This window comes from Chryseobacterium sp. GW823-FHT05E08 (assembly GCF_058795655.1).
Map to the genome: position 1 here is coordinate 76,792 of NZ_JBXAHY010000006.1, position 57,671 is coordinate 134,462.

At 33.6% G+C, this 57,671-nt stretch carries 41 protein-coding genes (2 of these 41 only partly in view); 5 read left to right on the plus strand and 36 right to left on the minus strand.

The features are described from left to right. From AC1Q7L_RS18510 to AC1Q7L_RS18600, 19 genes are all read right to left on the minus strand, one after another. Positions 1 to 377: the 5' portion of an RCC1 domain-containing protein gene (locus AC1Q7L_RS18510; protein WP_492307432.1), read on the minus strand. 3,670 nt of this gene lie to the left of the window's left edge; the window shows 377 of its 4,047 coding nt (coding positions 1–377); the start codon lies at positions 375 to 377; the stop codon falls past the left edge of the window. A 702-nt stretch (positions 378 to 1,079) separates the two neighbouring features. After that, on the minus strand, positions 1,080 to 5,573 hold the full coding sequence (locus AC1Q7L_RS18515) for a hypothetical protein (RefSeq protein WP_492307431.1): 4,494 nt from the start codon (positions 5,571 to 5,573) through the stop codon (positions 1,080 to 1,082). After that, complete coding sequence (locus AC1Q7L_RS18520; protein ID WP_492307430.1) at positions 5,573 to 6,592, minus strand: hypothetical protein; 1,020 nt, start codon at positions 6,590 to 6,592, stop codon at positions 5,573 to 5,575. The genes AC1Q7L_RS18515 and AC1Q7L_RS18520 overlap by 1 nt, the downstream gene beginning before the upstream one ends. Positions 6,593 to 6,607: 15 nt before the next feature. Then, positions 6,608 to 7,456, minus strand: coding sequence for a hypothetical protein (locus AC1Q7L_RS18525; protein ID WP_492307429.1), 849 nt, complete (start codon positions 7,454 to 7,456; stop codon positions 6,608 to 6,610). A 192-nt stretch (positions 7,457 to 7,648) separates the two neighbouring features. After that, on the minus strand, positions 7,649 to 8,089 hold the full coding sequence (locus AC1Q7L_RS18530) for a lysozyme (RefSeq protein ID WP_492307428.1): 441 nt from the start codon (positions 8,087 to 8,089) through the stop codon (positions 7,649 to 7,651). Beyond that, on the minus strand, positions 8,086 to 8,655 hold the full coding sequence (locus AC1Q7L_RS18535) for a hypothetical protein (RefSeq protein WP_492307427.1): 570 nt from the start codon (positions 8,653 to 8,655) through the stop codon (positions 8,086 to 8,088). The genes AC1Q7L_RS18530 and AC1Q7L_RS18535 overlap by 4 nt, the downstream gene beginning before the upstream one ends. A 152-nt stretch (positions 8,656 to 8,807) precedes the next feature. Then, the gene (locus tag AC1Q7L_RS18540) at positions 8,808 to 10,124 is read right to left on the minus strand and encodes an ATP-binding protein (protein ID WP_492307426.1); all 1,317 of its coding nucleotides are present in this window, start codon (positions 10,122 to 10,124) and stop codon (positions 8,808 to 8,810) included. Positions 10,125 to 10,196: 72 nt separating this feature from the next. Further along, complete coding sequence (locus tag AC1Q7L_RS18545; protein ID WP_492307425.1) at positions 10,197 to 11,699, minus strand: hypothetical protein; 1,503 nt, start codon at positions 11,697 to 11,699, stop codon at positions 10,197 to 10,199. Positions 11,700 to 12,109: 410 nt separating this feature from the next. Next, complete coding sequence (locus AC1Q7L_RS18550; RefSeq protein WP_492307424.1) at positions 12,110 to 13,918, minus strand: hypothetical protein; 1,809 nt, start codon at positions 13,916 to 13,918, stop codon at positions 12,110 to 12,112. Between the two features lie 42 nt (positions 13,919 to 13,960). After that, a complete protein-coding gene (locus tag AC1Q7L_RS18555; RefSeq protein WP_492307423.1) occupies positions 13,961 to 15,811 on the minus strand; it encodes a hypothetical protein in 1,851 nt (616 codons plus the stop codon). Between the two features lie 426 nt (positions 15,812 to 16,237). Then, positions 16,238 to 17,101, minus strand: a complete 864-nt coding sequence (locus AC1Q7L_RS18560) for a hypothetical protein (protein WP_492307422.1) — start codon at positions 17,099 to 17,101, stop codon at positions 16,238 to 16,240. A gap of 318 nt (positions 17,102 to 17,419) precedes the next feature. Continuing rightward, positions 17,420 to 19,273 carry a hypothetical protein gene (locus AC1Q7L_RS18565; RefSeq protein ID WP_492307421.1) on the minus strand — a complete coding sequence of 618 codons (1,854 nt, stop codon included), beginning with the start codon at positions 19,271 to 19,273 and terminating at the stop codon, positions 17,420 to 17,422. Between the two features lie 334 nt (positions 19,274 to 19,607). Beyond that, positions 19,608 to 20,018, minus strand: coding sequence for a 5-fold beta-flower protein (locus AC1Q7L_RS18570; protein ID WP_492307420.1), 411 nt, complete (start codon positions 20,016 to 20,018; stop codon positions 19,608 to 19,610). 215 nt (positions 20,019 to 20,233) lie between these two features. Next, positions 20,234 to 20,776 (minus strand): pentapeptide repeat-containing protein, encoded by a 543-nt coding sequence (locus AC1Q7L_RS18575; RefSeq protein WP_492329393.1) that lies wholly within the window; start codon positions 20,774 to 20,776, stop codon positions 20,234 to 20,236. Between the two features lie 302 nt (positions 20,777 to 21,078). Then, the gene (locus AC1Q7L_RS18580) at positions 21,079 to 21,864 is read right to left on the minus strand and encodes a hypothetical protein (RefSeq protein ID WP_492307418.1); all 786 of its coding nucleotides are present in this window, start codon (positions 21,862 to 21,864) and stop codon (positions 21,079 to 21,081) included. Between the two features lie 31 nt (positions 21,865 to 21,895). Next, the gene (locus tag AC1Q7L_RS18585) at positions 21,896 to 24,976 is read right to left on the minus strand and encodes a hypothetical protein (protein WP_492307417.1); all 3,081 of its coding nucleotides are present in this window, start codon (positions 24,974 to 24,976) and stop codon (positions 21,896 to 21,898) included. Positions 24,977 to 25,300: 324 nt separating this feature from the next. Continuing rightward, the gene (locus AC1Q7L_RS18590; RefSeq protein WP_492307416.1) at positions 25,301 to 25,681 is read right to left on the minus strand and encodes a hypothetical protein; all 381 of its coding nucleotides are present in this window, start codon (positions 25,679 to 25,681) and stop codon (positions 25,301 to 25,303) included. Positions 25,682 to 25,741: 60 nt separating this feature from the next. Beyond that, complete coding sequence (locus tag AC1Q7L_RS18595) at positions 25,742 to 25,918, minus strand: hypothetical protein (protein WP_492307415.1); 177 nt, start codon at positions 25,916 to 25,918, stop codon at positions 25,742 to 25,744. Between the two features lie 275 nt (positions 25,919 to 26,193). Further along, entirely contained in the window at positions 26,194 to 26,352 is a 159-nt protein-coding gene (locus AC1Q7L_RS18600) for a hypothetical protein (protein ID WP_492307414.1), read from the minus strand. Positions 26,353 to 27,242: 890 nt separating this feature from the next. Between AC1Q7L_RS18600 and AC1Q7L_RS18605 the strand changes: the two genes are divergently transcribed. Further along, complete coding sequence (locus AC1Q7L_RS18605) at positions 27,243 to 27,905, plus strand: S24 family peptidase (protein ID WP_492307413.1); 663 nt, start codon at positions 27,243 to 27,245, stop codon at positions 27,903 to 27,905. Positions 27,906 to 27,979: 74 nt separating this feature from the next. Here AC1Q7L_RS18605 and AC1Q7L_RS18610 read toward each other — a convergent pair whose 3' ends face one another. The 17 genes from AC1Q7L_RS18610 to AC1Q7L_RS18690 all read right to left on the minus strand — a co-directional run bounded on the left by AC1Q7L_RS18610 (position 27,980) and on the right by AC1Q7L_RS18690 (position 51,698). Further along, entirely contained in the window at positions 27,980 to 28,840 is an 861-nt protein-coding gene (locus AC1Q7L_RS18610; protein WP_492307412.1) for a hypothetical protein, read from the minus strand. Between the two features lie 173 nt (positions 28,841 to 29,013). Then, a complete protein-coding gene (locus AC1Q7L_RS18615) occupies positions 29,014 to 32,187 on the minus strand; it encodes a PKD domain-containing protein (RefSeq protein WP_492307411.1) in 3,174 nt (1,057 codons plus the stop codon). 83 nt (positions 32,188 to 32,270) lie between these two features. Continuing rightward, a complete protein-coding gene (locus AC1Q7L_RS18620) occupies positions 32,271 to 35,150 on the minus strand; it encodes a hypothetical protein (RefSeq protein WP_492307410.1) in 2,880 nt (959 codons plus the stop codon). Between the two features lie 13 nt (positions 35,151 to 35,163). Next, entirely contained in the window at positions 35,164 to 37,971 is a 2,808-nt protein-coding gene (locus AC1Q7L_RS18625) for a baseplate wedge protein (protein WP_492307409.1), read from the minus strand. A 25-nt stretch (positions 37,972 to 37,996) separates the two neighbouring features. Continuing rightward, complete coding sequence (locus tag AC1Q7L_RS18630; protein WP_492307408.1) at positions 37,997 to 41,050, minus strand: baseplate J/gp47 family protein; 3,054 nt, start codon at positions 41,048 to 41,050, stop codon at positions 37,997 to 37,999. Between the two features lie 88 nt (positions 41,051 to 41,138). Then, on the minus strand, positions 41,139 to 41,549 hold the full coding sequence (locus tag AC1Q7L_RS18635) for a GPW/gp25 family protein (RefSeq protein ID WP_492307407.1): 411 nt from the start codon (positions 41,547 to 41,549) through the stop codon (positions 41,139 to 41,141). Between the two features lie 145 nt (positions 41,550 to 41,694). Next, the gene (locus AC1Q7L_RS18640) at positions 41,695 to 41,985 is read right to left on the minus strand and encodes a PAAR domain-containing protein (protein ID WP_492307406.1); all 291 of its coding nucleotides are present in this window, start codon (positions 41,983 to 41,985) and stop codon (positions 41,695 to 41,697) included. A 2-nt stretch (positions 41,986 to 41,987) separates the two neighbouring features. Then, on the minus strand, positions 41,988 to 43,733 hold the full coding sequence (gene vgrG, locus AC1Q7L_RS18645) for a type VI secretion system tip protein VgrG (RefSeq protein ID WP_492307405.1): 1,746 nt from the start codon (positions 43,731 to 43,733) through the stop codon (positions 41,988 to 41,990). A 1-nt stretch (position 43,734) separates the two neighbouring features. Beyond that, positions 43,735 to 44,454 (minus strand): CIS tube protein, encoded by a 720-nt coding sequence (locus AC1Q7L_RS18650; protein ID WP_492307404.1) that lies wholly within the window; start codon positions 44,452 to 44,454, stop codon positions 43,735 to 43,737. Next, positions 44,454 to 44,615, minus strand: a complete 162-nt coding sequence (locus AC1Q7L_RS18655; protein WP_492307403.1) for a DUF5908 family protein — start codon at positions 44,613 to 44,615, stop codon at positions 44,454 to 44,456. Before AC1Q7L_RS18655 ends, AC1Q7L_RS18650 begins: the two co-directional genes overlap by 1 nt. A 202-nt stretch (positions 44,616 to 44,817) precedes the next feature. After that, complete coding sequence (locus AC1Q7L_RS18660) at positions 44,818 to 45,285, minus strand: phage tail protein (RefSeq protein WP_492307402.1); 468 nt, start codon at positions 45,283 to 45,285, stop codon at positions 44,818 to 44,820. Positions 45,286 to 45,287: 2 nt separating this feature from the next. Next, entirely contained in the window at positions 45,288 to 45,719 is a 432-nt protein-coding gene (locus AC1Q7L_RS18665; protein WP_066757038.1) for a phage tail protein, read from the minus strand. 39 nt (positions 45,720 to 45,758) lie between these two features. Beyond that, positions 45,759 to 47,111 carry a phage tail sheath family protein gene (locus AC1Q7L_RS18670; RefSeq protein ID WP_492307401.1) on the minus strand — a complete coding sequence of 451 codons (1,353 nt, stop codon included), beginning with the start codon at positions 47,109 to 47,111 and terminating at the stop codon, positions 45,759 to 45,761. A gap of 24 nt (positions 47,112 to 47,135) precedes the next feature. After that, positions 47,136 to 47,567 (minus strand): phage tail protein, encoded by a 432-nt coding sequence (locus AC1Q7L_RS18675; RefSeq protein WP_066757038.1) that lies wholly within the window; start codon positions 47,565 to 47,567, stop codon positions 47,136 to 47,138. 40 nt (positions 47,568 to 47,607) lie between these two features. Beyond that, positions 47,608 to 49,269 (minus strand): phage tail sheath family protein, encoded by a 1,662-nt coding sequence (locus tag AC1Q7L_RS18680; protein ID WP_492307400.1) that lies wholly within the window; start codon positions 49,267 to 49,269, stop codon positions 47,608 to 47,610. Between the two features lie 68 nt (positions 49,270 to 49,337). Beyond that, a complete protein-coding gene (locus AC1Q7L_RS18685) occupies positions 49,338 to 51,083 on the minus strand; it encodes a phage tail sheath family protein (protein ID WP_492307399.1) in 1,746 nt (581 codons plus the stop codon). A gap of 51 nt (positions 51,084 to 51,134) precedes the next feature. Next, positions 51,135 to 51,698: a Pvc16 family protein gene (locus tag AC1Q7L_RS18690; RefSeq protein WP_492307398.1), complete on the minus strand. Its 564-nt coding sequence runs from the start codon at positions 51,696 to 51,698 to the stop codon at positions 51,135 to 51,137. A gap of 694 nt (positions 51,699 to 52,392) precedes the next feature. Here AC1Q7L_RS18690 and AC1Q7L_RS18695 point away from each other — a divergent pair. The 4 genes from AC1Q7L_RS18695 to AC1Q7L_RS18710 form a co-directional block, all read left to right on the plus strand. Further along, positions 52,393 to 52,707, plus strand: coding sequence for a hypothetical protein (locus AC1Q7L_RS18695; protein ID WP_492307397.1), 315 nt, complete (start codon positions 52,393 to 52,395; stop codon positions 52,705 to 52,707). A gap of 52 nt (positions 52,708 to 52,759) precedes the next feature. After that, positions 52,760 to 54,235 carry a contractile injection system tape measure protein gene (locus AC1Q7L_RS18700; RefSeq protein WP_492307396.1) on the plus strand — a complete coding sequence of 492 codons (1,476 nt, stop codon included), beginning with the start codon at positions 52,760 to 52,762 and terminating at the stop codon, positions 54,233 to 54,235. Positions 54,236 to 54,320: 85 nt separating this feature from the next. Continuing rightward, on the plus strand, positions 54,321 to 55,772 hold the full coding sequence (locus AC1Q7L_RS18705; protein WP_492307395.1) for an ATP-binding protein: 1,452 nt from the start codon (positions 54,321 to 54,323) through the stop codon (positions 55,770 to 55,772). Between the two features lie 42 nt (positions 55,773 to 55,814). Next, positions 55,815 to 57,671: the 5' portion of a polymorphic toxin type 46 domain-containing protein gene (locus tag AC1Q7L_RS18710; protein ID WP_492307394.1), read on the plus strand. The gene runs 1,404 nt beyond the window's last position; the window shows 1,857 of its 3,261 coding nt (coding positions 1–1,857); the start codon lies at positions 55,815 to 55,817; its stop codon lies off the right edge, out of view.

Sequence of the window (57,671 nt, forward strand, 5' to 3'; positions counted from 1 at the left end):
GCAATTATCGTTTGCCAGTTTGTTGCTGTTCCTATTTGTACAGGTACATTTTTACTTGCAAAAGTACCATCACCCAATTGTCCATAAGCATTAAATCCCCATGCCCAAAGTGTTCCATCGGTTTTAAGACCAACTGTGTGCGCACTTCCTGCATATATTTTAAGCCAATTTGTAGCTGTCCCTATCTGAGTAGGTACTGCTCTGTTTGTATTTGTACCATCGCCTAATTGCCCATCGGCATTATTTCCCCAGCCCCAAAGTGTCCCGTCAGTTTTTATACCTACCGAATGGCTGGAACCTGAGCTCACGCTTTGCCAACACTGGGCAAATGACTGCAAGCTGATTAGCAGCAATAAGAAATAAAGAATTTTCTTCATGTTTATTAGTTTTAATTTTTCCCTACTCGTATAGCTTTTCGGTTTCGCTTCGTTTGAATGGTTTCTGAACTCCATAAAAAATGAAAATGTTTCAAAATCAAAAACTATAATTTAGATAAAATCTTAGTTTTAATTAATGAATGAACATTAATTTTGAAAGTATCTTCGTTGATAAAATAGCGTAGTATCGTTACTGATAAAAACATCAAATTTCCTCTGGTATAACAAAAACTCTCATCTGATTTCAGAAATTAATCAAATTAGCCATATTGATTAAATACGACTTGTATCTAAAGAAATTTTTAGGATTTATTATTGTTGTAAATTGTTGTAAACAATTAGTATTGATGTATTATAAAATACAGTCTAGTTTTCTCCATTTTAATGGTTTAATTAGTTTTCAAATTAGGTTTTAGTTTTTTTTAATGAAAACACTATTTCATCAATGATGATTATACGTTTTCGATTGCAAAAATATGGCTTTCTTACGGATCATCAAATAGTTGATTCAAAAAAAATGGCGCCACTTTAATTAAGTGACACCATTTTTTATTTATTTCGTAACAGTATTTACCAGATTGATACTTTTTAAAGTCTTTAAGAAGTCTATCTTAGTACGTACAATATAACGTTGGAAAGTTCGTAAACTGTATATTTCACAGTTCCGAATCTATACATTCTTTTATTTGTGAATTTCAAGTTTTACATCTGATTTTCTGCATATTTATAAACTGACATGTCTTCCCAAACAAATAACTGAATCGAGCTATATGGTTTTATTTTATATGAAACACCTACATTTTTTATTTCAAATACTTGCGCACCACTATCGTTAGCATTTAACACCAATATTCGTTGTCCCGGAAAACATTTTCCTAAGACAAAATTCGTACCTGGATCTGTACATCTAATGACTAACATTCTATTATCAGAATCATAATGAGTAACCCCTGACTGTTGTTCAATCATTTTATGAGATAATCTCATTCTATAATCTTCATTGGTAATCTCGTCATTAAGATAAGCTAGATTTCCGTCTGGAATAAATAAAGTATTAGGTTCTTCATACTTTGATTTAAAGTTTTCAGTAGCCTTTACTGAGCCGAAAACATTTACTTTATCTGCGTCATTAGCTTCTGTACCTATACCAATGTTTTTGTTTTCTAGACTGAAATTAATACCTTCCCAATCGTTATAGCTACTTGAATATTTATAATACTTATCTTGTAATACAGCCAAATAGGATTTATCATTTTCATTATATATACCGGATTCTCCGCCATTATAGCTATCAACAACAATTAATCCATTGCCTGTATTATTTGTAAATTGTTGGTTTACTATAACGCCATAATTAGACATGTAATTCCAATTATTAACACTATTTTGTGAAAAATCTCCTGTAGTCCATACCTGATTCCATGTAGACCAAGCACCTCCAGACATGACTCTCTGATAAGTAATATTTGCGGTATTACCTGATCCGTATGTAGTCACAGTTTGTTTAACCCAAGTGCTATCATGCGCTTCAACAATAACAAAAAACCATCCAGTATTCGGGGCATTGGCTAAACCTGAACCTCTATAAAATCCTGTATTTTTAATATTATTAAGATCTTGTCCGGAAATAATTGCAGAGTAACCATCTGGAGCATCTACATAGTTCTGACCTACCCAATTCTGCAAATTGTCAAGTTGACTTCTATTTACGGCATGACTCGAAAGAGTACCAGCCGGTATAATAGGGCTTTGGGAGAAAGTATTAGTGTTAGTAAATGTTTGTACTCCTCCCAAGGTAGCATAGTTACCTAACTGGCTATTTAAAGTAGATTGTGTAACATAACTTGCTGGATTAAAATTCCCTGTATGATACACTTCATTCCAGTCTGACCAGTTTGAATTTCCTGAACCTGTTGTAGTTCCTCGGAATTTCATTCCACCTCCGCCTCTTTCAATGGTTAATTGCTGACGACCATCAGACGAATTTAGATTTAAAGTTGTCGTATAACTAAACCCTGATATTGGACCTTCCTGTCTATAAATTCCAGATTCAGAAACTAAATTTACATCAGCAACATACTTTAAATTTTTAAATTTATCGTTCCAATTGCTTACCATAGTAGTCGTAAGATTACCAGCATCCCAAATTACATTCCCTTGAAATGTAGGTCTTGATCTTACATGATCAACAGTACCTTGGTTATCAATAGTCATAGCTATCTGAGGCCCTGCTGAAAACATGTTAGTCGTTGCAAAAGCCATAGATGTACCATTGTTGTCGTTACTTCTTACATATATACCAGCTTGTGCCCCACTATTAGAAAAAAATCCTATAGAACCTGTATACTGGTTATCAGCATTTGAACCACTTTCTGTTTCTACTAAAAAAGAATAATCAGTTGATGTACTAGTATTACCCCAGCCTGTACCTGTATTTTTTGCTCTACCTTTAATGATCTTAAGTCCGGTAATATCTTGTTGACCATCAACGTTAACAAACTTATTAGTGGCCCATGTTTGAGTAGCTAAAAATACATACCCATCAGCTGAATGATATATATAAGGTGCTGCTGTTGATAAGCCTGATGAAAAACCTACTGCGTGTGCATTCTCAAAAGATTTTGTATAGCCTGATAAATCAGCATGTTCAGCAAGTCTTTTCCAAGTTGTTTGATTACCTCCATACCATGTTTTATAATAAACACCTTGTCCAGTAGATGTTGGTGCAAATAAAGTAAATCCTAAATCTTTTGATGTCTTAGAATAGCCATTAAAGTTTGCAAAAGTCCCTTCAAGTGTTTTATTAGCTAACTCACCATCAAAATTAGACCCTGAGTTTCCTACTGAAATACTTTGTAATCCATTTGGAACTAATTCTGATTGATTGGAAATAGCAGCTTTATTTATATGATAATAATTATCTAAATCTGTCTGAGTTGCTGGATTAGTTAAGTTATTAGTTGTCCAAAACTCTTGGAAAGTTCCCCAATCAGCAGCATCATAATCTTGTTTAACAAAACCTATTCTATCACTATATTTAGATGAAACAATAGCGGTAGATTTTTTAACATCGCCTCCTGTATATGAAGACATCCATAAAACATCTGACCAACCAAAATTAGAATTACCCATTTGAGTACCATCCAACATTTGTAATTTTAATTTACCCGCTCCAAAATATATTGAATTAGGTTTTTCTTGCCCTCCTCCTACATAATCTGCACCTAGATAATTATTTGCATCATACTCTTTATGTTTCCAGTCTCCTGAGTTACCATCTACTGCTGAAAATATTCTACCACTATTTTGTACAAATGCTTTATATCCTGTAGAACTTGTATCGCCAAAGTGAAAATTAATACCTTCACCTAAGACATGGCCACTACCTTGAAAATAAGATAAACCATGATTATCAGAATTTGCAAAAGACCAGATTCTATTTCTTTGGTCGGCTTTCCAATATCTATTTTGGAAACCTTCATCAGATTGAACAAAACCTCTTGAATGAATTCCATTAGTAGGAATAAATTGTGAATCAGTATAAGAAGAAGAAGCCAGTAAACCACCTGATAAAATTATTTGCGCGCCATTTCCGTTGAGTCCGGCTATAGGTTTATCTGAATCTAATGCCCAATAACCACCAAGATCTTTCTTCTCCCAAAATGTATTTCCAGAAATTAACTCCTCTTTTGTGAGTAAGTGATTTAAATATATATCAACTCTCTTGGTACCTCCCGGATCACCCGTATTTTCAATATTAGTTACATGATTTACTGTACTAAGCTGACCTCCACCTACGTCACTAACCTTCACAGAGAATCCGTGCCAGTAGCCTAATGACGGGAACCAAAAGCACAGCTTACTATTGAGGTTTAAAGCCACGATCCCCTTGAACACAGGATTAGTAGAATATCCGGATTGGTTTACGATAGTATTATCCCAAATGTATCCCTGAATTTTTGCATCTAATGGCAATACTCCAGTTCCATACATATTACCTTTTATCTCTAATAAAAAAGGTGCACCACTTATCTGAGAATAATCTATATCAGTGCTTATTAAAGTACCTTCAGTAAAATTTCTACCAGAGTGTACCCAAGCATCATCCTTACCATATTTACTGTAGTGACCACCGCTCCCAGTTAAAAAATAATCATCAGATGAACCATCTTTAAAATAGCCGGCAGCTCTAACATAGTCAAAAGCATTACCATTGATATTCATAAAATGATATCCGTTTGCCCTATACTGCAATGTAGCAGCATAAAGACCCGGTTGATGAAAGGAAATTGCCGGATAAATTGTATCAGCAGTACCATTCCCTTTTAATTCTAAAGCAACTGAATCATAAGCATTGCCTGTACCCCCTGAGAAGGATTTTTTTACAGATATATCCTGAGGAGTATTAGTCGTTACAAAATTTGAAAAATTAGGGAGATTTGCATTCCCTTCTGTTAATATTTTGTTCCATTGATAGATACCTCCCGTATCTCTACTTCTGTGATAGATATTCCCATCTCCACTGAATCCTAAATCATGTCCATATACAGCATCGCTCCAAGTTGATATTGAAAGAATAGCGTTAGCATTATGCGGATTAGGAAATATATTCGGTGAGTTAGACATTACAGCAGGCCTAAATTTAAACTTACCCGCCTCTAATTCATTGTTTAAATCTGAGCTCTGGAAAAAGTTTCTATTTTCCAGTGAATTATGTATATGATTTGTTTTTGATAATTCGCTCAGGGCCAGTTGACCTCCTCCGGCTAATAAAGCAAAATCATTGTTGTAACCATCTTTTTTAAATCCTCCAGCTGTTATTCCATAATAGCTATTATTATCTCCGTTTTTGAAATGGAAACCTCCTTCATCAAACATTACCTGACCTACATAAGAACCTCCTTTAGAATATGTCATTGATGGTAATGAGCCATCATCAGCATAAATTTGCAGTGCATTATTTGTAGGTGCATGATTCCCTCCTCTGGTAAGAAAATATTTTTGACCTGTTACGAGTTGATTAGTGTTTGTAGTCAACACATTCAAATCAGATACAATTTCACTGACTGTTCTTGTTGATATTTTTTTTGTTGTAGAGTTCCAAACCAACACAGAACCTGTATCGTTTGGAACTCTTTTCACAACAATTTCGCCTTCTACAGCGATATGATTGTTAAAATATTCAGGTGCGATCATTAATCTAGTCTTGCGGTTAAAGTAATTCTATATTCGTTCGGAGTAAGAGGTACCAAAACATCTATCTGTACATCATTTGCAGATGTAGGCACAAAGCTTACATTTATTCTTCTATTATCGGAATTGCGATAACAGACATAATCAACATTCAGGGTATTCCAACCATGGGTAATTGAAAAAACAGCGGAAGAACCGTCTCCAATTTGCCATGTTTTAGATTTAATTTTTGCATCAAAAACAGCTTTTGTAGACTTCGGAGTCATTGCTTTATTATCATTAGCTCCAGTAATAGCTTCAACATCTGTAGCGATTTGAATCAATCCCTTCACTGAATCTGTAGCATCTACAATGTCAGGAATACCTTTTTCAATAATTTGATAATTTGCAGGAGTATTTGATCCGTTATCAGTATTCGCGATAAGATGGTCGCCAACAGAAACGGGTTCATTTCCAACCCAGCCATTTGCTGTAATTACCCAAACCATTCCAGTTTTAATAGTAGCTGCTGTAATTGGTGACGGAGCCGTCATTGAGCCTTTAGAAGTAGAAGGAATATATCCTCCCGGCTGATAAATTAATGCACCTGTGAGACTTTGACCTATTAAATTTTCAATATAAGTTTTAATCTTATTTGATGACCACGTATAAGTACCTGACTGTGTTGCATCATTCAAGAAAATAGAGACAATATCCGCATTGGTAAGGTTTCTACCTGCTACTTTAATAACATGCCCTGAACTATTTGTAAGTATCTGACTTAATAATAGAAGTCCGCTCGTTTGATCTGTTTGAAATGGATTATTTGTCAGCGGATAATCAGGATGTACATAATTCTGAGCCAAATTAATCCATTCTGTACCGTTCCATTGATGCAACTGATTCTTAAAATCAATTATCCAACCTGCGGGAGCTCCACTCGTATCAGGAAGTGTATCGTGATAATGAAATCGAGTGCGTTGCAGCTCTCCAAAAAAATTATCCTGATGTGCGTTGTTGCTTATTACTGCATAATTATTCATAGTTTTATATTTTTTTTATGGTTTAACTTTTAAAATGAGAATATTAAGGGGATTAGCGGTGTCGTGTAACATGTTAATCTGTATGGTTTGATTGGTTGCATAGTCATCAATATTTATTTTCTTCCCCGTAACACTGTCCCGAGCTTGAATGATGACATTTTCCGTTTCAAGGGTATTAGGAAATACGGTACTTCCGGTAATTTGTACCACTGCACTTGTAGGTGTTTGTGAGATCAGCAAAACCTTATCATAGATTTGCCTATTAAATTCCTGTTGATTTTTCGGACTGTTTAATAAATCGTAATCGAGTAACAGCTTTACTTTATCTTCCCTTGATTCCCCTATTGGAATAGCTTTTAAAGCTTCAATGTCATCACGGTTTTTTTTAATGAAATCGACTATTTCCTGAAGTTCATCTAAAGACAAATCACTAGATAATAGAATCTTTTTAATATTTCCTATCTCCAGAGCTAAGTCTTTATCCGCATCTTTCAATTCATCAACAAAACCATCTGTCTGTATTTTAGTGTACACATTACCCAATTGATCAGAACTATCAATCGTAGCAACATTGCTGATTCCAAGTCTGCTTTTCCAGCTATTCACATGAGCGGAGGTTAAATTACCCGCATTAAGTGAAGCCAAATATGCCGAATGAGCCCTAGAATCCGACAAATGCTCCTGCAATGCTTCTGCACTTGCAAACGATTGAAAAATTTCTTCAAACCCTTCAATACCTTCTATAGGGATTAATTCTTCTTTGTGATAAAAAGATAAAAACGTTTCTTTAAATTGCGTTTCTGTTGGAAAATCTCCAGTTTGAAACCAACTCAAAATTGTATGTAATGGTGTTGGTGTAGTCATTTGATTATTGAAAATTAGTTGTGATAAAATTGATAATTGGGGAAAGATCTATATTGTTCTTAGGCTGATCGCTCTAAATGGAATTCTATATTTTTTGAGCGATTTTTGATTTTATCTCTCGTTTACGATCCTATTTATTAGTGACTTATTTATATGATCATCACCCCAAAAAACCATATATTTTATTGAATTCTATTTTCCAAAAAACAAGTCAGCCTCAGCCTTTCTTCTACGGATCAAACCGTTTAAAACTTTACCTCCGGCAGTAATATATCTCGAAGTAAACCAATCTTTAATGGTTTCGGGATCTGCCTTTTTATTGATTAAAGAAAATAAAGTGTCGGATCCTCCTGTATTGTATGTGTGCGATACAAGAGCGTCAAATTGATTTTGGGTAAGAGTAACTTTAATTTTATTATTAACTATTTTTTCATACGTTGGTAAAACAGATGAAAATAATTCTGCTCCTTTTTCTTTACTAATTGAAGGATCTTTCAAGGTTACTTTTTTGCCACCGGGATAATATGTATTTCCATAACCGATTGTGGGAATTCCTGCAGAATCCAGGTAAGGTTTAGAGCTGAAGCCTTCAAATGATAAAATCAGATTGATTCCTTTTTGTGATGTTTTCATTTCTTAAAATATTTATAGGTGAAAAAGATGAGTATTAGAGTGATTCCAAGAATGGTCATGAAAATCCAGGCGGTGAGTTCGAATCCGTTTATTTTTATTTTTTTTGTTTCTTCAGAAATTACTGAATTAGCTTTTTTAATTGTTTCTTTTGAAACAGCTATTTGAGATAAATCTTGAACACTATTTCTAGATTCTTCTTTTCTATTTTCGGTCTTTTTGTTTGATGATTTTGCATAATGGTTAGTGATTGCGTATTCCGCAGTTCCCATGATGGAAATACTTTGAATAGTATCGCTTCCAACAACATTATGAAAAACAAAGGGATTGGACTCGTCAGATTTTCCTTTAATTAAGATTTCTCCGGATGTTTCATTTTTTTCTTCTTTAAGTAAAACATCGGTGGATGTACTTTGGGTAGATTGTAAACTCTGTAAGCTTAAGGAATCAACTTTTACTTTTTCCGTTTCTTTTTTGTCTTCTTTGTAAGTGGTTGCTATTTTAGTTTTAGTTCGGCAACACAATATGAGGCCACTGAATATAATCAGTAGCAGAATTTTTGCTTTCATCAGCTTTATTTTTAAAATTATTTGGATAGGAAGTTGGGAGCTGGGAGCAGGAAGTTATAAGACTAATAATAACTTCCAACCTCCCTCTTCAAGCTTCCGAGCGTTTTTTTCAACAGATTTTTTTAGAGGAAACCAAATTGATTTTTAAACTTTTATGTAAATATTTTATCTTCTTTTACATACTCTTTTTTGATACTTTCTAATAACATGTCGACACTTACCTTATAATTAGGCTCTTTTGATGCAATTGTTTTTAAACTTATATCTTGTATTACATTCATAATATTAGACCCGGTTAGTTCGTATCGTTGGGCAATTTGTTCTAAATCAATATCTGAAAGTTCTAATTGTTCAGGCAAGTTTTGTTGCCAAATACGCAGACGCTCCTCATGCTTTGGATTATTGAATTTTATGCAGCTATGAAAGCGTCGCGTAAAGGCCTTGTCCATATTATTTTTAAAGTTGGATGCCAAAATAATAAGCCCTGAAAACGTTTCTATTCGCTGCAACAAATAAGAAACTTCCTGATTGGCGTATTTATCATGAGCATCTTTTACATTAGTCCGTTTTCCGAAAATCGCATCTGCCTCATCAAAAAATAAAATCCAGTTTTTATTTTCGGCTTTATCAAATAATTTAGCTAATTGCTTTTCTGTTTCTCCGATGTACTTTGAGACTAACATAGAAACATCAACCCTAAAAACAGGACGTTTGGTATATTTTCCTAAAAGACTTGCTGCAAGAGTTTTTCCTGTTCCCGGCTCTCCATAAAACAACACCCGGAAGCCCGGCTTAAGTTTTTTCTGCATGCCCCAATCTTCCATAAGAGTCTGGCTGCTATTATACCAAGCCTCAATGCTTTGAAGTTCGTTTAATGTGATTTCAGGAAGTATTAAATCATTCCAAGATCGACCAGTATTTATTTGTTCTGCCGGAAAATCATTGCTCATTTTCGGTAATAATTCTGATCCAAAAATTATAATATTAAAAGCTTCCTGATGAACACTTATCGGACTATTCATTTGTATATGTTCGTGAGCTGAGCTTGAAAAAACAATGAGTTCTTCTTTAATCAAAACTGAATCTGAGCCGAAATAATCCAGCGCTTTCAGACGTTCTGAAATGCTGTCTCCTCCTAAAATATATTGAACAGCCTGAATTGTTGGTTGAAAGAGCCTGCCATTATCACTGGTTGAACAGAAGTCGAACAACACACTATTTGGAAACTCTAAATAAATGCGTTTCAGCAATGAAGGATCCAATCGTGGTAATAAAGCCATTAAAAGAATAACAACCTCTTGATTGGTAAGCTCTTTTTCTGAAATATAGTTGCCTAATTGAAAGCCTTCATGGTCATTAGTTTTAAATTCGGGTGCTCCTATATTAAAATCTTCTAAAGAATTGTTGATACGCCATGTAATAACCTCTTCTAAATGAGTAAATAATTTTTGTAATTGTTTTGTCTCCATTGGGGTTTTTAAGTTTTTTTTATTTTTGAAATTAAAAATTTACTCTTCTTCTTTTATCTTAATTGCTATACATTAATTTTTAAAAGTTCCAGTTGCCACTCTTTTTACCGCTTGCACTGTGTTATTATTTATATCAGAATTATGATAACCATTAAAAACTAAGTGAATCAGTTTGTTTACATTCCATAATGATGCATTTTCACCTTGATCTTCTATTTTAAAGAAAACATTAAAGTATCTTGCACATACACCTGATTTAGAAGTCATGGAATCATAAATGTTACCCAGTACGTTTACTGCTATTAATGGATATCCCCCTGGACCTAAACTTATTATTTCCCATAATGGATTAGGATTTGACCCGAAAGGATCACTAGGATTACAGTTTTCAATGAATCCTGTTAAGTTGTAATAAATTCCATCCGTTGTAAAGTTTAATATCTTTAATCTCGGAACAATTTTATCTGTAGGAACTATAACTTTATCCTCCCATCCAAAAGTACCGTCTGCTTTAGCTACAATATTCTTTGTATAAGTTGTATCAGCCTGAGCATTAGGCATATTTCCTGGATTTATTACAAAGTATCCATTAAACTTAACCCATCTCTGAGAGAAATCTCCTAAAATCAATCCATTACTATGAGAAGCACTATAATCTGTTGAATTTTCTGTTCCTATAGATGGATTTGGTGCAAGATTAACACTACTATGAATTACTAATCTATTATTAACAGTCTCTACTGTAGATACAGTATTACTTCTACCTGCTCCTGTTCCAATAAAAACATTATTTTCACCTTGAACAAACGCTCCTGTTTGAGCCCCAACACCTATACTTTTGTTATGTGTAGTAAGATATTGCATTGATGACTGCCCTAATGCAACATTATATGCTCCTGTAGTAAGTCTAGCCAATGCCGACTGCCCTATTCCAATATTTTTATAACCAGATGTAAGAGCAGCCATTACACTATTTCCTACCCCTACATTTACATTTCCTGTTGTTTGTTTAGAAGTATTGTTAAAATCATATCCAGCAGAATATCCTAAAAATGTATTATACTGTCCTGTAATAATTGAACCTCCAGAATAATGACCAAACATAGAATTACCTTGCCCTGTCGTCACATTTTGTAGTGCCCCATACCCAAAAGAAGCATTATAAATACCTGTATGAGCCGAATTCAAATTTCCAAAATACATTGAATAGGTGGTAGTATTCATACCTAAAGCACCATCTCTTATCGTTGTTGCAGCATCACCAGTAAATGTTATCTCTTTTGGGGAATAATTTCTCCGATTGATAACCGATTCAAGAGTCTCATCAGCTAATACTTCCGTTTTGGTAACTCCGGATTCTCTTTTAATATAAAATTTCCCATCTACTAAAGGGGTATCTACTTTTTTACCTAGGTCATCTTGAATTCCTTCCAATGATGGTTGCAGTCCGTCAACTTCTGCGATCGGAATTTTTGTATAATTGTGCCTAAAAGAAGAAAATGTTTCTTGAAATTCTTCCTGTGTTGGCATGTCGCCGGTTCGGAACCAACTTAATATTGTTTCTAAATCTGTCATTTTATTAAAAGTTTGATTGTATGAATTGATGATTTGGCAAGCAGTAAGATAAGTTGAGAGCTTACATTCTAATTTATTGTACTGATTTGGAAATAGTTAATAAAGTCTTAATGCTCAAACATCAAAAAAGTTCCCATATCTCAAGAGCAAAAGGCTTCCTATTATAAAGTATTAGTTAAATTTCTTTCTGGATCCAATCATTATTTATGATTTACAGTTCAAATTTCATCTTTTTTCTATTCTTATAAAAGCTTTTTGCTCTTCCTATTCTGTAGTTGCAGCAACTCTTATATCTTTAATAATCAAATGATTAATCTTGCAAATTCAAATACTGAAATTGTTTTTTCAAATGTCATTGTTTTAAATATTTAATTCTCTTTTAGTTTTTCTTTTAACATGGTATTTTCTGCTTATAATTGAACTAAGCTTTCTATTTTCATCAGAATATCAACATTATTAGAATTAGGAGCTATTAAAGTTCCTAAAGTGAATGCTAAAGAGAGTGAATTGATATTATTATAAATGAAACTCGTTTGTTTAAATGCATTGTTAGAATTGTATATTAACGTTATTACATTTCCTCGTTTTATTATATTCAATCTATTGGTAGAAGCTGTAATATTACCGGCTGCTGTATTTGTAGGAACGAAATTTTGCCCGCCACCTGGAATATAAGATAACCCAAAATCATAACCCATCGTTAAGTTTACAGGAGATGCGGATGTAATAAGTCCAACCGTATAACCGCCTTGATATGCAGTGCTAATAAATGATTGAGAAATACTAATAGTCATCCAAAAGTCTGTTGAAAGTAATGTACTGTCAAGTAATTCAGATGATTTTATTGCTATAGAATTTCCATCATAAGATTGATTAGGAGCATTAATATAGAATCCTGTTGCATTTGTATAATCAGACGGATCAGCAGTAACACCCGGTGCCGTAATTTTATTCCATGTTAATGTTGGAAGTGGTAAAAAAGCCAGATTATTAACTAAATCTAATTCAGTTGTATCAATATTTTGCAAACCCGATATATGATTATACACTATAATTCTATACTTACCTAATGGAAGTGTACTGAAATTAAGTGCAAAACTCATATAGGTAGGGTCATTTTGATTAACAGAAATATTAGTAACCGGAAATTCTTGACCACTTGAAAGATGTTTTAACTTAACATTTGAACTTGTACCTGAAGTAGTATCTAAAAAAAGATTCAAACCTCTTAAAACAATTCCTTGAACATAATTTGCATTCTCTAAAATAGGTGGTGAAATAAAATCAATTCTTGGTTGTGCAATTGAATATGTTTCACCTGTTTTTCTTAATTTAACTCTTATTTCGTCTTTTTGAGCATCTGTCAATACATTTACTAAAGCCAAATAATCAGCATAAGTCTGATTCATTAATTTTCTTCTAGTCCCTGTAAGATCTGTTCCATAAAAACCGCCATTATTATATGTAACCTGACCCGGAAGAACTTCATTATTTTCATCCAAAACAACTGCCTTAGAACGAATCCTCCCATTATTCAAATGAAGTGTTTCCGTGGGTGAAGTTGTGCCTACACCAAGTTTTCCTGCGTTGTAATATACATTTGATTCTTTAAAATCACTTCCATTCCATGATAATAAATAGTTAGTTGGTGGAGATATAGAAGCATAAACTGGATCTGCACCAAGTGTTCTAATGAAGAAATTACCATTCCCGGAAGGTTTATTCATTTTAGCATTTAAGGCAGCCTGCAATCCTTCCACCATTCCGATGGTTACGTTTGAAATACCTGTTGGGAGATAATTAGCCTTATCCGTTTTTGCTCCGCCTTTAAACATGTACAATGAAAAATTGCCATTGTTATCAGGAATTGCTATAAAATCATTATTCTCAAATTTATATGAACTTGAATGGTCTGCAAATCCCGAAATTGTAGTTTCAACAGCTTCTATTAAAGTCGTTAAACCTAAAGCTTCTATTTTTTCGGCCAGAATTTTTTGATCATCATTTACAAAATCAATTAATGACATAAATTGATCGTTACTCTGAGCTTTGCTGTAAACATTTCCTAACTCATCGTTTTCATCCACAGTAGCAATATTGGACGGAATGATAGATTCACTCTTATGCCAGAATGAAGACCACGAATCATGAAACTCTGTCTGAGTTGGAAATTTACCGGTTTTGAAGTAGCTGTATATTGTTTCTAATGGTATTGACATGAGATTATTTTATTGGAGAGTTTTTATTAATTTATTTTATACTTAAAATGTAAATGCCTGAACTATAGATCCGCTAATGGTTTTTTGTGTTGTACCATTAGAAACAGCAAGAGACAATGAAATTGCTTCTGTAGTAGATGTTACAGACTGTATTATTGTAGCATTACCTACAGTAAGGAATTGGGTGTAAATATTACCCTGTCTCATAATAATTACATTGGCATTTAAAATTGTTGATGAGAGCTCTATTTTTGTTGGAATCGACAACATATTATTCCAAACTATAGTAGCTTGATAGCCTCCACTCCTAAAACTCGATGCTATTATTCTTAAAAAAGAATTGTCTGTTAATGCTAAAGGTATATTGTTTTGAAGTAATCCTAAGTTCCCGTAAAAGTCATTCGTATTATCTACACCTCCACCTACTAGAGACACTGATATATTCATTTCTAAATAAAAATTACTATTAAGCCCAAATATTGCGCTGCTCTTAGCTGCAGCAACATATACATTAGGCTCATAAGCATAAGCTTTATTACCCGTATTAGAATTATAAGCGAACATTCCTCCGTTGGTTGTGAAGACCGTTCCTTCCTGCCCTGGTGTATAAGCTTTTGTATCCCACTGAAGATTACTAAGATCAATATTATTTATATTTTCGACCACATTAATAGAGCTTACCGTTCGGTGTGTTTGTATAGTTGGTGTGGAAGTTCTTATCATCAAATTATATTGAGTATTTGGCTGTAAAGAATCTCCATAAATCGAAACAATCATAGATTGACCGTTTGCAAAAGTTTGAAAACCTAAACAATCAATCTCTCCTGTCCCAATGACATTTCCAACAGGAATAAACTTAACGGAAGTCGTAGTAGGATTTACATTTAAGTTTAATCCCTGTAAAACAAGATACCTGACAACATGATCATTTTTCATTACTGTCGGGGTTATGCTGTAGACATTCAAATTACCGTTAGAATATTGGCTATTCCAATCTATACCAAATTGATCTTTTTGGGCTTGAGTTAATTTAGATGGTAACTTTAAAAATTCGCTTGGCAAATCTTCAACCGTAAGAACGCTCTTTTTTGTTCCGGTACTATCGGTAAATAAAAGTCTATTATTAAAGTACGTAATTTGATTAATTAATGTTTCGGTATTTTCATCAAGTACAACTGCTTTAGAGCGAATCCTACCATTGTTTAAATGAAGTGTTTCTGTTGGTGAAGTTGTGCCTACGCCAAGTTTCCCTGCATTGTAATACACATTCGATTCTTTAAAATTACTTCCGTCCCACGATAATAAATAGTTAGTTGCCGGTGATATAGACGCATAAATAGGCCCCGGACCAAGCGCTCGGATGAAAAAACTGCCATTTCCGGAAGGCTTATGCATCTTATTATCTAGAGCTGCCTGCAATCCTTCCACCATTCCGATTGTTACGTTTGAAATCCCAGTTGGAAGATAATTAGCTTTATCCGTTTTTGCTCCGCCTTTAAACATGTACAATGAAAAATTGCCATTGCTGTCAGGAATTGCTATAAAATCATTATTCTCAAATTTATATGAACTTGAATGGTCTGCAAAGCTTGAAATTGTAGTCTCAACAGCTTCAATAAGCGTAGTTAACCCTAGTGCCTCTATCTTCTCAGCCAAGATATTTCCGTTGTCGTCCGTATAATCTCCGGTAGACATAAATTGATCATTACTCTGAGTTTTGGTATAAACATTTCCTAACTCAGAAATATTTCCTTGCTCATCATAATTATCCACAGTCGCGATATTAGTTTCATCCTTATGCCAGAATGAAGACCATGAATCCTGAAACTGTGTCTGAGTAGGAAATTTACCGGTTTTGAAGTAGCTGTATATTGTTTTTAATGGTATTGACATATTATTTATTGATTTTTTTTGTTTTAGAATTATAGAATTATACTATCTATAACGTTTTTAAAATACTTGATATAAGATCAGGTGTTTTCAACATTGATTTCTACAATTCCTTAGTGAAACACAATGGTAAATGATACGATATACATCCACAATCGCGTGTTGCAACCGTGAAGTGTTTGTAAATTGTGTAATTGCGGTAGGATAACCTTATTGTAAATCTGTCGCTGTATTACTTCCAACGTCCTACTAATAAGTATTTTTGTGGTTTTCGATAGAGAAATAAATCTTTAACAGTTTCCTAGTTTGGAAATGCATGGATAAGGAGATGGAAAACGGAAGACAATGGGATTTTGTAAGTATAGAATTTCCGTATATATTAAACCATTTTAAGGTTTTGGTTTTTCTCAAATATTTTTAGTTTTTTTATTAGTCTACATTTACATAATAATTACATTCGATTCTTATGTGCCTGATTTCTCTTATTGTATCACCAGCCCAAATATCTTGATTATTTTGACCAGCATTCAAGTAACCTGTCATTAAAAGATTGCCATTCTCTTCATTATAAACCTTACATTCTATGGACTGATTGACTTCTCTAAGGTCTGCTTTATACCGCAAGTACAAATAATCTCCTCCTATATCGTAATGATCGGTAACAGTGTCTTCAGCCCTATATCTATCACCCCAGCCAGCTCCCTCTGCTCTATATTCGATAGGTACTTCAGTTTTATTAACAAACTTAATACTTGTATTTAAAATGTTTATTTTTTGTCCTAAATTTTGTCTCACAATTTGTATGATGAACCTTTTACCTTCCAGTATTCCAAATTCAAACCCATCAGGAATCGTATTAAGATTATTTCCAAAAAATTTATTAATCATAAAATTTGGATTTATTTGATAAGTCAAAACATAGTATTCGTTTTCTTGTAATTCTTCTCCTGAGATGTTTTTTGCTTTAATCGTGTAAGGTGCACTGCCTAAGAAGTATCGCTTTTCGTTGATGCCGAAGGTATCGCCTATCGTGATCAATTGATCTTCTTCATCCCTTGAGCTTATAACGATCGGGAATTTTAAATTTCCAATGTAGTTTCCATTATAAGTAACATACCCATTATCAATAGATTCCAAACTATTGGCAAGAGCTGCCACTTCTTTATTGGTCAATACATCCTCTTTAAATTTTAAAGAATCTATCAATTCTGCAAATTGACTTTGTGTAGGATATTTACCTGTTTCAAAATAGGTTTTTAACTTCTCCCTTGTGGTTAGTTCATTATTTTCCATAATACTGTAATATTCTTGAATGTTTTAGGTTTCGATTATTATTTATACTTTAAAGTTCAAAATTTATTTTTTGTTACTGTAAAAGTTTTTTGACCTGTCTATTCTGTAGCTTCAGCAACCTTTATTTTGTCAGAATCGGATGATTCATTAGTTAATTTCAAAGTCCAAAATTCACATTTTTTTTCCTCTTATAAAAGTTTTTTGACCTCCCTAATCTGTAGTTGCAGTAACCTTTATTTTTCAGAATCGAATGATTTTTAAATAGAGTTTGCTTCGATAAGTTGACAAACTAATAAAATTTCTACTCTAATTTTATTTTTAAGGTGCTACATAATATCTTATATTTGAAAAAGAAGGATATTGGTGTATGTCATAATAATCTCCAGAAGTTATTATAAATCTATAATCTCCTAAAAATGTTTGTGCATCAGTATTTACAGAATAAGTAGTACCATCACTATAGGCAACAGTTATATTTAAAACTTCACCTACTTTTGTATAAACTACTGTTGGTTTCACATCAAGATATTTTGCTGCATTTATACCATAACCCACCAACCCATAATTTGATCTATGAGGTTTTAGTGTACCTATTTCAGGTTGTTGTACACCTAAAGATGATGAAGTTCTTGAAAATCCTATTTGTAAACCTTTAGCATAATCATAATGTGGACTTATACTTCCTGATAAACATAATATCCAATTTTTGTCGTGTGGCATTAAAATATCTAAATTAAAACTACATTTTGCTATATATTCATTTCCATTATTTTCAACACCACTTCGTATATATGCTACTCCATTAGAAAAATAACCTCTATCGGCTGTATCTATTTTTTGAAAAACAACCTGTGAATCTTGTATTTGTGTATATTGATTTGTTGCTATTGTTGCCATAAATTTTTTTAAGTCTATTAAGTTTTGGGGTAAAGACGGAACAGGGTCTGGATAAACATGATTAACGGTATAATTAACATTCATTGCTGGTGCATTAATCGTTAAATTATCTGGTATCGTTACAGCTACTTCGAAAGAATCTCCCATTGCAACTTGTTTAGTTACAGGGTCTATTCTTAACACTTTATTATACTGTGTTAAATTTCCTGTTTGGTCAGCTAATCCTTTTAAATAATAAGGTTTCCCCAGAGTATCCCAGGTAAAATTTGCATTTTGAGTAAAAACTCTTGCCTGAGTATTCGTTAAATCTGTTGTAGCAATATTTCCGCTTGAAGACTGCTGATTTGTTTTTTCTTCCCATCCGAATGTTCCATCAGGTTTAGCAACGATGCTTTTGGTAAATGTAGAATCTGCTTGTGGAAGTCTGTGAACTTTTAATGAAGAATCAAAGTCTAAAGTTCTTTCAACAAAATCTCCACCTATAAGAGGAAGTGTGGTGTTATGATTTAAAACTGTTTCTGATGAATGAATGACTAATTTATTATTCGTTTCACCACCTATTGGAGCATTTGCCCCGATGGTAACATTATTATGACCTTTTAGATTATTCGGTAAATCCGTAGTATAACCTGATCTGAATCCTATAAAAGTATTATAGTTGTACTCTTGGGTATGCAGAGTTCCACCATCCACAAATCCGGAATGGCTACCTAATGCCGTGTTACCATACCCGCCTATAAAGTTACTCATCGCAACCCTACCAACAGCAGTATTATTTGTACCTGAAGCAAAATAATACAAAGTGGCCTGCCCCACTACAACATTCCAATTCCCTTCTTTCAAAGCATTCATTGAAGCAGATCCTACTACGGTATTTCTGATACCGGTCGTAAGTTTCCATAATGCATGATTTCCTAAGGCTACATTTTCGCTTCCGGTAGTAATTTCCTGCAAAGCTCCGTAACCAAATGACTGATTATAAATTCCTGTATGATCCGGATTCATATTTCCAAACCATTGAGACCAGGTTTTTGGGCTAACCCTTAATTCAACTCTAGTAGAAGGCGTTGTTGCATTTTGTAAAAATTTAATCCCTTGCTCAGGAATCTTATTATTTCTATTAACAACAGTTGCTAATGTTTCTTGTGACTCTATGTTTTCTTCTTTATGCCAATAGGAATCTATAAAATCTGAAAATTGACTTTGTGTAGGATATTTACCTGTTCCAAAATAGGCTTTTAACTCCTCTTTTGTGGTGAATTCATTTTTTTCCATAATACTTTAATATTCGTAACTGCTTATGTTTTTAGCTTAATTGATTTTTAAATCCTATTATATTTTAAAGTTCAAAATTCATGATTTTTTCACTCTTATTAAAGTTTTTTGCCCGGTCTATTCTGTAGTTACAGTAACTTGGAGTATTTCTTTAAAATATTGGTAAAAATTGTATTTCCTTGGTTTAAATATTCAGTTAGCCGGAAAATTGAATCATTAAAGAAGAAAGAAATTTTAGATAGTATTAAACAAATAAAAAGGCTCAGATTATAAAATCCAAGCCTTATTTTTTTAACTATATTTAGCGAAATAGTATTTATCGCAGAGTTGATTATTAATCCATTTTAAAGAAGAAAAAAGCCACTGCTGCCCACTCTTTTTCAATTCCCTCAGCATAGCCAACTGTACCGTGGCTGCTGTTTTCTACGGTTCCGTTGTCTTTGATATATCCAATCGTTGAATGACTGCTGTTTTCCACCGTTCCGTCACTTTTAACATAACCAACAGTAGAACCATTTTTGTTTTCTATTGTTCCATCGCTTTTGATACGACCAATCGTGCTGTGACTTTTGTTTTCAATTGTGCCGTCGCTTTTGATGTAACCGATTGTAGAATGGCTGCTGTTTTCAACTGTTCCGTCCGATTTGATGTAACCTGCTGTCTTACGACTTCCAGATTCTATAGTTTGTGCACTTAAAATAGATAGGTTGAATAGAATTGAACAAATGAATATTGCTTTTTTCATGGTTTAAAGTTTTAATTAGTTATTGTTTTTGGTTTACTTTATTGATTCAAAAATATAACAAGTTTTTATGAAATACAAAATGACTTTTTTCCTGTAGAATTTTTCTACCATTATTTTCATCAATATCTGTTCCTTAGAAAAATAAAAATTTAAACAGCTTTACTAAATAAAAACGGATAATCTTATTAATTATCCGTTTTTTATTTAATGCTTTTTTAGTCAAAAGACCAAGTTACATTTTCCTCAATATTGTTATCAATTGAAGAAAAAGATTTGTCTGTAATTTCAAATTGAGTATTACTAATTTTATTTTCACTAAAAATTATGTCGGTAAATTTACATTTCTTAAAATTACAATTTGTAATTTTTGCTCCCATTATTTCAGCACTTGCAAAAGAACATGATATAAAAGAACAAGACTTAAATATTGTATTGTTTAAGTTCGACTTTGTAAAATCAACATTTTGAAAGATACATTCTTCAAATGATGTTTGAACAAAATATGCTGAATAAAGCGATATGTTGTTAAATTCGATATTGCTATATTCAGATTTTACACAGATCAGGTCATCCAAATTAATATCACTAATGATTAAATTTTTTATATCTATTTCATTAAAATTAGGCAAATCATCGATCTTGTAATCATTTTGATCTTTTATCGAACTGTATAAATTAAATATATTTTTCATTAAAATTTCACATTTATTTGCCAATACAACATACCGATATATAAAGTCTGTTCCATTTTCATTCAAATATTGTTTTGCTTTTTAAGTATCTCAACGAATACAATAAGAAGAAACATCAAAGTCCATTTCTGCCCAATACTCACTTATATTATTTATTTTATTGTCATTCATTTTTAAGTATTTTTTCTGTACCGTACAATTTTTTGTATTGCTTAATTATAAAAATAATCCTTGAAATAAAGATAAAAACTTTTGAAGAAATTATTGGAAAAGAAAAGTACCACATGAAAGGATTCGCGAGGTAGCGGGGAATTCTTGTTACTTTAGCTTTTATTAATTTTATCAGTTTAAGAAATTATTTTGAGAAACTAGTGAAAGTTTAGCATTTGTTCTTGAGAGGAAAATCTATCTGCAAAATCAAATAACTTCTCTGCTAAGATCTCCAATCCAGGATTTTTTTCACTGTTATTACTAATACTTTTGTATAAAGCCCGTAATTCCTGAAATGTATGCATATCTTCTTTTTTAATCAGCTCTATTCTCTCTTCATTTATAAACTGAAAGACATCCCAAAAACTTTTCTTCAGAAAAGGAGTAACTGAGTATTTTTCAATGGGAGCTATTTTATTGACCAAAAATTGTTCAGGGCTTTTCATAAGCCATGCACAATACAAGTTATTCTCATTGAACAATAAAGATACATTTTCAGCTATTTGTAATTCGGTAAATTCTTGACTATCTAAAAAAGCATCTCCATATCCTAACCAAGTATTATCAGAAGGTGCACAGTATCTATACTTGAATGGTTCCAAATCGAATGACAAAGGCTGAACAAGTTTAGGAATACCCACTATTTTTTTTGCTTCAGTTACTAAATCAAACATACGACCGGGGTATCTATCCAATTCGCTGTAATCTAAATAAATAGCAGTAAGCAAATTATCTTGGGTATTAAATCTAAATGTATCATTATCTTCTGTAAATAACCACCCTTTATCACTTCCATTAGTTGTTAATATTTCATTACTTATTTCTTCAATACTATTGCATGTTGTTAAATAAATTGTTACATCATACAGAAGCAATCTAGGAGTTGCAGACAATTGCTGTCCAGTAATAATTTCTATATCTACATTATTTGTTAATTTATACATAATTTTGTTTTTTATTGCAAGATACAATAGTTTATGGATATACTTGAGTTGCTGGTGGTATGAAGGAGCCATCTGCTGCAGGTATTTTACCATCAATCACATTTTGAAAAGTAACAGGTTTGGCAGGATCTGTTGCTAAGTAAACTTTTTTTAATGCTGTTGTTTGATTATTATATGCTTTAGCTCCACTCTTTCCTAATATTCCTGATTTTCCATATGCCGTAATAGCATTCCCACTTCCACTTCTCGAAGTATCTAAGATTACTACATCCCCGTCTTTCAAAAAATTAAATGTTTTTTTATTTTTTGAAATGAAGATATAATCAGGATTTGCGATCACATCCGCAACTATATTATCAGGCATTGCGTGACCCGTATATCCATGATATCCACCTGATTTTCTAAATTTCCCAGTAACTCTTACATTTTCAGAGATTTTTAAGGCTTCATCTTTATATCTTACAATTTCCACTAATTTTTCTAAAGAAATATAATCTTTTTTTAAGAGAGCATTTTCCAATTCTTTAACAAAAGCTGGGTCTTTGATATTAACTAGCTGTTCTGATTTTTCAAATACATTTTCTAATAACTTTATTTCTTTCCTACTTAATTTGCTTGCTTTTATTAAGTTCTTAGCTTCTAATCTCAATAAAAAATTTTCAAAGTTAAGTCCCAAACCTTTAATGGCATAGTATGCAGCTTCAATAGCATGCCCCATAGAGGGTAATCCACCTACAAACACATTCGTATATTGCATACTAAGTTTTGCCGCATTAGAAAAATTAGCTTGCGCTTCAGCACTTTTTACAATGTTTTCGCTTATTTTTCCATCAAGGTCTTTTATTTTTGCTAAATCCTTTTTGAGCTTATCTATTGCCCTTGTAGCATCTTCGGCATCATTAAAGGCTTTAGTTGCAGCAGCTATGGGTTCAGCAGCTTTAAAGGCACTTCTGAGAGCCGCTGCATCTACCACCGCACCAGCTATGGCTAATACTACCCAAAGTAGACTGGGGTCGTCGCTCAATACACCTGCGTTGTAACCATCTTTTTCGGTTTTGTACGTTTCTATAGTCTCATATATAGTATAGGCACTTAAGGCAAAGTTGGCACCTAGAGCTACCAATGCTAAAGTACCTGTACCCGCTGACGCTATTGTAAGTACTATAGCCCCAAAAGCAATAGCAATATTTTTTACAAATTCTAATTCCTCAATATTTGTTTTTTTGTCTGTCAAGATCTCATCGAGAACAGAACCTTTTACAATACCTTGAGTCTGTTTACAAGTATTGTATAGCAGACCCATTCCATATATTGCTTCTGGATCTTCGGTTATTTTGTCCTCTATATTACTTATGCTCGCTTGTTTTTCTTCAATATATACTTTCAAGAATTTATAGAGGCTGGCCGTATCAGAAATGGTAGCAAATTCAGCTTTGTCAAACTGTTTTTCTTTTACTAAGTCATGTGGTATTGTATTTACTAAAGAATCAGCTTTATTTATTTTTTGTTGTCCCCGCTCTAGTTTTTGATAATCTACATCTACGTCAAAGGCTTCGCCGTTTCTTCGATATTTTGTTGCGCCTGCTTTTTCGGTTTTGCCTGTATTATATAAATGGGCAGCTCCTGTGCCTTTGATTTGGTTTAGCAATTGTTGCAAATAGGCAGTGTTTTCAAGCTTGTTTTTTTCTTCAAACAAGATGTGCTTATATTTTTGCAGTTGTTCTATAGCGGTATGCAAAGCTTCTTTTTCAAAAGCAGCTTCATAGTCGTGTATCAATTTTTCAAACTCTGCTATACCTCCTTTGTAACCCGCCTTTTCTAAGGCAGTAGTAAGAATTTCTTCTTTGTCTGTCATTATAATAGTACTAGCCAAAGCAATACCCATATCGTTAGACTGTGTATTACTACTCGTAGTACTTATAGTAGTAGTCATAGCAGTATTTCGGCTAGATGATTTTATCCACTCTGCATAATCCTTGTATAACTTGTATAATTCTTTGAAACTAGCCGTAGAGAGTTGTTTTTCGAGAGCATTTCTTTGTTTATGTTGAGTTTCTCGGTCAGCTTTACTTTGCTTGTATTGTCGTATGGAGGCTTTAAAGTCTTCTAAACTCATTGCACTTTCGCTAACTTTACTTGCATAATCTAACATTTCGAGTACTGTAAGATGGTCAAATATATACTGCGCTAAAGCCAGTTTTTCTTCTGGCGTTATTAGATTTCCTTTCTTAGATTCTCGAATAAGTTTTTTTACACTTTGCGGAAAACTATCAAACTCTTCTTGTAATTCTTCTACCGATTTTTTGGACTTGCCTGTACCATTTTCATTACCCATACTTCCTTCTTGAACAGCACTTTTCTCATCTACTTTGTATTCCTGTTTACTTGGCGTATGCTTAATTTCACCTCCTTTTTCAAGTAATTTGGGTATTCCTTCAAAGTTCCCCTCAAGTGTTACACTTTTTGGTTTATCTTTGGGTAATACTTGATCAGACTCATTGAGGACCTTGGTAATAAATCTGAGGAATTGGTTTTCATCTTTAATGATCGAACCATCATAGTCGGTTTGGTTGCTATGAAAATCGATGATGTAATAACCATCTTTTCGATATACAATAGGTGGTCTAAATTTGCCTCCTCCATCTCCACCTGATTGAAGTATCAATTCAGACACGACCTCTTGACTTTCAACTTTGCTTTTAGTTGTCTCATCCTGTGAAGTTTTAGGCAGAGAAGTTCCCGATTTATGATCATTATAATCTTGTACCTGATTTACATTTTTGGTTGACATATAATCTTTTTCAGCCTTTTTGGTGTCGGGATGGTTGACATCACCGGTTTGTTTAAGGCTTTCCTGAAATCTGCCATACATTATCTCTGAACCCTGATCATAAATAGTTTGAGTCATTGGATTATTACCATTTCGACCGACCAAATTATTATTAGGATTTCCTGATCCGGTCACAACATTCGGACTACCCGATTTTTGCATTTGTGTACCTGCCACCTCTGCCTCAGATTGATGAACAACCACAGGTTCTTTCTGCTTTTGCTTCTGGCTTTGTCTTTGGTGGGCTTTATTGTCTTTTTCTACAGGTTTTGCTGCTTTCATTGACTTGGTGTTTTTTAATTACATATTATTTTAAAAAGTATACAAAGCGCAACTCATATTGTTGCGCTTTTATACATACCTGTTGAAGTGAAAAATCATATCCGTGTAGGGTAGATTTTTTTTAAAGAATTTTGAGTAATTAGAAGTGGTTCTTCAACTTGGTGATGAGAAACAGGTAATGCTGAGCCACTTATATTTTTTGCTTTCTTATTTTTGAGTTTTCAGGTTTTCATATTCAAAATTCACTCTTTTTCAGGAGAATTATCTGTTTTTTAAGCGATGGATTCCGTAGTTGCAGTGAAGAGTTTTTCATTACTTAATTGTCTATTGAAGCACATCGTCTTTCTCCTCTTCTGCTTCATCAGTTGGTCTATTAGTTTTTACCCCATATTTGTTTTCAATAAAAAGATTCACTGCTTTATCAATCCAATTAGGCAGATTTGTAGTGATCATTTTCAAGAATTTATCATAGCCGTAGCCAAGTACAAATAATACTCCTGTTGAATACCATTTGTCGTGCAATTCGGCTCTATTCATTAAATAACTCATTGTAAAACCAACAATTACGACTATTGCCAATGTGATAAAATGTTCCCATGGTTGTTTTTTCTCCTTATTTTGTATTGAAACTAGTACCCTCAATAATCCTCCTGAAAAAGCAATTGCAGTTCCGATTAATAGGGCTTTTATACTATCCAAATTCATTCTTTCCTATATATTTATTTATTAAAAATTTTGATTTTTCCATAGCTTTTAAATGTTTAATTATTCTTGAGCCAGTATGTACATATCGTCTAAAAATCTTTTGCTTTTCTGAATATTTCCCTTTTCATTTCCATAGGCTAATTCATCGATAATAGCACTGATGTCTTTGCTAGACTTTTGCAATTTTTCTTTCTTTTCTTTCTTCTTTTTATTTTTTTTCTTTTCTTTTTTTTTCATGGTTTCTAAGTTTTATTAAATGAACAATTGATTTTTCTATCTTTTAAAATTGATTCCTCTAACAATCTAAGGTCAAACGGCTTCTTTTTCAGGTTTATGTTTCACCTAAAACAATAGAACTAAAAAGCAAAAACCGTTTTTCACCTTAGTATTTTATGTATAAATTTAAATTTGAAAAAGATGTTAGGACAACCTCTTTAATTAATATGATGCACGGGTTAGTTATTGGAGGTATTGTAAATCCAAAAACTGAACTTTGTTTTACTGTTTACAAACTAACTTTGAAGAAGAATGTTATATATTGTTCTTTCAGACAAAAACAACATTTCTGTTAGCTCTGTTACAATCACTTTCATCTGTTTATCCTGATTACGTTTTACATAATCAATGACAAAATCCTTTCTTTTCTCTACTAATTCTTTACTACGTTTCATTTTGTGGTTTAAAAGTTTTTTTATGGTTAAAAGTTTATTTTTAGATTAGACAAGCTTTCATATTTTTTTAATTTTTATTGTTTAAATAAGTCGATAAGAAACCTTAAAGGCCTGCTTAAAGCCTTTAAACGGATGTCTAATTAGATTATTTAATTTTGATTTTTTTCAGAAGTCGATATCAGGTATTTTCTAATAGAAATAATACCCAACTTCTTTCTTCTAAATTGTACTTTTTAGTAAATGATTCTATTGATCCTTATAAGAAATCTATGTTTTATAAACAATCATATAGCTAGCATTCACTTTCGTAACTTATTGTAAAAGAACACAATATTATATTTTACTTTTAAATTATCTTTAAAAATAAGTGAGGTTATTTCACAAAATTTGTTTTCTCTTTAGGATGTAGTAACAATCTTACTGATAGCTATAATTAATCGATATTTTATATGCTAAACAGTAGTGCTAGTCTACATTTTTTGGTTTATTTTTTATTCTTAAAAAAAATAAACGCATTTTTTTCATTAATCAGATCGCTAAACATGCACAAAAAGCTATAATATTTAAATAAAAAGCGCAATTTTAACATTTTTTTAGATTAAAAAATTTATTTCGTTTTAAATAACACTGGATAAAAACAAAATAAATAAAATCTAATTACAAAACCCATTAAGCACAAAAATACAAGTTAACTTTTTGATTACAAGGATTAAAGTAATTCAAGCAAAGCATTTAAATATTAAAATAATATTAAATTTTAAATATAATTTTGTACATTTGTAGCGTTACATCTTAACAACAATACAAATATACGAACAATGTTCGTATTATTAAAAATAAATGCGAATATTTTTCATTTATTTTCGTAAAATAACTATAAACATATCAAAATGAACTATTTAGAATTCAAAGAAATCCGAAAGAAACTAAAAATGAAGCAGGCTGATATAGCAAAATCTATAGGTGTTGGTACCAGAGCCGTACAATATTGGGAAAAAGGCGAACGAAAAATACCAGAAACAACCGCTTATTTTGTAACCAATTTACTGGAAGAACAAGAAAAGAAACAGAATGACAGCGCATCTCCTGTTGTTTTTTCAGATTTAAAAATCATGAATGTTCCGCTTGCCAATCAATACGCACAAGCCGGCTATTTACATAATTTTGCAGATGAAGAATATATAGAAAGCCTACCAACGATTCCTTTTACTGACGATATAGAACACCGAGGAGAATACATGTGCTTTGAAGTAAAAGGTGACAGCATGGACAATGGCTCCTACGAAAGCTACCTGGAAGGTGACATTATTTTATGCAGAAACATCAGACAAGATTATTGGATGAGTAAGCTACATTATGATAAATGGGATTTTGTAATCGTTCACAAAGAGAAAGGAATTTTGGTAAAACGAATCGTCAACCACGATGTTGAGAGAGGCGTTATCACTCTTCATTCTCTAAACGAATACTACGATGATTTTGAAATCCACCTGGAAGATGTTGCTAAACTTTTTAATATTATAAGTACAAGACGTAAAAACAATAGAAGATAATAAAAAAACTGCTTGACTGAAATAAAATCCTCAAAAATTGAGGATTTTATTAAAGGTTTTTCGGATAAGTAATGTTAGGATGTTGAACAATCAAAACCATCTACAGTATCTAATATTTCACCTTTTTCCGGGTCTACAACATAAACCACATTTGGGGTAACACTTGAGAACCTTATCCATCTGATTCCATAATTTTTGAATCTAATGTCCACACTTTGATCAAGATCTTTTATATTATCCGGTATTGCAAGTTTGCCATTAGTTAAATAAATTAAACTTCCAATATTCGGTGTAGATGTATTTAGAGTTACTTTTGTCTTCCAAGCGTAACCTCCTGTCCCAAAGCAAATATCTCTATCTAGATCATCATAATTAGCCAAACAATTAGCATCTAAAACTTTTTGACTACTCCATTTTCCAGATGTAAACTTAACTACGTCCGACCAACCTGACACTTCAGATGTAGAGCAATGTTTTCTTGCTCTGACATGATAAGCAGTATTCTGCTCAATAGTTCCATCATTCATTTCAATATATTCAGTAGCCGTGTAGTCATTTCCCATAATGACCCTAAAATGAACAATATTATTAAATTGGCTATCTGTTGCTATTTGATATTCTGCCGCATAAAGATTATTGTTGTCTACTATATAGTCCATAATGATTTGATCATTCGTTCCAAAATAGACATCCTCAATAGACGGAGTTTTACAAGACGTGAGATTACAGTTGTCTACCTGAAAAGTAACTATTTTCTGATCAGTAGCTCCATTTATATCTAATGTTAGAGTCAACTCATAGTCATCAGCAAATTGAACACCTTCAAGAATCACTTCATCCCCACTCGAGGGAAAGACATTTTTAGTATATTCAATAAATGAACCTGAGGAATCTTTGATCTTATAGTGCGCAGTTGAAGATGTAATAGGCACCAAAGGAGCATAATCATAATCTACCTTACATGCAACTTTGCATTTTGCTGCTTCCATTATATTATTTTTTTTATTTTATTAATTAATTGATGTATAAGGGATGATTGTTTAATTTATAAATCATCCCCTTACAATATGTATCACACAAAATTTTAATTAGCCTTAAGAATATACATTTACGAAGAATATACATTTACGGACAATATATCAGATTTAGCAAAAACTCCACTGTCAACATCCAAAGCTGTAAATTGAAATTCATAATTCTCAACCACTAAATCCTCAACTTGAAGATCAAGTGTATTCGCTCCAGTAAGCTTTACTACCGGACCTTTCAATTGTTCCCATGAATAGATAAGTGATGATGATCCTTGAGCCTCTCCGTTTAATTTAAAAATACCCTCCTTTAATGCAGCTCTTGTAGGTCCCGTTGCTTTAGCAGTAACAGTAGGAATGGGATATTGGCAACAATTTGCATCTGAGAACCTGATGTCTTTTATTACAACAGAAGGCACAATAGGAGCATCATACCAATCTCTTATAAATATTTCCTCAAAACAACCATTGTTACTTACTTTCACTTTTATTATCGGAATATTTTCAGGATCCAAGTTGTAGAGCTTATGACTAGCATTCCCAACAGAATCCGGATATATTGAAACCTGACTACCATAATTCCCAAAATCACAACTGTAGTTATAATTCGTGAAATCTTGTCCACTTGGAGAAGAAACTATAAAATGCACTACTGTTTCATTGGAACCCGCGCCTGGATAATCAACGTGGTCAACTTTGACTAGAACATCCGGCTGCGTAATAACTTTAATACTGCAGTTGGTTGGTTGTCCGTTTACCGTAAAAGTAATAACCTGACCATGTAAACTCTTATCTACCGCTTGCGGGTCAAAAAAGTATTGTCCTCCGATTAATTTTACACCTTCACCGATACTTGCTTTTACAATTCCATCCACAGGAGAAACTTTAAAAGGTATGCGAGCAGCTCCGGAGCAAATAATATTATCTACAGCAGCCGGCAAACTTAATTCAACAGGAGCATCATACCAACCTCTTATAACTACGGTTTGAAAACATCCGTTACCATCCACATTTACTCTTATCACTGGAATTTTTTTGGGATCCAGATTATAGAATGTATAACTAGCCTTTCCGTTTGTATCTGGGTTTAGAGGAATCAAACCACCATCATCCCAAAAGTCCCAGTTATAAGTATAGTCTGTAAAGTTTTGTCCGTTTTGTGCGGAAACTAGAAAGTTTACTGTTGTTGCCGTTGAAGTACCACTTGGATAATCAACAGAAGTAACCACTATACTTACATTCGGTTGTGGAATGACTTTGATAATACAAGTGGTTGGTTTTCCATTTACGGTAAAGGCAATGTCGTGACCATGTAATTCGAGACTTACTAATTGGGGATTAAAGAAATATTGTCCATTGATTAATTCTACACCTTCATTAAACCCTGTCTCAACAGCTTCTACAACTCCATTGAGAGGAAATACCGTAAAAGGTATATGATCAGATTTAGCACAAATAACAGTATTTGGTAAACTTAATTTAGTTTCAATTTTTGGTGTACAACATATGTATGGAAGTGAAAAATCTGCAAAAACCTTTGGGTTTTCTAATGATTCATAAACAATAACAAAGGTACCTCCTCGTTCAACTCCACGTTTATGTTCTAATCCCGGATGCTTTTCTACATACTCATTGAAATAAGCTTTTGACAAGTCTTTATTATCCAGCAATTCGGTTAAAGACAAAAGCATAATATCAAATCCTAGTTGCTGCTCATCTTTGATTTTCTTTATTTGTTCAAAGGCCATTTGGTAATCCATGCCCTGATGTCCTTCTATATTATAAAACGAATTTTTATCTATATTAAAATTTAAAGAATCATCTTGTATCTGTGTATTTGGGGTAAAGAAATTGATACCATATCCTAAATTATCTCCAAATGATCGGTTACTCGTTTTATCAAAATTCCAATTTTTCAAAAGTTCTTTTGTAATCTGGTAATAGAAAGGAATCGCTTTATTACTAAGAGGATTTAGTTTTTGGGATGGAGTAATTTTAATTTGCGCCTCATCTTCAAAACTACTGGAATATCTAAAATTCTGTGCCTGTTGATGAAAGCGATTAATTAATGCTTTAACTCTTTCTGTTGTTTTTTCATCATCTAAAACAGGCGAATTATAAAACTTATGTCTTGAGGAATCTAATTGGGTATCCGATACTAATTTTCCCAACATGATGTGTTTAGGAAAAGAATTCAAATCCGGAAAGCCTTTAGTAAAAGATTTAGGAAGTAATTTTATAATTTCAAAATAGGTATCCATTAAATCTTTTACGACATCATAAGCATACTGAAAACCTATTGTCTGATTAAGACAATATTCTAATGTACTTTTAAAGCCCTGATGCCCAACAACTGTAAGTCCCATTATTTCAGAGATTGCATTGATTCTTTCAAAAACAATCTCACCATAATTATTTTTTTCTAAAGCAGCAGAGTACAAATCTTTTAACTCATAAGAAGAAAATTTTGCATCAACTCCTTTGTCTAAAATAAGTCGTTCTACAATAACTCGTTCTTGTTTTTCAGCTCTCAATACATCTTCTATAAATAAAGGATGAGGCTGAATACGATCTTTTCTATTTGGCGTAATACTACCATCAATAGGATCCGGTAGAGGCAGAACACTATCATCTCCAAGAATATTAATGATTCCCTGTTCTGTAGTAACTAATACTTTAAGATTTCGAATTTGTTGGATTCCATGATTATCACAGTCAACTCCTCTACAAGGTTTAACTTCTTTTTCATAATCCTCCAGATACAGAAGTAAGTATTTATCTTCTAAATTTGAAAGATTATTAACAGACTGAAAATCAGAATTTGCTTCCTGAGCTGTTGCTAATTCCCAAAGCTCAATCTGTTTTTTGTCATCATCATAAAATGACGGATATTTTACCTTAAAATTATCATACACTTTAAAATGTGTATAGTTTTTATTTTCTATGTTAATGGTTTTCAGGTCACTTACATATAAATCTTGACTCACCGCACTTGTATTATTCAAGGTTAGCAAATCTCCGTCGGTTGTTAGCGCTGCTCCCTGAGAAAGCTGTATACCGCTCAATCGCTTATCTGTATAAATAAGATTTGGTTTGAGACCACATACAACACCTACTCCCTGCAGCATTACTCTAGATAAACGGTCCTGATCTTCAAAAAAATCTAAAAACTCATTGAACTGGGTATGCTCTATATATTGTCCTTTGCTGAATTTGCGGTATTGAGTTGATATATTACTTAATTGATTATTCATTATTGTTAATTTTTTAATGATTTATTAAGGTCATTAATAAACTTCTTAGACAGAAAAATCTGTCTAAGAAAGTTATTTTATTATTATTTTCGAGGACAAATACCTCTCACACTCCACGCTGTATTCTTCAAAGGTGCATATACGGTAACTTTAGCAAACCTTGGTAAAGCAGAGGTTTTATTAAAGGTTAATGTACCTGCTCCATTCGATGGGTTGGCAGTATGAATGTCAGCCGGATTAACTCCTGCAGCTATTAATGAACTATTAAGAGTACTCAATCCAACGAAACCGCTATCGATCCTTTGACCATTCCATTCAATAACAAATCGGTCTGGTACGCTAACTGCATCATAATTAATACCCGCATATCCTGTATCTGTTCCAAAATCTATATTATATTCGTATGTACCAGCACTTCCACTATAATTAAAGTTTTCACTACAAGACACCAGTTTTAAACCACTTAATTCAACATCTATAGCGACTTGTGTGCTACAACCTGTACTTTCAGAAATAACATTAAGTGTTGTATGATACGTCGTATTTTCATTTGGAATTATGGAGAATACGTGCGCAACCAATCCACTAGTATTAGGAACTGCATTATCTGTAGTATTATCACCATAGCTCCATTGGTAAGCTGTGATAGGACTTGAACCGTTGTTTACTACCTTGAAATAAACTGTAGCTTCATTACTAGTATAATCATAAACAGGTGAATCCATTGTTAAAGTTATACTTGGTTGAGGATGTACAATCATTTGTACTTCTACAGGATCATCATTAACAGTAAAGGTAATTGTCTGTCCAAGATAAGCTGAATTAACTAAACTAGGATCAAATAAGTTCTGACCTGCAGACTGTGTAATTACAGGTATTTGAGTATTATTTACAAATGCTTTCACTTCCCCATTCACCGGTACAATTGTCATTTCAATTGGAATATCTTTCTGACACAGTTTGCTTTTTGGTAATGACAAGAATACAGGATCCTTTTTAGAACAACATAAGTAAGGCAATGAGAAATCCGCAAGAACCTGATTGTCTGTTTCATTTTCGTAAATTAAAACAAAAGTCCCGCCCGGTTCTACTCCAGCTACATGCTCTAACCCTGATTTTCTTTCTAAAAATTCGCTTAAAAGCTCGCTTACAACGTCGTCTTTTTTAGGATCTTGTTTTACAACAGTAACTTCTGACGATCCTTCTTTTGCGAATTCAGCCTGGTTTAACAATCTTAACTTTTCATCTAACTTAGAGATGTTTAGTAAAGTATTTTGTGAGTCATCTTTTTTGTTACTAATATCACTGGAAATTGACACCAATTGTTTTCTTAAATCATCAATTGACACTGTTTTTTCTCTTGGCACATCGCCACCAGTTTTTTCACCTTTCTGTAAAACCAACGCAATGACATCAAAAGCTAATCCATATTTTGCTTTAAGATCATTAATATTTTGTAGCGCCGTTTTATAAGGCAATCCTAAATGGCCTTCAATTCTATAGAAATCATTATTGTCAATATTATAATTCAATGGATCTTGAACAAAACCTTCACCAGCCAAATTGGTTGTATGATAACTTAAATTATAGGTTTCTCTATCGGTTTTTGTTTTTTCAAAGTTCCATTGAGTCAATAATGGCTTATCTACATTGTAGTAATATGGGATTGCTTTATCACCCAATCTTACATAAAGATTAGAAGGAGTAATTTTAATAGGTCCAACATATGATTGAAACCCATTTAGTTTTTGTACAAAACGATTGGCAAGCATTATTACTTTTTCGTAATTCTCATCATCATTTGTCGTGATAGGCGAATTATAAAAACTGTGACGGAAAGGCGCATATTTTCCTAATTCCAGTGTTGTTCCAACCGTTCCCAACATAAGGTGTTTCGGGAATGAAGTAATTCCTGGGCAACATTCAACATCTAGATGTAATACTAGCCCTTTAATTTCATTATAAGTATCAACTAAATCTTTTAATAAATCATATCGATATTGATAATCTTCTACCCTTGTTGCCTGCGGAAGCAATAGAGAAGTCAATTTATCAGCAAGTGACTGCCCGCCAAGGTTTACACTCACATTAAAAGTACTTGCAATTGCACTAAAACCATTGCTTAAGTCTGCAACCGCATCACTAGCATCCCTAAATTTTTCTCTTAACTTCTTCGCCGAAGTAATATCAGCATTCAGAATAACTCTTTTTGCCTCTATTTTAGGTAAATGATCAAAAAGTTCTTCATAAGCATTGTGAGCCTTATAAATAGTATCTTTTGCATCGCCTCTCGCAATAAGAGCTGAAACAGATGCCGAATCTGCTAAAAGTACTTTAAGATTAGACACTTGCTCTGCTCCGGTGTTGTCACAATCGGCATCTTCACAAGGTGATTCATCGTTTGAGTAACTTTCTAAATACAGAAGTATAATTTTATCATTTATATTGCTGAGGTCGCTTACCGGTTTATAATCTGCGATATTAGCACCTGCATCTTTTAATTCCTTTTCCGTAAACAATTCTAAAAGAGGAATTTGACTCCCTCCAATACGAAAATATTGGTATTCTAACTTATCAGAATAATTTTTATAATATCTGTAATTTTTAGCTTCGAAGTCTATAGTAACTTCGGAAGGATTATCTCCTTTTTGGCGTAACGTTATTAAGTCTCCGTCTGTGGTAACCCCAACGCCTTGCGTAATCATGATGGTCTGAAGGGGATTTTCAAGATCTACATCTCCAGGTCTGGATTCTATTCCTCTCGAATTTTCTGGCTGTAAGATAAAATCTACGTACTCAGATCTAAAACCACATACTACTCCTACTCCACTCAGACGGGTTCTTGATAGCCTGTCCTGATCTTCAAAATAGTCTATAAATTCGTTTAATTGCCCTTCTGTTAACGCTTGATTTTCGTTGAACTTTCTATATTGGGTTGTTACATTATCTAATTTAGCATTCATTGTTTTTCAATTTTTATATGTTTGATTGTCCTAAAATTATTTTTCCGTCTAGGCCGTCATTATCATCTATTGCACAGTCTAAAAGTCTTCCCGGTCGATAAATATTATTTAAATTAGTAAGAGCGATCAGTAAATCCTGAATGCTGTTTCCTAAATTAGCCGTATTGTTTTTCGATTTATCTGAAAGATATTTTTTAAACGCAACTTCAAATTCAGACAAGTCGTTTTGAGCATCTTGCTTTTCGCTCAATCGGTCTCCAACCCAACAAATTTTCGCTAAAACATGAGCCGGAATTTCCTGCCTGATAACTGTTTCGGCATAGCGTCTGAAATCAGGATCCTGGAAACGATAAGCAAAGCCAGGAAGAACAACGCTTACACGGTAAGAGTAGGGATCAAAAACATCTGTTTCGCAATCTTCTTCACAAGAAGACATGAGGGCTTCAGAATACTTTACTGGGTCGGTTATAGAATAATCTGCTTCAATGTCAAATGATATTCTAAAAGTTGCTCCAATCTCCATACAGCCGATACCACCCATGAGTTTATAATCTTTAGCTGTTGGTTTTAATAATAAATGCTCAATAAGGAAAATACCCTCTTCTGTAAAATCATATTTAAAATACTTCATCGTCTCCCTAATCCCGATTTTCAATGTGTTTAAATCCGGATAAGGATTGGTCTTTTTATGAGTAGCCATAACATTTTGCTCCTTGGTATCATCTACAATGTCAAAATAATAATTACCTCCTCCAGAAAAACGAATTTGTATATTTCCAATTAAATCATACTTATCTTGACCTTCTTCTAATGCTTCTAATGCATTTTCAAGGTCTTCCTGATCTATTTGAATGGTTTGATAAATTGCTTCATTCAAATTTTTGGTTGCAGCATATTCAATTTCGTATGTATTTACAGACGATAAAACAATATTGCTGCTGGTTGCATCTTTTATTTTCCAAGTGTAGCTATATTTACCATCACCGTTTTCAGTTTTAATGATTGAGACTGGCGATTGAGATAAATTTCTTTGAGAGTAATTTTTAATTCCCAACAAACGGGCAATTCTTTTCTGTGCACCAGAAATATTATTTGTATTCCAATTATCTGAATCTCCAATTAATGTGTAATCGTAGCCTAATCCTCGATCTTTACTTAATGATTGATACTCGCTTAGGAAGTTTTCTTTGTTACTTAGAACAATTTCATCGGCAGATTTCCCGTACAATGATTTCATTAAGAACGTATAATCGCTAAATGTTTCAGCAAAACGAGAAATCAAATGATCTAAAACTTCATTTCGGCGTTCTACACTATTATCAAGTTCTTCATACAATGAATCTGTAAGTTTATCATCACTTTCGGTATCATAATTAAAAACCAATTCATCAAAACCTTTAATATTTTTAAGAGCCTGCGTAAAATAAGTTCTTGTTAAATCACCATTTACACTTAATACTTCTTTTACTTTTTCAAGATGCTTAAAGTAGCTGGCAAGGATTTGATCAAAAAACAATAAATAACCTTTCATTTGTTTGGCTAAAGCTTCTCTCTCCGGATTTTGATTTCCTATAATGCCTGATATTCCGACTCCATATGTATCCGGAAATTCATTCAAAATAGTCGCATAGTTTGCGATATCGTATGAAGTTCCTTGCGGTAAAATCAATTCTTTATTTTGTCTGGCGTCCTCTCTAAGTAGTTCTTCTTCTCTTTTAAGAGTTTCTAAATACTCCTGAACTTTTGCCTCATTGATATTTAAAGGAAGCGAACCTTTGCTGTAGCTGAACGAACTTAATTCGCATAGTTCAGGTTTTTTACCTTTTTCAATGCAGATCAGCCAATCGTTTGTTTGTTTGATGACATTATCACAGCCTGCAATAGAAATTTCATGAATTTCTTTAACACCATCAATTTTCATAAGTTCACTGATGATATCCGAAACACGAACTTCTCTTCTTAATTGACTGTTTTTAAGTTCTTCAGTATCAATAAAACCGTTATCTAAAAGTGGTCCTTCAAAAATTTCATCTGTAGTTTGACCTTTATCTAGTAATTGCTTCAGTGAATAAAAATGAACCTCCGGAGCCAGATAATTATTAATCGCTCTTGTCACTTTAGCATGTACAAGCTCTTCATCGGCTTTATTTACAAGTCCGATACGAGCACATACTGCAACTTTTTGGGTTTCGACTTCCTTAATTTCGGCTAAATCTTCACAAAGACTTCTGTTGGTGTGGTAACGGTCTAATATTTTAAGATTGACATTAGATTTTTCGCATTTTCTTCCATTAGTATCCTCAACATCAATATCTTCAGCATAATCTACATAGAGATCATACATTCCTTTTACATCAAAATCTTTTGTCTTATCTCCAATAGGTTTAAAGTCTAGTTTCCCTGTTTTGCAGTCAACATATAACTTTTCGGTTTTAGGAACCAACCAGCAATTACGGATTGGTCTTTGATGACCTGACTTAAAGTTGATATCTATAAACAACTTTCTATAATCAAGCTCGTTCAACGGCCTGGAAGGTAGAATTTCTGTAGCCTGTAGAAACTGTGTATGAATATCTTTCTTTTCGTCTTCAGATGCCAAAATATCTTCCATGTTTAAGTTCATTCTCATACCAAGATCTGTGATGGCATAACTTAAAACTTCCAAAGTGGTAATACCCGGATCATGAGAGTTGTAATCGGTCCAGAGTTTTCCTCCTAACTTTTCTATGTACTCAACACCTGTTTTGCGTAGAAAATGAAAATCTGTCTGATCCTCCGTTTCTATATTTTTTGATATACTAATATGCTTATTTTCTGACATAATTATATTTTCTTCTTATTTGTTATTAAATACATACTTGATCTGCAATAGTAACATTGTGTTGTTTGGCAGATACCAAAATTGATTTTGGATCTACTTCAATTAAAGATTGTGTTTGTAAAACATTATTCACCAATATTTTTATTTCATCAATGTAATCTACATAATACAGTTGCTCTAAGTAGTTAATCATTTGATTTACATTTAGTTTTACATTAAAATCAATATCTTTAGAATCTGTAAAAGCCCAAGGCGATATATATTTTTTAATATCTTCATCTAATTGTTTTAGATAAAATGTTTCGTCGTACTGTTCAAAGAATTTAACCTTTGTATCTACTTTTGCTTCTTTATAATTTGGGTTAATTACTTGAGCGTTAACATGCATCGTATTTAATTCATTCACATAATTTTGAATTTTATTCAGACTTGCTCTACTTACTCTAGGCTGATAGACGTCAAAAGCATTTTTATTTTTAATATTCGGCACCACCATCAAGGTTACATGTCCCGGAGCCATATATGATTTTTCTGAAGTATGATTTAAACATTTTACTTTAAAGACTTCCGGAAATTCCTGTAATACCAAATGCTCGTAATCCCATTGCGTAATGGCTCTGTTTTTATGTCTTAATCTTTCGCTTACACGTCTGTAAAATTCTGTGTCCGCTTCTTTATATTTACCATCGAACGAATTGTAAGGCTGGCTAACCGATTTTACCTGAGGAACTCTGGTGATAAGCTTAGTAATTGTGTTTGCTTCTAATCCGTTATTTAAATGAGATAAATCGTTGTTCTGATTTTGGAATGTTGCCAAAACAGCCTGTGTATAAATTCCCTGAACTTTACAAACCGCATCATAACTTCTTTTTGATTTCGCTCTGATCCAAACCAATCCGTCGGTAAACCTTGTATGGTTGGTGTTGATATCTTTAGGAATGTTGAACTTTACAATACCAGATTCCAGGAATCTTCTGGTTTCATTTTTCAGCATATAATCCGACAGATCAATCCAAGTATTATTTGAAAGAATATTCCATTCTATAAACTCTTTTTCTTCGAAAGTATCAACCAAAGGATTTTCACTTCCTTCCAGCATTTGGATTAATAGAGAAACTGTAGTTTGTGGTAATGCATCCAAACCGATGTATAATTCACCACCATTTTGGTGTACAGGAACAATACTCTTAACTTCAACTTCTTTTTCGTATTGTCCGAATGCATCTTCATGATACAATTGCACTCCTTTACTTTTTGAAGCTTCCCCGTCAGCATCTTTGCTTAAATACGAGTATGCATTTTCCTTGGCGCTGTAATTCAGTTCGATATCTTCAGCAAAAGGAATATAAGGTTCGTTTGGAATAAGTTTTCCTACTTTCGGATCACTTGATAATGCCAGTGTATACAATTTAGGATAAACATCCTGTAATGATGATTGGTTGAATGTTAATCGAATAGACTCACTTGTACCTGATTCATTACTTGTATTATTGATTGAAAACTGAGTTTGATAACCGCCGTCTACTTTTTTAAATACATCAATATCATTAGCTTTTTCGTGCCAAACTTCTTTTTCTAACAATGCAGTATCTGCTTTAAAATAAGCATCAGAATCTACAACTGGCGTTCTTTGTGCCTGAAAATCTGTTAAGCTGATGTTTTGATCGGGTTTAATGACATATCCACTGTACAAATCTTTAATAGATTCCGGAGTATTTTTCCAATTGATGGTGATGTCTGCATTCTGCCATTTTTTGGAAAACATTTCAGGAAATTTGATGTAAAAATTAGATCCTTTAATCGGCTGTGCGGTAAATGGATAGTAAGGTTTTTCAGAATTTAATGCACCGTTGTCATTTTCTATCTGAACAGATTTTACTCCTTTTACATCAACCGATACTTCTATATTTTTTACTAGTTTTTCTGAAAGAGCTTCGTAAATATCGTAGTATTTTTCGCCCTCGATCATAAACCTTACAACAGGGAAATCGGTTTGAAATGTTTCTAGTAACACTTCCTTATCATATTTTACAACTGCCGGGAAGGCTTTAGATAATGTAAAAGAAAGTTCTAATGTTTGCTCTTCGTTTTTAATACATTTTAAAACGATACCCGATAACCATTCTTTTTCACCGCTACAAAGCACTTTGATATTGTTTTCAATATCAGTTTTTGAAAGATTCTGTAATCTTTGAGTCGAATTTTTATTAAAATCTATTCTGAGAGTAATTGTTCTTTCACCTTCTTTTAAATCGAATAATGATGACGCCACCGAAAAACCCAGTTTAGCTTTTGGAAGTTCTTTGTAAATAGATTTCTTTTCTAAGATTGTTTCATCAGAATTATATCCAAATGGCCACCAATAGTTGCTGTTTTCAGGTAATTTATCACCCAAACCGTCAGCAGAATTTGCTGCCGGAGCCATTTTCAGCTCTCTTTTTTCGACATCGTTTAAAAAACTTTTGATCTCAACTACTTTTGCCTGATTGGCAATAAGTTCTTCACCTGTTTTATAAACTCGTTTTTTTCCATTTGCGTCTTTATCACCATCCAGCAATGTACCACTAGGAATTTTTTCCTGAATTGCTTTTTTGGCTAATTCAAAAATCACATAGGCTTTGTCTGATTTGGCATCATTTTTTTCAATTTGGAGGATTTCATTATAATAAAAATCCAAATGCCTTTTCGTTAAATTATTGAAGGCTTTTTTCGAGAAATCTAATAATTTTAAAAAGCAAACAAATAATGTAAGGTGAGGAGTCAGGTTGCTGTCTTGTTCAAACTGGGACATAAGCTCTGTAACCTCTTTTTTCATACTTTTATACTCAACGCTTTCTCTCCTTGGAACAGCATCACCAGTATCATCACCCAAGAAGAAGTTTCCCCAGTTTCCTTGTGGTGTTGTATTATCATCTTTGTCAAAGTAGTTTACACGCTTAGCAAAATTGTTTGCGAATAATAGCCAATCAAACAGATCGAAATCGTGTAATTCAAGATTGCCCGGATCTAATTCTGCTAAAAAGCGCTGCATTTGTGATTTTCCTTCACGATAATGTGAAAATGTATCTGTTTTTTTCATTTGTTTATATTTATCTTTCTATGGTCAGATGCAATACTTAATGTAATGTTGGTAGTATTCAAAATGGCTACAGACATCCCGTAATTCATTATATTTCAGTAGCTTCCCCTTTATAAAAAGGAAAAACCATATTGCTTCTTGTATTAGTATTTCTTACTTCGTAGTCAATTTGTATCAAAACTTCTCCTTCCAGCTCGTCCTGAGTATCAATTTCAATACTTAAAATGTTTATTCTGGGCTCATGATATAGAATAGCACGCTCAACGATTCCTTTCATTTGGGTGATCAGCGTTAAGTCCAGAGGTTTGAAGAGCATTTCCTGCAGGTCGCATCCGTAGTTTGGGAACATTACACGTTCACCGGGGCGCGTTGACAATAAAATCATAAGACTATTATTGATGTCTTCCACATCTGTGGTCATTGCCAGTTTTCCTTCAGTTTCGTTAAACTCAGGCGGAAAACTCCAGCCTATTCCTAAAAAATCTGTATTTATTTTCATACGTTATTTGTATTATATTTAATTGTAACATCTTGCATCTGTAACATAGAGTTTTGGTTATTCTTACTGTTTTGTTAGGGATGTTTTACATTTTTAGTTTTAGTTAGATCTATTTAAATGATAGTTCATAATCAATTCTTAAATATCATCCACCTATTAAAACAGTAGCTTCACCCGCGGTGATTACCCCTCCATGAGCAGTAGAATCTCCCATTCTTGCGGCTGGTTTTCCGCCTATCATTACACTTGAAGATCCTGAGGCGATGGTGTCTAGTGGACCTGTACACATTGCTTTGTCCCCTACTCTTGCGGCTGGTTTTCCTCCGATAAGTACAGTAGGTTCTCCCGCCGGAATTATTGGGCCGCCCACATGCGGAACATTTCCCGTTACCATAGGACAGGTATGCATGTCTGTAATTCTTGCTGCCGGTTTCATGATTAATTAATTTTAACTTGAGATCCTTTTACGACTGTTACTGCTCCCGATTTAAGTTCAGTACCCGAACTTCCTTCAGCTTTCAGCTGTGCACTGGCTTTTACGTTGATATTGGTTCCTTCCATCGTGATGTCGCCTTTTGCTTTGATCTTGATATCTTTCCCGCTTTCTATACTAATACCGTCTTTATTAAGGGTAAGAATATTAGAATGTTCATCTTCAATTTTAATGATATCTGCATCTTCATCTACAATCACTTTTTTGCCTTTCGGTGTCTCAAGCGTGTATGAAATTTTATCATCATTAAAAATCATTTTCATCTCGCTTCGGGTTACGAATCCTTTTTCGTTATTGTCATCAGAAGCTACAATTGGAGCCGGTTTTGCGCTGCTATTTAGCATTCCAAGTACGACTGCATCATTGGGATCGTCATTAATAAATCCGATGATCACCTCATCTCCGATTTCCGGTCTGAAAAATGATCCTCTGTTTTCTCCCGCGTCAAGCGTTGCTATTCTTGCCCAAATTCCTTCTTCTTCGTTGTTGATGATTGGGATTTGCACTAAAATTCTATCTTCGCCATCCGGATCAGATTCCAATTGTGATACAACACCAATGTGTAATCCGCTAATTGCAGGAATAATTCCTGAACCCGGCATTTCGCTTACATCATAAGTTTCTGAAAACCATGTTGGAGAAAGTCCAAATTGAGCATCAACCAACCAATTTCCTTCTGCTATTTCGTGACGAACACCTGTAACGTAAATTTTTCCGTTGAATCTGTTTCCAACTCCCTGAAGGGTTAATGAAACTCCTGGTTTCACCGATGGAATTCCCTGGAATTTTACCCTTCCTCTTGTTTTTGCTAATTGCTGGAAAGTTGCTTTCGCATCGCCCCATTCCTGAAGCTCACCTTGGGTAAGATTTCCACCATGTTTAAGTTGAAGATCTTCAATTCCAAAAACATTTGCTAAATCGCCTGACGAAAGGTTTCCGTTAAGATTAATTGCAGGATCTTGGGCTTCAACTTCTGTTAATTCCTGATCGGTATAGCTCCAAGTTTTGGCTGTAATTTTGTTGAATTGATCTCTGGCGTCAATTTCTCCGTCAAATTCATGGACAGATGATCCGTAAACAACGGTTTCCACTGTTTCACCACTAAAATCTGGTTTAGCTATTTTGATAGTTCCATCTTCGACAAAACAAAGCTTACCGTTTGCCTGTGCTCTGGTTAACATAAAATCCCAATCAGAAGCCTGATACTGAACCAATTCTTTATGAGAATTTGAAGTAGCTTCAACATCGGCAGTAAGTCCGTTATTCCCAATAAGTTCTTCCATGACATCGCTGTCTGTGCTTTCGTAGAAATATTTACTTTTTCTTCCTAAAGTCATTTTTACAGCTTTATCTCTGCACTCTACGATGAGGTAAGAAGATCCGTTTCTGATTTTTATGTTATGTTTTACAATAACTCCTTTAAAAATAGTTTCTTCTTCGGAGTGATATCCGGCAGTGATTTCAATTTCTTTTCCAGGAATTAATAGGTCTTCATTGCTTAATTTGAAATCCTGTTCCGGCACACTTCCGTCTAAAATAACGATATTGGCATAAGGAATTCTGTTGACTTCGTTTTCTACAATAATGCTTTTCACACCGTACTTACCAGGTAATTCTGTACCTCCGGACATCACCTTAAAGGTTACTAAGTCTGGATTTTTTGCTGTTTGTATGTATCCACTATTATTCATCTTATGAAACTTTTTCTAATGGCGGAAAAAATAAATCCTGTCCTGGGGTTAGCTGTCTAAAATTGATAAGACCATTTACTTTAGCTACTTCCAAATAATATTTAGAATCTCCGTAAATTCTTTCAGTCATTAGGGGTAATGTGTCTCCATCCTGCACTGTTCTTTTGTGCGTAAGATCCGGGGAACTTTTAACTTCTTTTGCAGCAGCAAGCTTTGGGCTAGTTGATTCACTGAATGTTGCCTTTCCTATAGCTCTCAAAGGCTGTCCTTCGTTATCAAACAATTTATATTCTATGGTTAACTCTGAAAGCATTCCTTTAAATTCAAAACTGCCCCAATTAAGTATAACATTATAAGGTTTATGTATTGGCCCCGCAAGCTCAGCAGTTGCTTCATGAAAAGCCTTAATTTGCTCAGTTACAGCTTTTTTAGCAAACGATTTCCCTTTAATTATATTGATAAGCTTAATTCCAGCGTTGGCTTCTGTTACTCCTGTACCATCAAATAGAAATTCTAATTGTAAATCGGGTGCATGTGATGATACATATCCTAAATTAACTTTAGAACTACCTTGTGATTGATCCTTATTGAGCTTCGTCTTATACGACATAGAAAAGCCGGTCGGATTTATAAAAGCTTTAAAGGCGCCATTCTTAATTCTTTTTTCATAATCAGAATTTTCGTATGTCCCGATTGTTAATTTTTGAATTGCTCCTCTCATTATCTTTCTTTTTTACGTTGTTCTATATTTACTATCTGCTCTACGCTTTCGCTGATTGCCCGCATGATTTGTTCTTCATCTACCGATGCGGCAGTTGTCGTTGCTTCTACTTTTTCGTCCACATTTATTTTAATGTGAAGCTCTTTTATTTCTATTGGCATTTCGTTTGTTTTTTAATCAATTATTAATATTCAAAACACTAATAACCAATGATTTAACATGTTTATTTTTAAAAATCTAAGCACATAAAGAGTGTGTTCAGTCTTGTTATAGACCAATCTTATGTTTTTTTATCTGAAAATTTTTTGCTGAATGTTATCTGAAAACTAACACACTTTCAGGTGCTTAGATTAGATTTAGAAATTACAAGCCTAAGCTTGCTAACGATGAAGGTATTGTGAAATATCTATATTTCAGTTCTATTGTTTCAATAGCAAGTTTGCTTTCTTCTGCGTTGAATTCTGAAACGTTCCATTTTACCGGGTATGCCCCAACTACATTCCAGACCATTAAAGGTGCAGTAGATTGTAGTCCTCCTGAAAGAGTAATTATGAGATCTCTGGGCTCAAACTGGAAGTTTTCCATAGCATTTCTGCACCAGCTTATCAATCCGGAACTTACGATTAAACCACGCTTAAGAACTAAATTATCATATTTTGGTCTCAAAGGAAGTTGATGAAGAAATCTGTTTTCGCCTCCTTCGGCATATTCTTCGGTTGCAATTTCTGTTGATAAACCAGATATAGACTGAAATCTGGAGTCAATACCCTCTGTTGTTGAAATCCCATTAACAATAAAAGAGAAACTAGTTGGAGGATATAAAAGAGCCATGATTAGTTATTTTCAATAGTTAATCCTTCGTGTGCCAATTCTAAAGTTTCAATAGCAACCTCGTTACCTTCAGCTTTTAAATCTGTTGACTGTAATTTAAGAGGGAATGCATTTTTCACTTTCCAAGTTACTGCAGGCTCTCCATTCTCGTCTAAAAGAGAGATCGTGATTGATCTTCTTTCTACCGTATTCAATTGAATTGATTGAAACCAAGCGAAAAACTCGTTATCCTGTTTGAAAGTTCCTCTCTTTAAAGTAATGTTATTGAAAACTTTCAATCCGGGCATCTTGATTTTGCTGAAATCCGGACTTGCTCCATGTCTGTATTCAATAAGACCAGCTTCAATATTTAAACCAGATACTTCTTGAAAACCTACTTTTGTTCCGCCCCAATCTACTTCAAAGGCAAACTTTACTAATGGATATGTACTCATAATTTTATTTATATTTAATTGTTATTTAGTTTAATTATTTTATGCTTCTTGCAATTTGTGTGAAAAACGTAACACAATAAATTCAGCAGGGCGAACGGCAGCCATACCCACTTCAATGATCATTCTTCCTTCTAAAATATCCTGAGCAGACATTGTTTTGTTTAAACCAACGCTTACGTAATACGCTTCTTCAGGCTTGCTTCCAGCCAATGCACCGTCTTGCCATTGTTGATTAAGGAAATTCTCGATCATCGTTTGTACACGAATCCATGTATTGGCAGTATTCGGTTCGAAAACGAAACGTTCTGTAGATTTTTTAACAGACTCTTCTACCATGTTGAAGAAACGACGTACAGAAATATATCTCCATTCATTGCTGTTTCCATCCAATGTTCTTGCTCCCCAAACTAATGTTCCTTTACCTGTAAAAGTTCTGATCGCGTTGATTGATTTTCCAGCTTCTGGATGTACGTTAAGAATTTCTTGATCTTCGTGAGAAATTTTTACGGTAGGTGCTACTACATAGTTTAGCCCCACGTTAGCAGGTGACTTAAATACTCCGGAAGTACTGTCCACTTTAGCATAAACTCCGGCCATTGTTGATGATGGACCCAATACTACTCTTTTAGACTCAATTGCTTTTTTTGCTCTGTTGTACAAATCTGAATCGCTTGTTTTCACGTCCGATAAATATGTAGCACCTTCAATTCTTGCAAAATTTGCTTGAGGGAGGATAAGTTCAACTTCTGTCTCATCAAAATTATAACTTAAAACTGTTTCTAATTTTGGGTAATATGCAGCTCCATATTTTAAACGTTCGCCACTGTCTCCAGATCCTAAAGCAGTTCTAAAAGTATCTACAGCCGTAGAAGGATCCCCAAAAACATCCATGATAACAAACCTGTCTTTCATCAACTCTGCCTGATCAAGAGCCATTCCGTATATATCAACAACAGAGGTATTTAAAGCTTCGGCATCCGGGAAAACAAGAAGAGTAGGCTCGTCTTCTTTTTCCAGAGTAAGAAGACCTATTCTTAAATCGCTAAAATTTGCTGTATTTGGATATCCTACTACTTTATCTCCTACAGAAACGATATAACATGGTCCGCCACCATTAGCAAAATACATTTGCATGGCATAGTACATTTTGAACGGACTTAGAGTTACATTAGCTTCAATTGAGCTGCCATTTACATTAACAGTGAAGGCTTCAGGCTTTGCTTCCCCAAAAATTGTTTCGTATTCCAACATAGAAGCGATTCTCGTTGGCTCATTTTTTGGCCCTTTTCCTGTGTACCCAACAAAAGCAGGAATAGCCGTTTCTACTTGTGCTACAGATGGTGGGAATTTTGCAATTTCCTCTACGTAGACTCCAGGTGTTTTATAATTCATTTTTCTTAAAATTTAAAGTTAATATTAGTTATTTTCAATAGTTAATCCTTCGTGTGCCAATTCTAAAGTTTCAATAGCAACCTCATTACCTTCAGCTTTTAAATCTGTTGACTGTAATTTAAGCGGGAATGCATTTTTCACTTTCCAAGTTACTGCAGGCTCTCCGTTTTCATCTAAAAGCGAGATCGTGATTGATCTTCTTTCTACCGTATTCAATTGAATTGACTGGAACCAAGCGAAAAACTCGTTATCCTGTTTGAAAGTTCCTCTCTTTAAAGTAATGTTATTGAAAACTTTCAATCCAGGCATTTTAATCTTGCTGAAATCCGGACTTGCACCGTGTCTGTATTCAATAAGACCAGCTTCAATATTTAAACCAGATACTTCTTGAAAACCTACTTTTGTTCCGCCCCAATCTACTTCAAAGGCAAACTTTACTAATGGATATGTACTCATAATTTTATTTATATTTAATTGTTATTTAGTTTAATTTATTTTATGCTTCTTGTAATTTATGCGAAAAGCTTAATACAATAAATTCAGCAGGGCGTACCGCAGCCATACCCACTTCAATGATCATTCTTCCTTCTAAAATATCCTGAGCAGACATTGTTTTGTTCAAACCAACGCTTACGTAATACGCTTCTTCAGGTTTGCTTCCTGCCAATGCACCATCTTGCCATTGTTGGTTAAGGAAATTCTCGATCATCGTTTGTACACGAACCCATGTATTTGCGGTATTGGCTTCAAAGACGAAACGTTCTGTCGCTTTCTTCACAGATTCTTCTACCATGTTGAAGAAACGACGTACAGATACATATCTCCATTCATTGCTGTTTCCATCCAATGTTCTTGCGCCCCAAACCAATGTTCCTTTATCCGTAAAAGTTCTGATCGCATTGATTGATTTTCCTGATGTAGGATGTACATTAAGACTATCTTGTTCTCTGTTAGAAATTTTTACGGTAGGTGCTACTACATAGTTTAGTCCAACGTTAGCAGGTGATTTAAATACTCCAGAAGTACTGTCTACTTTAGCATAAACTCCGGCCATTGTTGATGATGGAGCCAATACAACTGGTTTAGACTCAATTTCTTTTTTGGCCTGGTTGTACAATTCAGAGTTCTTGGCTTTCAATCCTGCTAAATTTGTTACTCCAGATACACCCGTAACAGAAACGTTAGCGTCGTCAAAATCATAACTTAAAACTGTTTTTAATTTTGGGTAATAAGCAGCTCCATATTTCAAACCTGTACCAACAACTTCTCTTCTAAAAGTAGAATCATCTCCAAGAACATCCAAAATGACAAATCTGTCTTTTAATAATTCTGCCTGATTTAAAGCACTAATATATAAAGAGTAAACCCTACTAATAGCTAAATTATCGTTAGCACTATTAGCATTATCTAAATTATCAGAAGCAGCTAAGCTAATATTAGATGCTGTATTTTTGTCAGCATTAGCATCAATTAGTGCTTGCGCTGCAGCATCAGAAGCAAGTTGAGCAGCAGCAGCAACAAGCTGAGCATTGGCAGCAGCAGCAGCAAGAGTTTCGTTACCAGGGGCAGCATCAGATGCAGCCTGAGCTTCTTCAGCAGCCTCTTCAGCTTCGATCAACTGATTAGCAGCAGTTTGAGCAGTAGCTTGAGCAGCAGTAAAAGCTAAAGATGCAGCAGTAAAAGCAGCTTGTGCAGCAGTAAAAGCCACTGATGCGGCATATACATCAGCATCAGTAGCAACTAAACCTTGAAGATCCGGGAAAACGATCAATGTAGGTTCGTCTTCTTTTTTTAACAGGTCTAGACCAGCTTGTAATTCATCTACTTTTACTGTAGAATATGCTCCTACAGAGACGATATAACATGGTCCGCCGCCATTAGCAAAATACATTTGCATAGCATAGTACATTTTAAAATCGCTTACCATAGTTTGTGTTGCTGTTGCAACACCATCTTTAAAAGCTACAGCAAAAGCTTCCGGATTTGCCTTTCCAAAAAGGGTTTCGTATTCCAACATTGAAGAGATTCTTGTTGGTTTGTTTTTTGTTCCTTCTGCTGTGTACCCAACAAAAGCGGGAATAGCTGTTTCAACTTGTGCTACGGAAGGTGGAAATTTTGCATGTTCCTCCACATAGACTCCAGGTGTGTTGTAATTCATTTGTTTAAAATTTAAAATTAATTATTCCTCGAAGTACGACTTCGAATTTTTGTTCGTGATTGATTTTTTTATGATTGTTGTAATTTGTGTGAAAACTTTAATACAATAAATTCTGCAGGGCGAACCAATGCTATTTCGATAGTTGCGTTCAAAATATTAATATTACCATCCTTGGTTCCATCAACTTGTACTTTGTAAGCTTCTTTCGGAGTACTTCCGGCTAATGCACCCTCTATCCATTGCTGGTTAAGAAAATTTTCTATCATTGTTTTTGCTCTTAAATAGGTGGAGGAAATAGTAGGTTCATCAATAAATACTTTGAGCGCTACGTTTATCGATTGTTCCAACATATCAGAATAGCGACGTACATGAATATATTTCCATACATTATCTGTACTATCATCGTTTTTATCTTTCCCATCGAGCGTTCTTGCACCCCAAACCAAAGTACCTTTTCCTGTAAAAGTTCTGATCGCATTGATTGATTTTCCGGTGTCATCGATGTTTAAATCTGATTGTTCCTGTTCGGAAACTTTTTCTGTCGGAGCTACTACATAATTAAGACTTACATTTGCGGGTGCTTTCCACACTCCTCTTGTACTGTCTATTCTACCGTATACTCCTGCCATTGCTGATGATGGTGGTAAAACAACTTTTAACGAAGCGATTTCTTTTTTTATCTGATTGTATAATGCTGAATTTGATGATTTTAAATCTTTAAGTTTTTTACCATCTGCATGTCCTTTTTCGTCTTTTACTCCAAGAATTGCATTTATTAAGTCATCAAATTCTCCTTTAAAAATAGGAGCATCTACATCTAAATCCTCAGGCATCTCAAAATTGTCTATTGTTCCGTCGTGTATCGCATTTAAGACAAATTTTGCCTCATTAATTGCTTCTACTAAAATTGCCTTTGGATCGCCTGGCTGACCTGTATCATCTGCAGTTTCATTAATTTCTTCTGCAATTGCAATAGCATGGCCTAATAAACCAGCAAGTACAGAAACACTCGGAGATCCGCCCAAGATTTCTTCGCTTGCTAAACTTCCTAATTCTTCTAAAGCATCAAGCTGCCCTTTATAAAAAGTAGCACTACTTTCTCCCGCTTGTTGCAAACCGGTATGTACGATAGCTTTTTCTTCATCAAAAGTATAATTCAAAATAGTATTTAAATAAGAAAAATAGGCTGCAGCATGGCTTGTTGGGTTTACAACTTGAGTTCTAAAATGATCTACTGTAGTAAGATTATTTCCTTCGTATGTATCTAAAATGGCAAACCTATTTTTACCTTCTAATCCTAATTTTTCATTTATTGTATAATTGTAAAGGTCATAAAAACCGGTTTCGTCTAGTGAGACAGCATCAGGGAAAACAATAAGAATTGGTTCTTTAATAGCTTTCAGGGTTTCGATCTTATCCAATCCGTTTTTCAGGGAAGCTAACTGCACTCCTGTTGAAGCCAAAGCATAAGTACCTACAGAAACGATATAGCATGGACCGCCACCATTGGCAAAATACATTTGAAGCGAATAGTACATTAAAAATTGTACTTCCGGCGTTACAATAGTTAATCCTTTATCTTTGATATCTTTCAGTTCGATACTTTCCTTTTTTGCTTTTCCAAACTTATCTTCAAACTCCAAAAGAGAACTGATTTTTAGTTTTTCATTTTTACTATTATTAATATCATAACCTTGAGGTATTAGCTCGGTGTACCCGATGAATACAGGCATTGCTGTATCTATTAATGCAATAGAATTTGGAAGTTTAGTAATTTCTTCAACTGAAACGCCTGGCGTTGTTGGATTTGGCATGTTTTAAAAATTTAAGTTAAAGGTTATTAGTTTTTATTTTTGTTTTTATGATTAATCGACTTTAAAGCTTTTAATATCTACTACATCAATTAATTGAACATCTTCAGGGTCTGTAGCAGCAGCAATTTTTATTACACTGATTTTATAGAATGCAAAAGGCATTACTTTTCCGCCTAGTAATCCCCAAACGTAGCTTAACTGCTCAAAAGGAATGGAGTGTAATTCGATTCTGAATTTGTAATCATCAGCCTCCAGCACATTGTTTGTCTGAAATATTTCAATCACTTTCGAAACATTTGCTAATGATTTGTCATAAGCATCTCTGTTGGCAGCGATCATTACATATAAATTCAGATAAGCCGGAGCACTTTCCAATTCATAGCGAACTGGCGTTGTTTTTAGCTTATTGTATCTTGGGGTATTTTTCATTGTAGATTCCTCCTCAACAGTCAATAGGGTAATTACAACCTTATTTTTAAGATTTGTGGAATCTTCGTCTTCATGTTTTGCGATATTATTAACAACAGCTATATTAACTTCCCCATCGTCATCTTTTAATCCATTTATTGGATCATTCAGCTTAGTTTGTAAAATTTTAAGTACGTTATCAATCATAATTTCTGTTCTTTATTATTATGGTGCAAACATACAATCATCCCCAATCAAAAGACAAATATTTTGAGGGGTCAAACCTGTCTTTGCAGTAAATAGGATTTTTGTTTTTCAATAAACAATGAAAAAATAATAATCATAAAATACTAAAAATCAAATAATTAATATTCAAATTAAAAATAATAATTTAAATAAAAATTCCCTTAATCAAAACTTAGTGAAATGTACACATGAAAATGTGGTATGGTTTTATTGTTAAAAATTATTTTATTTCAGCCTAAAAATGAAGATTAATTAAATGTGAATTATTGGTTTAAAGACGAATTCTAAATCAAAAATTATTGACGTTGTTTAAAATTTCATTTTATCTATTTTCATTTTCTTCTTAGCAGATATTCGCCAATATTTAAATAACGGACTGCCACCCTAGCCCCGATTGCAATGAAAATCCTTTTTTGCAAAAAAAGATTGTAATGGAAAGCGGGAAATAGCTCCAAAAAAATATAAACAAGTTCAATATTTTCTTCATCAGAATATCTCTTTTCTATTGCTGATAATTTCTAAAATTTTTAAGCCTTTTTTACTAAGAACTGATTTCATCATCTACTGCAAAGACAGAATAGAGAGGCCTTATTATTCGTAAAAAAGCATCGTCTTCCTCTAATTTTGACCCCAATAATTTTAAAAAACTATTCACATGAATATTAAAAATCTTTTTGGCAAGCGCAATGAAATCATTGGCGGCCACTTTAATGAATTACGCTCAAAAATGGGCGTGGCAAATCAAGATGAAGAAGTAATTTTTTCTTTAAGAGAACAAATTTGTAATGCATGTCCTCTAAAAAACGGCAACAATTGTAACGCTATGAAATGGATGAATCCTGAAACACTTGAGGTTGTAGATGGTCCAAAAGACGGATTTATCAGAGGTTGCGGATGTAGATTGAGCGCTAAACAAAAATCAAAGCTGAGTCTTTGTCCTGCAGGTTTTTGGGGAGGAGAGTTCAAATAAAATAAAAGCAAATTGATGACTATCAATATTGTATAATTAAAATCTATTTAAAGTGAAGCAAGATCATATCATTCAGAAAGTTTTTGTTGAAGTTACCGTCAACAACAAAGAAAAAGCAAATCGTATAAAAGATGATATCAGCAGCTTTTTGTCTATTGATGTTTTTCCGGAAATAGAAAAGTACGTCAATGCTTTAGAACATACGTTAGCTGATCATACTCTGCAAATTCCTCGTTTAGAATTGAATTTGGATGTGAAAAACAGCTCATTAAATACTGAATTAAAAGATAAAATTGCTCAACTCTTTAAAGAAGAACTGTCGAAAATTACAAAACCAATTGAAAATTCAAATCAAGAATCAGAAAGTGACACCCAAGCATATCTTATTGAAAATCAAGAAAAAATAGTTCAGACTTTTATTTATTTTTTAGAAAACGGATCTATGCCTTGGTGGAATTCGGATAGAAAAAGTATTGCTTTTTTGGAACCAAAAGTATTTGAGACGCTAATTTTAGCTAATAATTTCCAAAAAAATATTATTTCTGTTTTGTCAAAACAAAATGTTCAGGAACGAATCATCAATCAACTTTCAGATGAGCAGATTGCACAAATATGTTTAGCGGTTTTAAAAAATATGGACTTAAAAATCAACTTGAAGGTTGATATTATACGTCATTTATCAAAACTGAACCATACTGACAGAAAAATCGTGTGGCATTTGGTCTTAAATGTATTATCAGAGTACTTGAAAACATCAAATAGCAATCTTCGGGAATATCTTTTAAAACAAATATCAAAAATAGAACATCAAGGTTTTTCCCAAACAAAAAATAGCCCTCAAAACTTGAAAACAGTGGTTGAGATATTTCCTTTTATTAAAGAAAATGAAATTCTTGAAGTTCTTAAAAGCATCAAAAATAATTCAGAAACTAAATCTGAAAAAGCAAAAAATCCGACAGAAACGATCCATGAAAAAAATGCACAGGTTAATGAGAATTTAATTGAAAACAATGAAGATTTAATAAGTCAAAACGATGGACAATATATTCAAAATGCAGGGCTTATTTTGATACATCCATTCATGAAAACCTTTTTTGAACATTGTGACCTTCTCGATCCAAAAACCCAGCAACTTACTGATCCTGAATTGTGCGCACATTTATTACATTATATCGCTACCGGAAAAACAAACGCTCCTGAATACGACATGGTTTTTGAAAAATTCTTATGTAATATTCCAGTGAATCAAACCATTAACAAGCATATTAAACTTTCGCGTAAGCATAAAACACAAGCCAAAAATGTAATCGAAAGTGTACAGCACAATTGGAATCCGATGAAAAAATCATCTGCAGCATTACTGCAAAACGAATTTTTCCAGCGCTCGGGTAAATTGGTGGTCACAGACCATGATTGTACCCTTACAGTAGAACGAAAAGCACAAGATATTTTGCTTGATAAACTTGGTTGGGGACTTGGTCTTGTTAAGCTTCCATGGCAGGAAAAATTCATATTTGTGAACTGGTAATCGTTTCTCGTTTTTCTAAATATTCTAAAACTGGTTTTAAATCAGCAATAATCTCATTTCAACACTGTAAACTCAAAATAAAATTATGAAATCTCCTATTAACCTTGAAAAATCATTAACAAAGACAAAAGTTAATGAAAAAACAGAAGAAATTAATCATTTATATCTGACCAATGCTATAAATCATACCTCTTTAAGTGAGGAAATGAAATGGCTGCAATCGCTTATTGAAATGCGATGCAGAGAATTGTTTTTAGAAGATGAAACAGAGTTGAATATTGCTTTTGAAGTACTTGAATCCCCCAAATTAAATGACGAATCACCCTATTCTATTACCATAAACATGTACCAACTCACAGCGATAGACAGGATAATTTTAGCTTTAGGTATTGCTTCTGCTCATTATCCATCGATGTTAAAAACATTTGTGCAAATAGAAGAAAGCAGCAATGCATTTGCTATTGAAGCTGGAGGTGAATACAACAAAGCCAACCGTAGTTTTAAACCAACTTTTCAAACCGCACTTTTTTTGCTGGCCGGTAAAGATTTATCATTATGGTCGCATTACAGTTCGCAATTGATAAATGGAAGTGTTTTACTGAAAAATGACATTATTTACAATCGTTCTTCAACAGAATTTATTCATGGAAAAATTGAGTTGGATACAGCGTATTTAAACTATTTTTTGTCGGGTCAGAAACCACAATTAGACCACGGTTCTTACTTTCCGGGAAAGCTTTATCAATCTTATTTAACGATGGATGATATTATTTTAGAACATAATGTTCGAGAACAGATAAAACCCATTGGACATTACATCAACGCATTGGAAAACGGCTTTTTCAAAAGTAATGATCATGGTTTTAAACCCGGTTTTATTGCTTTATTCTATGGTGCTCCAGGAACAGGAAAAACAATGTTGGCGGGAATTCTTGCTAATTCGTATGGAATTGATATGTATCATGTTGATCTCTCGCAAGTGGTGAGCAAATATATTGGTGAAACCGAGAAAAATCTTGAAGTATTATTCAATAGACTGCAGGGTAAAAATTGTATGTTGTTTTTCGATGAAGCCGATGCTTTATTTGGAAAACGTTCTGATGTAAAAGATGCTCATGATCGCTACGCCAATCAGGAAGTGTCTTATTTATTACAAAGAATAGAAAAATTTGATGGGTTAACAATTTTGGCTTCCAATTTTGAGAATAATATGGACGATGCTTTTAAGCGTCGTATAGATGTTTCTATCAATGTAATCCGGCCGACAGAAATCACCCGAGAATCGCTTTGGGAGCATTATTTGCCTAAAAATATAACCTTTGAAAGTGATGAACTTTTAAAACATTTAGCTAAAGAATATTCTTACACCGGTGCCAATATCCGCAACATTATGAAAAATGTATCAATGGCATTGCATGATCGTAATGAAACCATTATTACACATTCATTACTAAGTACTTATTTAACGATAGAAAACGAAAAGGCTTTTGGGAAAAATCAGGCTCGTCTTAGTCCATTTGTACAAAAATCAGAATAAACTTTTAGCACAAAAAAATGAATTCATCTAATAACCAAAAACATGAGCAGACATAAAAAAACATTTGCGCCAAGAGCCAACCGATCCGAAGCGCAAACCACCGATAATAAAGAAGAACAAGAAAAATACATCCCGATTAGCAGTCAAGATGCTAAAATCTCCCTTGCAAAAACAGAAGTTACCCAAATAACGTACGCTCTATTCCAAAACAGGGCATTTAATAAAGTAGAAAGAGGTTCATCCATCATAAAGTTTTCCAACAACGGATTGCATGTATTGGCTCTTAATAAGGCACTCAGTACATTAGGTTACAGAGCACCTGAAAATGAGACTTTTTTTGGTGATAAAACGAAGATTGCGCTTATGAGTTTTCAAAGTGATCATGGTATTCAAAAATCTGGAATTTTTGATTCAAAAACCCTGTTGAAAATGAATGAGGTGCTGGGAGCATCAAAAAAACAGGAGAAAAAAGATCAGCTTTCAGTTTCTGAGCGTGCTAAAATGCTATACGAGGCTTTTGAGCACAGAAATTTATGGATTTTTGGAGCTACAGATGAAGATAAAGTTTTTAAAGCTTTAGACAAACTCTCTTATGAAGACAGACAAGAACTCATTACATATTATGACAAAACATACAAACCAAAAAGGAAAGCAGGATTAGTAGAAGATTTATATGAAGAATTAGAAAACAATAAAGATTTATATAAAGCTATAAAATTATTATATGCAAACTTTGAAGAGCCTCAACAAGAACCTCAACCAGCGTCACAGCAAGAACTGGAGCAGGCATCAAAAGGTCAGTTAATAGAAGAAGTTGTCATATTTGCTAAAAGACCATATCCATGGATTAAATCTAAAACAAAATATACACTGGAAGGAGAACCAATAGAATTTGAATGTGTATATCAATATGAAACCCCTGTTATATCAGCCTTAGGAAGCAAGTCTAATCTACCCGAAGTTGTCCGAAAAGTATTGATACAAAAAGACGGTACGGTATACAGCCTTTTAGATCGCCCTGATTTTGTAGAAAATATAAAAACTTTCAGACAAGACGGAACTGTAATTAGTGATTTTTCAATTAATACTGAAAAATCGGGCATTTACACATTTGTGTTTATTATAGAAAATACTATCACCAATGAGTTTAGTGCATATACCAAAAAACATCAAGTTAAAACACTTGAAGAGGCAGCATCCGATAATTTGAAAAAGAATAAGATTCAAAATTATTCAGATTTCAGGCAACAAATAGCATTTATAGACTTTAATCTTTCGAAAGGAGCAGTTAAAGAACAAAAAAGCAATCCAGATTTCTTTATTAAAACCGAATCTTCTACTAAAAATCCTGAAGAAGTTGGAACTGCATATTCTGACTATATTCCTCACTTATATTATTCAATCAAAGGAAAACCGATTCCTAAAGACCATCATTATTTTTGGTTTGCAGAAATCAACACCCCGAAAGAAATGGCGGATGGAGTTAGCACATTACTAGGTGTTGAATATGCTAAAAATGCGGTTGTACATGGCTATAAAAGAGGAATGTATTTCGGTAAAGATGGCTGGGATATGAACTCGTCGCAAACAACAGCCGCTTTTTTAGGTTCATTTACAGGTGTTTTTACAATACATTGCCTGGAATTAGACAAAAATAACCATCTGGCGGGGCAACAAGCATCCTACCAACAAGTGATCTTGCCAAAAGAAGATTACAAAGCACTTCAGAACATTAGAGAGTATAAGAGAAGTATTGATAAAAGTTTTAATACCATTCTTCCTAACACAGCATTAGCTTTAAATGCCATTGTTGTAAACGAAAAAACTACAGAAACACTATCTCTCAATTTATTTTTAGGAAAAAGCAAAACAAATTCCAAAAATTATGTATTAACAGAT

Bases quoted from the DNA above. Each gene is read 5' to 3' on its own strand.
- AC1Q7L_RS18555 (WP_492307423.1), bottom strand. From the start codon at position 15,811: ATGTCAATACCATTAAAAACAATATACAGCTACTTCAAAACCGGTAAA.
- AC1Q7L_RS18655 (WP_492307403.1), bottom strand. From the start codon at position 44,615: ATGCCAATAGAAATAAAAGAGCTTCACATTAAAATAAATGTGGACGAA.
- AC1Q7L_RS18685 (WP_492307399.1), bottom strand. From the start codon at position 51,083: ATGCCAAATCCAACAACGCCAGGCGTTTCAGTTGAAGAAATTACTAAA.
- AC1Q7L_RS18670 (WP_492307401.1), bottom strand. From the start codon at position 47,111: ATGAATTATAAAACACCTGGAGTCTACGTAGAGGAAATTGCAAAATTC.
- AC1Q7L_RS18640 (WP_492307406.1), bottom strand. From the start codon at position 41,985: ATGAAACCGGCAGCAAGAATTACAGACATGCATACCTGTCCTATGGTA.
- AC1Q7L_RS18560 (WP_492307422.1), bottom strand. From the start codon at position 17,101: ATGGAAAATAATGAACTAACCACAAGGGAGAAGTTAAAAACCTATTTT.
- AC1Q7L_RS18565 (WP_492307421.1), bottom strand. From the start codon at position 19,273: ATGGAAAAAAATGAATTCACCACAAAAGAGGAGTTAAAAGCCTATTTT.
- AC1Q7L_RS18530 (WP_492307428.1), bottom strand. From the start codon at position 8,089: ATGAAAACATCACAAAAAGGAATCAATCTGATTTTATCATTTGAAGGC.
- AC1Q7L_RS18540 (WP_492307426.1), bottom strand. From the start codon at position 10,124: ATGGAGACAAAACAATTACAAAAATTATTTACTCATTTAGAAGAGGTT.
- AC1Q7L_RS18535 (WP_492307427.1), bottom strand. From the start codon at position 8,655: ATGAAAGCAAAAATTCTGCTACTGATTATATTCAGTGGCCTCATATTG.
- AC1Q7L_RS18590 (WP_492307416.1), bottom strand. From the start codon at position 25,681: ATGAATTTGGATAGTATAAAAGCCCTATTAATCGGAACTGCAATTGCT.
- AC1Q7L_RS18515 (WP_492307431.1), bottom strand. From the start codon at position 5,573: ATGATCGCACCTGAATATTTTAACAATCATATCGCTGTAGAAGGCGAA.
- AC1Q7L_RS18520 (WP_492307430.1), bottom strand. From the start codon at position 6,592: ATGAATAATTATGCAGTAATAAGCAACAACGCACATCAGGATAATTTT.
- AC1Q7L_RS18665 (WP_066757038.1), bottom strand. From the start codon at position 45,719: ATGAGTACATATCCATTAGTAAAGTTTGCCTTTGAAGTAGATTGGGGC.
- AC1Q7L_RS18635 (WP_492307407.1), bottom strand. From the start codon at position 41,549: ATGAAAATAAATACAGATTTTTTAGGAATAGGCTGGAGTTTTCCGCCT.
- AC1Q7L_RS18595 (WP_492307415.1), bottom strand. From the start codon at position 25,918: ATGAAAAAAAAAGAAAAGAAAAAAAATAAAAAGAAGAAAGAAAAGAAA.
- AC1Q7L_RS18605 (WP_492307413.1), top strand. From the start codon at position 27,243: ATGAACTATTTAGAATTCAAAGAAATCCGAAAGAAACTAAAAATGAAG.
- AC1Q7L_RS18660 (WP_492307402.1), bottom strand. From the start codon at position 45,285: ATGGCTCTTTTATATCCTCCAACTAGTTTCTCTTTTATTGTTAATGGG.
- AC1Q7L_RS18650 (WP_492307404.1), bottom strand. From the start codon at position 44,454: ATGAGAGGAGCAATTCAAAAATTAACAATCGGGACATACGAAAATTCT.
- AC1Q7L_RS18620 (WP_492307410.1), bottom strand. From the start codon at position 35,150: ATGAATGCTAAATTAGATAATGTAACAACCCAATATAGAAAGTTCAAC.
- AC1Q7L_RS18705 (WP_492307395.1), top strand. From the start codon at position 54,321: ATGAAATCTCCTATTAACCTTGAAAAATCATTAACAAAGACAAAAGTT.
- AC1Q7L_RS18695 (WP_492307397.1), top strand. From the start codon at position 52,393: ATGAATATTAAAAATCTTTTTGGCAAGCGCAATGAAATCATTGGCGGC.
- AC1Q7L_RS18550 (WP_492307424.1), bottom strand. From the start codon at position 13,918: ATGTCAATACCATTAGAAACAATATACAGCTACTTCAAAACCGGTAAA.
- AC1Q7L_RS18580 (WP_492307418.1), bottom strand. From the start codon at position 21,864: ATGTATAAATTAACAAATAATGTAGATATAGAAATTATTACTGGACAG.
- AC1Q7L_RS18525 (WP_492307429.1), bottom strand. From the start codon at position 7,456: ATGACTACACCAACACCATTACATACAATTTTGAGTTGGTTTCAAACT.
- AC1Q7L_RS18570 (WP_492307420.1), bottom strand. From the start codon at position 20,018: ATGAAAAAAGCAATATTCATTTGTTCAATTCTATTCAACCTATCTATT.
- AC1Q7L_RS18585 (WP_492307417.1), bottom strand. From the start codon at position 24,976: ATGAAAGCAGCAAAACCTGTAGAAAAAGACAATAAAGCCCACCAAAGA.
- AC1Q7L_RS18545 (WP_492307425.1), bottom strand. From the start codon at position 11,699: ATGACAGATTTAGAAACAATATTAAGTTGGTTCCGAACCGGCGACATG.
- AC1Q7L_RS18600 (WP_492307414.1), bottom strand. From the start codon at position 26,352: ATGAAACGTAGTAAAGAATTAGTAGAGAAAAGAAAGGATTTTGTCATT.
- vgrG (WP_492307405.1), bottom strand. From the start codon at position 43,733: ATGAATAATAGTGGATACATACAAACAGCAAAAAATCCAGACTTAGTA.
- AC1Q7L_RS18615 (WP_492307411.1), bottom strand. From the start codon at position 32,187: ATGAATAATCAATTAAGTAATATATCAACTCAATACCGCAAATTCAGC.
- AC1Q7L_RS18630 (WP_492307408.1), bottom strand. From the start codon at position 41,050: ATGAAAAAAACAGATACATTTTCACATTATCGTGAAGGAAAATCACAA.
- AC1Q7L_RS18680 (WP_492307400.1), bottom strand. From the start codon at position 49,269: ATGAATTACAACACACCTGGAGTCTATGTGGAGGAACATGCAAAATTT.
- AC1Q7L_RS18690 (WP_492307398.1), bottom strand. From the start codon at position 51,698: ATGATTGATAACGTACTTAAAATTTTACAAACTAAGCTGAATGATCCA.
- AC1Q7L_RS18675 (WP_066757038.1), bottom strand. From the start codon at position 47,567: ATGAGTACATATCCATTAGTAAAGTTTGCCTTTGAAGTAGATTGGGGC.
- AC1Q7L_RS18625 (WP_492307409.1), bottom strand. From the start codon at position 37,971: ATGTCAGAAAATAAGCATATTAGTATATCAAAAAATATAGAAACGGAG.